The organism is Sporosarcina sp. GTC18466 (genome assembly GCF_055389225.1).
In genome coordinates this window covers 1,893,864-1,951,534 of the sequence record NZ_AP044037.1, presented here as the reverse complement: position 1 = coordinate 1,951,534, position 57,671 = coordinate 1,893,864, and the positions used below count along the sequence as shown (strand labels likewise).

Annotated in this window: 47 protein-coding genes, 10 tRNA genes and 6 rRNA genes (2 of these 63 cut by a window edge); 55 read left to right on the top strand and 8 right to left on the bottom strand. The window is 52.6% G+C overall.

The features are described 5' to 3' along the window. The 7 genes from glmU to spoVT form a co-directional block, all read left to right on the top strand. Positions 1-97, top strand: the 3' portion of a protein-coding gene (gene glmU / locus ACZ5FK_RS09480; protein WP_464804671.1) for a bifunctional UDP-N-acetylglucosamine diphosphorylase/glucosamine-1-phosphate N-acetyltransferase GlmU. 1,274 nt of this gene lie to the left of the window's left edge; the window shows 97 of its 1,371 coding nt (coding positions 1,275-1,371); the start codon falls outside the window, past its left edge; it ends in the stop codon at positions 95-97. 13 nt (positions 98-110) lie between these two features. Next, positions 111-1,070 (top strand): ribose-phosphate diphosphokinase, encoded by a 960-nt coding sequence (locus ACZ5FK_RS09475; RefSeq protein WP_464804670.1) that lies wholly within the window; start codon positions 111-113, stop codon positions 1,068-1,070. Positions 1,071-1,178: 108 nt separating this feature from the next. Then, the gene (locus tag ACZ5FK_RS09470) at positions 1,179-1,805 is read left to right on the top strand and encodes a 50S ribosomal protein L25/general stress protein Ctc (protein WP_464804669.1); all 627 of its coding nucleotides are present in this window, start codon (positions 1,179-1,181) and stop codon (positions 1,803-1,805) included. Between the two features lie 76 nt (positions 1,806-1,881). Then, positions 1,882-2,445: an aminoacyl-tRNA hydrolase gene (gene pth, locus ACZ5FK_RS09465; protein WP_464804668.1), complete on the top strand. Its 564-nt coding sequence runs from the start codon at positions 1,882-1,884 to the stop codon at positions 2,443-2,445. Positions 2,446-2,497: 52 nt separating this feature from the next. Next, positions 2,498-2,728, top strand: coding sequence for an anti-sigma-F factor Fin (locus tag ACZ5FK_RS09460; protein WP_464804667.1), 231 nt, complete (start codon positions 2,498-2,500; stop codon positions 2,726-2,728). A 243-nt stretch (positions 2,729-2,971) separates the two neighbouring features. After that, positions 2,972-6,511, top strand: a complete 3,540-nt coding sequence (gene mfd / locus ACZ5FK_RS09455; RefSeq protein ID WP_464804666.1) for a transcription-repair coupling factor — start codon at positions 2,972-2,974, stop codon at positions 6,509-6,511. An 89-nt stretch (positions 6,512-6,600) separates the two neighbouring features. Beyond that, complete coding sequence (gene spoVT / locus ACZ5FK_RS09450) at positions 6,601-7,137, top strand: stage V sporulation protein T (protein ID WP_464804665.1); 537 nt, start codon at positions 6,601-6,603, stop codon at positions 7,135-7,137. Positions 7,138-7,208: 71 nt separating this feature from the next. Here the strand turns inward: spoVT and ACZ5FK_RS09445 are convergent, their stop codons facing one another. Together ACZ5FK_RS09445 and ACZ5FK_RS09440 are read right to left on the bottom strand one after the other, a co-directional pair. Beyond that, a complete protein-coding gene (locus ACZ5FK_RS09445) occupies positions 7,209-7,622 on the bottom strand; it encodes a hypothetical protein (protein ID WP_464804664.1) in 414 nt (137 codons plus the stop codon). 92 nt (positions 7,623-7,714) lie between these two features. Further along, the gene (locus ACZ5FK_RS09440) at positions 7,715-8,239 is read right to left on the bottom strand and encodes a hypothetical protein (protein ID WP_464804663.1); all 525 of its coding nucleotides are present in this window, start codon (positions 8,237-8,239) and stop codon (positions 7,715-7,717) included. A 214-nt stretch (positions 8,240-8,453) separates the two neighbouring features. Here ACZ5FK_RS09440 and ACZ5FK_RS09435 point away from each other — a divergent pair, with 214 nt between their 5' ends. The 11 genes from ACZ5FK_RS09435 (at position 8,454) to ACZ5FK_RS09385 (ending at position 15,505) form a co-directional block, all read left to right on the top strand. Beyond that, the gene (locus ACZ5FK_RS09435) at positions 8,454-8,924 is read left to right on the top strand and encodes a DUF5412 family protein (RefSeq protein ID WP_464807465.1); all 471 of its coding nucleotides are present in this window, start codon (positions 8,454-8,456) and stop codon (positions 8,922-8,924) included. Beyond that, positions 8,894-8,974, top strand: coding sequence for a hypothetical protein (locus tag ACZ5FK_RS09430; protein WP_464807412.1), 81 nt, complete (start codon positions 8,894-8,896; stop codon positions 8,972-8,974). Before ACZ5FK_RS09435 ends, ACZ5FK_RS09430 begins: the two co-directional genes overlap by 31 nt. A gap of 139 nt (positions 8,975-9,113) precedes the next feature. Next, positions 9,114-9,524 (top strand): type VII toxin-antitoxin system MntA family adenylyltransferase antitoxin, encoded by a 411-nt coding sequence (mntA, locus tag ACZ5FK_RS09425; RefSeq protein WP_464804662.1) that lies wholly within the window; start codon positions 9,114-9,116, stop codon positions 9,522-9,524. Then, positions 9,517-9,924, top strand: coding sequence for a type VII toxin-antitoxin system HepT family RNase toxin (gene hepT, locus ACZ5FK_RS09420; protein ID WP_464804661.1), 408 nt, complete (start codon positions 9,517-9,519; stop codon positions 9,922-9,924). The genes mntA and hepT overlap by 8 nt, the downstream gene beginning before the upstream one ends. Before the next feature lie 419 nt (positions 9,925-10,343). After that, on the top strand, positions 10,344-11,930 hold the full coding sequence (locus tag ACZ5FK_RS09415; protein WP_464804660.1) for a putative polysaccharide biosynthesis protein: 1,587 nt from the start codon (positions 10,344-10,346) through the stop codon (positions 11,928-11,930). A 4-nt stretch (positions 11,931-11,934) separates the two neighbouring features. Then, positions 11,935-13,401 carry a bifunctional methyltransferase/pyrophosphohydrolase YabN gene (yabN, locus tag ACZ5FK_RS09410; RefSeq protein ID WP_464804659.1) on the top strand — a complete coding sequence of 489 codons (1,467 nt, stop codon included), beginning with the start codon at positions 11,935-11,937 and terminating at the stop codon, positions 13,399-13,401. Further along, positions 13,391-13,681 carry an RNA-binding S4 domain-containing protein gene (locus ACZ5FK_RS09405; RefSeq protein WP_464804658.1) on the top strand — a complete coding sequence of 97 codons (291 nt, stop codon included), beginning with the start codon at positions 13,391-13,393 and terminating at the stop codon, positions 13,679-13,681. The genes yabN and ACZ5FK_RS09405 overlap by 11 nt, the downstream gene beginning before the upstream one ends. Before the next feature lie 88 nt (positions 13,682-13,769). Continuing rightward, positions 13,770-14,066 (top strand): sporulation protein YabP, encoded by a 297-nt coding sequence (gene yabP, locus ACZ5FK_RS09400; RefSeq protein WP_464804657.1) that lies wholly within the window; start codon positions 13,770-13,772, stop codon positions 14,064-14,066. Continuing rightward, positions 14,063-14,530, top strand: a complete 468-nt coding sequence (gene yabQ, locus ACZ5FK_RS09395) for a spore cortex biosynthesis protein YabQ (protein ID WP_464804656.1) — start codon at positions 14,063-14,065, stop codon at positions 14,528-14,530. Before yabP ends, yabQ begins: the two co-directional genes overlap by 4 nt. A gap of 55 nt (positions 14,531-14,585) precedes the next feature. Beyond that, the gene (locus tag ACZ5FK_RS09390; protein ID WP_464804655.1) at positions 14,586-14,996 is read left to right on the top strand and encodes an FtsB family cell division protein; all 411 of its coding nucleotides are present in this window, start codon (positions 14,586-14,588) and stop codon (positions 14,994-14,996) included. Between the two features lie 89 nt (positions 14,997-15,085). Beyond that, positions 15,086-15,505: a S1 domain-containing RNA-binding protein gene (locus ACZ5FK_RS09385; protein ID WP_464804654.1), complete on the top strand. Its 420-nt coding sequence runs from the start codon at positions 15,086-15,088 to the stop codon at positions 15,503-15,505. 827 nt (positions 15,506-16,332) lie between these two features. Here the strand turns inward: ACZ5FK_RS09385 and ACZ5FK_RS09380 are convergent. After that, a tRNA-Met gene (locus ACZ5FK_RS09380) sits at positions 16,333-16,406 on the bottom strand. A gap of 195 nt (positions 16,407-16,601) precedes the next feature. Between ACZ5FK_RS09380 and ACZ5FK_RS09375 the strand changes: the two genes are divergently transcribed. From ACZ5FK_RS09375 to ftsH, 4 genes are all read left to right on the top strand, one after another. After that, positions 16,602-19,019 (top strand): SpoIIE family protein phosphatase, encoded by a 2,418-nt coding sequence (locus ACZ5FK_RS09375; RefSeq protein ID WP_464804653.1) that lies wholly within the window; start codon positions 16,602-16,604, stop codon positions 19,017-19,019. 30 nt (positions 19,020-19,049) lie between these two features. After that, entirely contained in the window at positions 19,050-20,444 is a 1,395-nt protein-coding gene (tilS, locus tag ACZ5FK_RS09370) for a tRNA lysidine(34) synthetase TilS (RefSeq protein WP_464804652.1), read from the top strand. A gap of 34 nt (positions 20,445-20,478) precedes the next feature. Then, positions 20,479-21,021: a hypoxanthine phosphoribosyltransferase gene (hpt, locus tag ACZ5FK_RS09365; protein WP_464804651.1), complete on the top strand. Its 543-nt coding sequence runs from the start codon at positions 20,479-20,481 to the stop codon at positions 21,019-21,021. Positions 21,022-21,151: 130 nt separating this feature from the next. Further along, the gene (gene ftsH / locus ACZ5FK_RS09360) at positions 21,152-23,143 is read left to right on the top strand and encodes an ATP-dependent zinc metalloprotease FtsH (protein ID WP_464804650.1); all 1,992 of its coding nucleotides are present in this window, start codon (positions 21,152-21,154) and stop codon (positions 23,141-23,143) included. 711 nt (positions 23,144-23,854) lie between these two features. Here ftsH and ACZ5FK_RS09355 read toward each other — a convergent pair. Then, positions 23,855-24,193 (bottom strand): hypothetical protein, encoded by a 339-nt coding sequence (locus ACZ5FK_RS09355; RefSeq protein WP_464804649.1) that lies wholly within the window; start codon positions 24,191-24,193, stop codon positions 23,855-23,857. 106 nt (positions 24,194-24,299) lie between these two features. Here ACZ5FK_RS09355 and ACZ5FK_RS09350 point away from each other — a divergent pair, with 106 nt between their 5' ends. From ACZ5FK_RS09350 to ACZ5FK_RS09300, 11 genes are all read left to right on the top strand, one after another. Next, on the top strand, positions 24,300-25,064 hold the full coding sequence (locus tag ACZ5FK_RS09350) for a type III pantothenate kinase (RefSeq protein WP_464804648.1): 765 nt from the start codon (positions 24,300-24,302) through the stop codon (positions 25,062-25,064). Between the two features lie 16 nt (positions 25,065-25,080). Next, positions 25,081-25,968: an Hsp33 family molecular chaperone HslO gene (gene hslO, locus ACZ5FK_RS09345; RefSeq protein WP_464804647.1), complete on the top strand. Its 888-nt coding sequence runs from the start codon at positions 25,081-25,083 to the stop codon at positions 25,966-25,968. After that, positions 25,946-26,875: a peptidyl-prolyl cis-trans isomerase gene (locus ACZ5FK_RS09340; RefSeq protein ID WP_464804646.1), complete on the top strand. Its 930-nt coding sequence runs from the start codon at positions 25,946-25,948 to the stop codon at positions 26,873-26,875. The genes hslO and ACZ5FK_RS09340 overlap by 23 nt, the downstream gene beginning before the upstream one ends. A gap of 179 nt (positions 26,876-27,054) precedes the next feature. Next, entirely contained in the window at positions 27,055-27,984 is a 930-nt protein-coding gene (gene cysK / locus ACZ5FK_RS09335; RefSeq protein WP_464804645.1) for a cysteine synthase A, read from the top strand. A 272-nt stretch (positions 27,985-28,256) separates the two neighbouring features. After that, complete coding sequence (locus ACZ5FK_RS09330; RefSeq protein ID WP_464804644.1) at positions 28,257-29,669, top strand: anthranilate synthase component I family protein; 1,413 nt, start codon at positions 28,257-28,259, stop codon at positions 29,667-29,669. Beyond that, positions 29,666-30,511 carry an aminodeoxychorismate lyase gene (gene pabC, locus ACZ5FK_RS09325; protein WP_464804643.1) on the top strand — a complete coding sequence of 282 codons (846 nt, stop codon included), beginning with the start codon at positions 29,666-29,668 and terminating at the stop codon, positions 30,509-30,511. Before ACZ5FK_RS09330 ends, pabC begins: the two co-directional genes overlap by 4 nt. 5 nt (positions 30,512-30,516) lie before the next feature. Continuing rightward, on the top strand, positions 30,517-31,377 hold the full coding sequence (folP, locus tag ACZ5FK_RS09320; RefSeq protein WP_464804642.1) for a dihydropteroate synthase: 861 nt from the start codon (positions 30,517-30,519) through the stop codon (positions 31,375-31,377). After that, positions 31,377-31,745, top strand: coding sequence for a dihydroneopterin aldolase (gene folB, locus ACZ5FK_RS09315; protein WP_464804641.1), 369 nt, complete (start codon positions 31,377-31,379; stop codon positions 31,743-31,745). Before folP ends, folB begins: the two co-directional genes overlap by 1 nt. A gap of 53 nt (positions 31,746-31,798) precedes the next feature. Then, entirely contained in the window at positions 31,799-32,257 is a 459-nt protein-coding gene (folK, locus tag ACZ5FK_RS09310; RefSeq protein ID WP_464807411.1) for a 2-amino-4-hydroxy-6-hydroxymethyldihydropteridine diphosphokinase, read from the top strand. A 214-nt stretch (positions 32,258-32,471) separates the two neighbouring features. Further along, entirely contained in the window at positions 32,472-33,962 is a 1,491-nt protein-coding gene (gene lysS, locus ACZ5FK_RS09305) for a lysine--tRNA ligase (RefSeq protein ID WP_464804640.1), read from the top strand. A 533-nt stretch (positions 33,963-34,495) separates the two neighbouring features. Beyond that, positions 34,496-36,048: ribosomal RNA gene (locus ACZ5FK_RS09300) — 16S ribosomal RNA — on the top strand. Positions 36,049-36,144: 96 nt separating this feature from the next. Here the strand turns inward: ACZ5FK_RS09300 and ACZ5FK_RS09295 are convergent. Further along, on the bottom strand, positions 36,145-36,378 hold the full coding sequence (locus ACZ5FK_RS09295; protein WP_464804639.1) for a hypothetical protein: 234 nt from the start codon (positions 36,376-36,378) through the stop codon (positions 36,145-36,147). A gap of 30 nt (positions 36,379-36,408) precedes the next feature. Here ACZ5FK_RS09295 and ACZ5FK_RS09290 point away from each other — a divergent pair. From ACZ5FK_RS09290 to ACZ5FK_RS09235, 12 genes are all read left to right on the top strand, one after another. Continuing rightward, positions 36,409-39,343: ribosomal RNA gene (locus ACZ5FK_RS09290) — 23S ribosomal RNA — on the top strand. A gap of 155 nt (positions 39,344-39,498) precedes the next feature. Then, a 5S ribosomal RNA gene (gene rrf, locus ACZ5FK_RS09285) occupies positions 39,499-39,614 on the top strand. Positions 39,615-39,633: 19 nt separating this feature from the next. Beyond that, a tRNA-Val gene (locus ACZ5FK_RS09280) sits at positions 39,634-39,709 on the top strand. Between the two features lie 14 nt (positions 39,710-39,723). Then, a tRNA-Thr gene (locus ACZ5FK_RS09275) sits at positions 39,724-39,799 on the top strand. Between the two features lie 4 nt (positions 39,800-39,803). Then, positions 39,804-39,879: transfer RNA gene (locus tag ACZ5FK_RS09270), tRNA-Lys, on the top strand. Between the two features lie 10 nt (positions 39,880-39,889). Beyond that, positions 39,890-39,971, top strand: a tRNA-Leu gene (locus ACZ5FK_RS09265). Positions 39,972-39,980: 9 nt separating this feature from the next. Next, a tRNA-Gly gene (locus ACZ5FK_RS09260) sits at positions 39,981-40,052 on the top strand. 10 nt (positions 40,053-40,062) lie between these two features. Further along, a tRNA-Leu gene (locus ACZ5FK_RS09255) sits at positions 40,063-40,151 on the top strand. A gap of 19 nt (positions 40,152-40,170) precedes the next feature. Continuing rightward, positions 40,171-40,247 (top strand) — tRNA-Arg (locus ACZ5FK_RS09250). 6 nt (positions 40,248-40,253) lie between these two features. Further along, a tRNA-Pro gene (locus ACZ5FK_RS09245) sits at positions 40,254-40,330 on the top strand. Positions 40,331-40,340: 10 nt separating this feature from the next. After that, positions 40,341-40,416: transfer RNA gene (locus tag ACZ5FK_RS09240), tRNA-Ala, on the top strand. Between the two features lie 279 nt (positions 40,417-40,695). Next, positions 40,696-42,247, top strand: a 16S ribosomal RNA gene (locus tag ACZ5FK_RS09235). An 89-nt stretch (positions 42,248-42,336) separates the two neighbouring features. Here the strand turns inward: ACZ5FK_RS09235 and ACZ5FK_RS09230 are convergent. Beyond that, on the bottom strand, positions 42,337-42,471 hold the full coding sequence (locus tag ACZ5FK_RS09230) for a hypothetical protein (protein ID WP_464804638.1): 135 nt from the start codon (positions 42,469-42,471) through the stop codon (positions 42,337-42,339). Positions 42,472-42,501: 30 nt separating this feature from the next. Here ACZ5FK_RS09230 and ACZ5FK_RS09225 point away from each other — a divergent pair. The 8 genes from ACZ5FK_RS09225 (at position 42,502) to ACZ5FK_RS09190 (ending at position 51,451) form a co-directional block, all read left to right on the top strand. Continuing rightward, positions 42,502-45,436 (top strand): 23S ribosomal RNA (locus ACZ5FK_RS09225). Positions 45,437-45,510: 74 nt separating this feature from the next. Beyond that, positions 45,511-45,626, top strand: a 5S ribosomal RNA gene (gene rrf / locus ACZ5FK_RS09220). Together the 16S, 23S and 5S rRNA genes with 9 tRNA genes alongside form the textbook arrangement of a ribosomal RNA operon. Positions 45,627-46,111: 485 nt before the next feature. Then, positions 46,112-46,867: an SDR family NAD(P)-dependent oxidoreductase gene (locus tag ACZ5FK_RS09215; RefSeq protein ID WP_464804637.1), complete on the top strand. Its 756-nt coding sequence runs from the start codon at positions 46,112-46,114 to the stop codon at positions 46,865-46,867. A 256-nt stretch (positions 46,868-47,123) separates the two neighbouring features. Then, on the top strand, positions 47,124-48,038 hold the full coding sequence (locus ACZ5FK_RS09210) for an MBL fold metallo-hydrolase (protein ID WP_464804636.1): 915 nt from the start codon (positions 47,124-47,126) through the stop codon (positions 48,036-48,038). A gap of 145 nt (positions 48,039-48,183) precedes the next feature. Further along, complete coding sequence (locus tag ACZ5FK_RS09205; RefSeq protein WP_464804635.1) at positions 48,184-48,924, top strand: YihY/virulence factor BrkB family protein; 741 nt, start codon at positions 48,184-48,186, stop codon at positions 48,922-48,924. 2 nt (positions 48,925-48,926) lie between these two features. Further along, positions 48,927-49,598 (top strand): response regulator transcription factor, encoded by a 672-nt coding sequence (locus ACZ5FK_RS09200; RefSeq protein ID WP_464804634.1) that lies wholly within the window; start codon positions 48,927-48,929, stop codon positions 49,596-49,598. Next, complete coding sequence (locus ACZ5FK_RS09195; RefSeq protein WP_464804633.1) at positions 49,595-50,974, top strand: sensor histidine kinase; 1,380 nt, start codon at positions 49,595-49,597, stop codon at positions 50,972-50,974. The genes ACZ5FK_RS09200 and ACZ5FK_RS09195 overlap by 4 nt, the downstream gene beginning before the upstream one ends. 75 nt (positions 50,975-51,049) lie before the next feature. Continuing rightward, on the top strand, positions 51,050-51,451 hold the full coding sequence (locus tag ACZ5FK_RS09190) for a hypothetical protein (protein WP_464804632.1): 402 nt from the start codon (positions 51,050-51,052) through the stop codon (positions 51,449-51,451). A gap of 173 nt (positions 51,452-51,624) precedes the next feature. On the opposite strand, the gene ACZ5FK_RS09185 is transcribed toward ACZ5FK_RS09190, so the two are convergent. Beyond that, positions 51,625-53,781, bottom strand: coding sequence for a type IA DNA topoisomerase (locus ACZ5FK_RS09185; protein ID WP_464804631.1), 2,157 nt, complete (start codon positions 53,779-53,781; stop codon positions 51,625-51,627). Between the two features lie 800 nt (positions 53,782-54,581). Then, entirely contained in the window at positions 54,582-55,997 is a 1,416-nt protein-coding gene (locus ACZ5FK_RS09180; protein WP_464804630.1) for a M2 family metallopeptidase, read from the bottom strand. Positions 55,998-56,315: 318 nt separating this feature from the next. On the opposite strand from ACZ5FK_RS09180, the gene ACZ5FK_RS09175 reads away from it, so the two are divergent. Both ACZ5FK_RS09175 and ACZ5FK_RS09170 read left to right on the top strand, forming a co-directional pair. Further along, positions 56,316-56,687: a DUF2500 domain-containing protein gene (locus ACZ5FK_RS09175; protein WP_464804629.1), complete on the top strand. Its 372-nt coding sequence runs from the start codon at positions 56,316-56,318 to the stop codon at positions 56,685-56,687. Positions 56,688-56,823: 136 nt separating this feature from the next. Further along, positions 56,824-57,671 carry the 5' portion of a DEAD/DEAH box helicase family protein gene (locus ACZ5FK_RS09170; protein ID WP_464804628.1) on the top strand. 1,834 nt of this gene lie beyond the right edge of the window, so 848 of the gene's 2,682 nt are visible here — the first part of the coding sequence; it begins with the start codon at positions 56,824-56,826; its stop codon lies beyond the right edge, outside the window.

Genomic DNA, 57,671 nt, shown 5'->3' with positions numbered 1-57,671 from the left:
GACGATTACAAAAAATGTACCAGAATCTTCACTTGCAATCGCGCGCTCCCGGCAGGAGAATAAAGAAGGATATGCTTCAAAACTTAAACTTAACTAATCAGGGGGACATGATGGCTAACCATTATCCGAACGATAAACTGAAACTATTTTCGCTGAATTCCAATCAATCACTCGCACAGCAAGTGGCAGAAGAGATCGGCTGCGCACTCGGGAAATGTTCCGTCAAGCGCTTCAGTGACGGCGAGATCCAGATCAATATCGAAGAGAGCATCCGCGGCTGCGACGTATTCATCATCCAGTCGACGTCCTATCCGGTCAATGATAATCTCATGGAACTTCTGATCATGATCGACGCCCTTATGCGCGCATCTGCACGCAGCATCAATGTCGTCATGCCGTATTACGGCTATGCACGGCAGGACCGCAAAGCACGTTCCCGCGAGCCGATCACAGCGAAGCTTGTCGCGAACCTATTGGAAAAAGCGGGAGCGGACCGTGTCATCGGACTTGACCTGCATGCACCGCAGATCCAAGGATTCTTCGATATCCCGATCGACCACCTCGTCGCAGAGCCGATCCTGACAGAATACTTCAAGAGCAAAGGCCTTGAAGGGGATGACCTCGTCATCGTCTCGCCGGATCATGGCGGCGTCACGCGTGCCCGTAAGATGGCGGATCGCATGAAAGCGCCGATCGCAATCATCGACAAGCGCCGTCCGCGTCCGAATGTCGCAGAAGTGATGAATATTGTAGGAAATGTGGATGGCAAAACTGCGATCTTAATCGATGACATCATCGACACGGCTGGAACCATTACAATCGCTGCCAACGCAATCATCGAAAACGGGGCGAAAGAAGTGTATGCATGCTGTACACATCCAGTCCTTTCAGGTCCAGCAATCGAACGGATCGACAACTCGCAGATCAAGGAACTCGTCATCACGAATTCCATCGAATTGCCGGAATCCAAACAGTCCCCTAAAATCAAACAGCTGTCCATTGCAAAACTGATCGGAGATGCGATCGTTCGCGTATTCGAGAAGAAATCGGTCAGCACCTTGTTTGAATAAATTTAACCACATAAGTAGAGATTGAGGAGAGCACGATTGTTTAATGTCGTCTGAAGTTGGGTATTTCAATAGTTAGAAAACTTTTTTTTAGGAAAGGTGACTACGCATATGAGTACAGCAATCCAGTCGAAATTACGTCAGGTTAAACCGAAATCAACACTTACGAAATTGAAAGAGGAAGGCTATCTTCCATCCGTCGTATACGGATATGAAACAGAATCCACGCCGATTGCGGTAAACGAGCGCGAGCTGCTCAGCAAGCTGCGGGACGTTGGACGCAATGGGGTCTTGAAATTGAATGTCGACGGCAAAGAGTTGAATGTCGTCCTTGAGGATTACCAGGCGGATGTGCTGAACGGCCATCTATTCCATGCCGATTTCCTAGCCATCAACATGACGGAGGAGCTGGAAGTGGCTGTGCCGGTCAACCTTACTGGCGACGCACCGGGCGAGAAGGAAGGCGGCGTCTTGCAGCAGCCTGTCTGGGAGGTACGCATCAAGGTGAAGCCATCCGATATTCCGGAAACGTTCGATGTAGATGTTTCCGAAATGCAGATCGGTGACACGCTCACGATTGCAGATGTCCGAAGCAAGTCCAAATTTGAGATCCTCAGCGATGATGAAGAGACACTTGTTGTCATTACGGCTCCACGTTCAGAGACTGAGGAAACTGACAATGAAGACAATGAAGGCGGTACAGAAGCACCCGTCGAAGAAGAGAACAAGACAGAATGAGCTGGCTGAGCGCACGGATCTCCCGTGCGCTCAGTTTGTACATGTACCGTTTTTGATCAGATAGGGGAAAGATGCAATGAAGATGATGATTGGCCTCGGCAATCCGGGGAAGCAATATGAGAAGACTCGCCATAATGTCGGATTCTTCGTCATTGATGAACTGGCGAAACGGCTGGACGCACCGCCGATGCAGGCAAAGTTCAATGGAGCGTTTACTGTCGTCCATACACCGAACGGAAAAGTGATCCTTGTAAAGCCGCTCACCTATATGAACCTGTCCGGCGAATGTGTGCGTCCGCTGATGGATTACTATGAGGTGGAACCGGAGGATATCGTCGTGCTCTATGATGACCTCGATCTCGCGCCAGGCACGCTGCGGCTCAGGCAAAAAGGGAGCGCAGGGGGCCATAACGGCATGAAATCACTCATCGCGCACCTCGGGACGCAAAACTTCAACCGGGTCCGCATCGGCATTGGCCGTCCTGAAGGCGGCATGAAAGTGCCTGATTATGTGCTGGCGCCATTCAGCAAAGACGAGGAGCCGCTTATCAGGGACATGGTGCAGAAAAGTGCGGATGCCTGTGAATCATGGCTGTCGCGCCCGTTCCTTGAAGTGATGAACGACTATAATGGCGGATAACGAATAATCACCCGCCGCTTCGCCTATACTTTGTTAAAAAGGGGCGGACGGCATGACGGTAAAATACACATGCAGACATTGCAATACGGAGATTGGAAGCATCCCCGCAGAGTCGGTGAGGGACTTGATCCTCAGCCTGCAGACCGAGGACGAGCAGCAGGAAGAGCGGTTTGTCCACGTGGCGGAAGACGGCACAACGACCGTCCGCTGTATCTGCGAGCATTGCGAGGAATCGCTTCGGAAGTATCCCGACTACCATACCTTGAAAAAATGGATTCAGTGAAAAGCTGCTTTGGCGCTGCGTGCGCTGAAGCTTTTTCCGCTTTGCAAGTGTCCTCTTTCCACTTGCAAAGCGAATGCCGTCAACCATAACGGCGGTTGCGGGTAACAGCACTGCGTTTGGAGCAGTCCTTGCTTTGATTTCAAATTGCCATCACACGGTCAATGCCAGTAAAACATGTTTCGGTACAAACACATACGTGGAAAGAGAGTATGTATCTACCGCGTTCAGAAAGGACCTATACCATTGGAAACACTACTCAATGCTTTCATACAAGAAAATGAGATTCGAACCATTTTAGAAGACTTGGCAGGCGGACAGGACCGTCAGCTGATCACGGGGCTTTCCGGCGGGGCAAAACCCGTCTTTTTCCATGCACTTGAAGAGACGGCCGGGCAGCCAATCCTGATCGTCGTGCCGAATATGCTGCAAGCGCAGCGGACATATGATGATCTGATGAAATTGACAGCGGACCCATCACTCGTCCACCTGTATCCGGCGGAAGAGCTGATTGCCGCCGAATTTTCGGTATCCAGCTATGAAATGCGGGCGCTGCGGATCGACGCGCTCGATCATATGGCGCGCACGGGCAAGGGTGTCTATATCACACCCCTCGCTGGACTCAAGAAACTGCTGCCATCCAAAGCCAGATGGCTGGACTCGATATTGACAATATCGGAAGGCGAGGATGTCGACGTGGAAGCGATCCTGACGTCCCTCGTCACAATGGGGTATGCGCGCCAGGATATGGTGACCGCGCCGGGCGAATTCGCACTTCGCGGAGGAATCCTGGATATCTATCCGCTTACGGAAGAGGAGCCGTTCCGGATCGAGCTATTCGATACGAATGTCGATTCCATCCGGACATTTTCCGCAGACGATCAGCGTTCGACAGGGAAGCGGGAGTCGGTGACCATATTACCGGCCGCAGAACATGTCTGGACGCGCATCGACCTGATGGAGATCGCGTCACGGCTTGAAGAAGAGCTCGCAAAAAGCCTTCAGAAGATCAAAGACGAGAGCGCGAAAGAGGCCCTCACGCTAAATATACAAGCGGACATCGGCATGATGCGTGACGGCATCGTTCCGGATGGCATGCTGAAGTACGCGTCGCTGGCAGAAGAGGCACCTGCGTTTCTTGGAGACTATTTCCCGGAAACCGGAATCGTCCTGTTTGATGAAATCGGCCGTATCCATGAAGTCGCCTCCACCCTGGAGCGCGAGGAAAAGGAATGGTTCATGGACCTGCTGGCGGACGGCAAGATTGTTCATGGCGCGTCACTTTCCTATTCCTATGAGCAGATCCAGGCAATGCTGAAACAGAGACGCGCGTACTTATCGTTGTTTACGCGGTCGGTACCGGGTCTGACATTGAAGAAGACGGTCGCCTTTTCTTGCAAGCCGATGCAGGAATTCCATGGCCAGATGAACGCGCTAAAGCACGAGATGGAGCGCTGGCAGCAAGGGAAGTTCACGGTCCTCATCACGGCGGACGGTCCCGAGCGGATGAAACAGGTGCAGGGGATCCTGCAAGATTATGAGATTGACAGCAAGCTTGGCGGTGAGTTGACGGAAGGCGGCATCTCGATCATCGACGGCGACCTGTCGGCGGGATTCGAATTGCCGCTCCAGCGTCTCGCTGTCATCACAGACGCCGAGCTCTTCAAAGGGAAGCAGCGCAAGAAGAAGAGCCGCACGCAGAAGAAGATGACGAACGCCGAGCGCATCAAGAGCTACTCGGAGATCAAACCGGGCGATTACATCGTCCACGTCAACCACGGAATCGGGAAGTACTATGGCGTTGTGACACTCGAAGTCGGCGGCGTCCATAAAGATTACCTCGATATCCGTTACCGCGCAGAAGACAAACTGTATGTGCCTGCCGATCAGATCGATTTGATCCAGAAATACGTGGCGTCCGCTGAAAAGGAGCCAAAGCTTCATAAGCTCGGCGGTCCGGAATGGAACCGAACGAAAACGAAAGTCTCTTCCGCAGTCAAGGACATCGCGGACGACCTCATTAAGCTGTATGCAAAGCGGGAAGCGGAGAAAGGGTTCGCATTCTCGGAGGACGATGACATGCAACGTGCATTCGAGAATGCATTCCCGTATGAGGAAACGGACGACCAAGTACGTTCAATTATCGAAGTGAAGGCTGACATGGAAAAGGAACGACCGATGGACCGCCTCCTTTGCGGCGATGTCGGGTACGGCAAGACGGAAGTTGCCATCCGTGCGGCGTTCAAGGCAGTATCGGACGGCAAGCAAGTCGCATTCCTTGTTCCGACGACCATCCTCGCGCAGCAGCATTACGAGACAATGAAAGAACGGTTTGCAGGCTTCCCTGTGGAAGTATCGCTGCTGAACCGGTTCCGCTCAAAGAAACAGCAGACAGAAACATTGAAAGGCTTGCAGGCAGGCACGGTGGATATCGTCGTCGGCACGCATCGCCTCTTGTCCAAGGACGTCGTCTACAAAGACCTCGGCCTGTTGATCGTCGATGAGGAACAGCGCTTCGGCGTCACCCATAAAGAGAAGATCAAACAGCTGAAGTCGAATGTCGATGTATTGACGCTGACCGCGACGCCAATTCCGCGGACGCTCCATATGTCGATGCTCGGCGTGCGAGATCTCTCTGTTATCGAAACGCCGCCTGCGAACCGGTTCCCTGTGCAGACATATGTCATGGAACATAACCTAGCGCTCGTCAAAGAAGCGGTGGAACGTGAACTCGGACGGGGCGGACAGGTATTTTATCTCTATAACCGCGTTGAGGATATCACGGAACGCGTCGAGGAGATCAAACAGCTCGTGCCGGAAGCCCGCGTCGCCTTCGCTCACGGCCGGATGACCGAATCCACGCTCGAATCGGTTATTGTGAGCTTCCTGGAAGGGGAATACGATGTCCTCGTCACGACGACGATCATTGAGACGGGCATCGACATTCCGAACGCGAACACGCTCATCGTCCATGACGCCGACCGCATGGGCCTCTCCCAGCTCTATCAGCTCAGGGGGCGCGTCGGACGGTCCAACCGTGTCGCTTATGGCTATTTCCTGTACCAGCGCGACAAAGTGCTGACAGAAGTGGCAGAGAACCGGCTGCAGGCCATCAAAGAATTCACGGAGCTGGGATCGGGCTTCAAAATCGCGATGCGCGACTTGTCCATCCGCGGAGCGGGGAACCTGCTCGGCGCCCAGCAGCACGGGTTCATTGATTCGGTCGGATTCGATCTTTATTCGCAGATGCTCCAGGAAGCGATCGAGGAAAAACGGACCGGCAAATCGAAAGCGGATGAGCCTGATGTCGAGATCTCCTTGCCGATCAACGCCTACTTGCCGGATTCATATATCCGCGATGGGTTCCAGAAGATCCAGATGTACAAACGGGTAAAGGCAATCGAAAACGAGCAGGACTACAACGAACTGTTCGACGAGATGACCGACCGGTTCGGCGATTTGCCGCTCGAAGCGGAGCTTCTGCTGCGCGTCGGCCGCATCAAGGCATGGGCGAAAAAGGCAGGCGTCGAAACGATCAAAAAACCGCAAGGCGTCATCGAAATCCGTCTTTCGAAAGACGGGACAGAACGGACGGACGGCTCGAAAATTGTGGCGGACACGATGAAATACGGCCGCGCCGTCGGATTCGGCATGGAAGAGGGGAAACTGCTCATCACGATCGACGAACGGCATGCGGGAAAGACGACCGAATTCGATGTGCTTGAGAATGTGATCCAGCTGCTTGGCGCAGCCAGCCGAGAAAAAACGGAAAGTGAAGCCGGATAACGGCGTAATTGCATAAAATGTCCATGCATGATGCATACTAGACCCGAACGGAAGACGGTTTTCAATTTTGGGAAAGTGAGGCATCATGCATGAAAGCAACAGGTATCGTGCGCAGAATCGATGATTTGGGACGGGTGGTCATCCCGAAGGAAATCAGAAGGACATTGCGCATCCGCGAAGGCGACCCGCTCGAAATCTTCACCGACCGGGACGGGGAAGTCATTCTCAAAAAGTATTCCCCGATTTCGGAACTCGGACAGTTCGCCAAAGAATACGCGGAAACGTTATACGAGACACTTGGAACTCCCACGCTCATCAGCGACCGGGACGAAATGATCGCCGTGTCCGGACTCTCGAAGAAAGATTATCTGAACCGCCAGCTCTCACCGGACGTCGAAGAAGTGCTCTCAGGCCGCACTATGGTTATGGAGAAACTCGAGAAGTCCGTCGAATGGGTGCCCGGCCAAGTGGAACAGGCCAAATCATACTGCATCATGCCGATCGTCGCAGGCGGCGACACCATCGGCGCAGTCTACCTCCTGTCCAAAGTGCACTTCCTCGGCGACACCGAGCAAAAAGCCGCCGAAACCGCTGCGCATTTTTTGGCGAAGCAGATGGAACAATGAATGGAAAAACAGCCTGCCCTCACCGGGAACTACCGGTGGGCAGGCTGTTTTAATGGGTAGGAACTTGATATTCAAGATGAAGACACCTTAACACAATGGCTATCTGCAAAATTCTTTAAATGAACAAGCACATCGGCCGGCTGAAAAAGAGAGACACGAATGGGCATTTCATGCTGCAGCCGGATGGTCGCACCTTGTTGGCTCCAGCTAATTCTTTTGATCCGAATGGACGAAATGTTTGCCGGCAAGACGGTCCGCTCATAAATGGGAAGATGAAAAAGAGCAACTTGGTAGGTTATTTTATCTTGGTGAAGCACAAGTTCATACGTGACAAACAACGTTAGAAGGCAACAAATACTCAGCAGAAGCAACAGACACGATAAAAGAATCGGCCCTTTTGTAGTTATGTTGAGAATGGTTAGAACCCCGCATATTGCAAGATAAAATGATAATTGAGATCTTTGGGTGGTCGCTGTATATTTCATGGTACCTCCTGAATTACGGTTTATTGCGGCGGCATACGAGATCACCTTTCACGCGATAGAACGAAAAAGTTCAGAATAAACGTTGCGGTCGCTTATTTCCGATGGGATTCCAAATAGGCGACCACCTCATCCGACCCAAGCCTGTCAAGCTTCGTATTAACGGCATGAGCAAACAATAAAACTCTGTCGTATACAGGGATAAATTCAACATGCAACTCAAAATCAGTCGGTCTGATAATATCGTAGCTCTTTTGATCATCTACATAGTATGCGACGAGAATATGCGAATCAATTTGAAGAATATCGGTAGGTTGTGCAAAAGCGATAGTGGCCCACTCATTTACAGAAGTCGTTTCACGAACAGAACTAGTTCTATTATATTGCATGCCATGTTTATTTTGCCGTGAGAAAATCAAGCCAATCTTATCAGGGTCTGCGAGTAGAAAGAGCGTTCCCGATTTGCCAGGAAGTATTAAATACTCTTCCTCGATTAGAATATCCTCTTTAGAAAACCCTTCCTCATTCAACACATACGAGATGTTGAAAAATCTATAATATAAAATAGCCATCACAAGAGCAATTAGCAGGACGCCAAAACCATATAACCACTTTTTCATATGCGATCCCTCTGTTCTGAAAAAGAATTGGGCAAGAGGACTGAACCCTGTGCTTGTTGTAAGTGAATTCCTATTGTACTTACTATCTAATATAGTTGATTGCAAAGTCAAGACTTTCCATTAACTAATTTCAATATATTGCAACAAGTCAATTAAGTATTGTGCTAAAATTGCGAGATAATAGCTAATCGAGAAGAGGGAATGACGATATCTAGTGGAGAGAAAATACAATTTGTGGTCATTCATTTTATGTGTGGTATTAGTAGTGCTCTCACTACAAGCGTTATATGCGGCTTATAACGGAACTTGGCAAGTGGCACCACCCGCTTTGACATTATGGTTGCTCGCAATTATTGCCTTCATTACAGGTATTGTTGGTTTTACAGACAAAAGCAGCAGGCGAGCGAGATGGAGAAGCTGGCTGACGGTGCTAATCGTAATCCCCCTTTCGGCAATTTTTCTAGTTGGCGCAGCAGTTAATACATTTGCGAGAGAGCACATTGAAACGGTACAATCCCCTGACTCCAAAAATATTATCGATTTTTACACAGTAAACGGTGGAGCGGCTACCTCCATCAGTGTAGCAGGTATTCTAAATGGTCCCCTCTGGTTTAAAAGAGGATTTATTACGAAAATCGTATGCACAAGGCGGATGTGGAGTGGGAAGATAACCACATTGTTATAATAAACAATCACACTTTGAATTTGGATAAAGGTGAAAGGTTTTCGGATTAAAATTTTACTTGCAAGTTTAAACGCTTGGGAGTTACCTGACCTGAACTCCAATTTTCTGTATACTATATCTATGGAAACTGGAAATCAAAACCCTACATTATTCTAAGCACACTTTGCGTTTGAAGGGATGGGTGAATTTATGCTTCAGGAAGATTTGATCAATCAACTAGTTGGCAAGATGATCGAGAAGTTGAATCCTTCGTTTATCCTCTTGTTCGGCTCTCAAGCCAAGGGCGTTGCGCATGAAAAGAGTGATATCGATCTTGCCTACTTTAGCGATATCGAACTGTCATCTTATGAACGCTTCCTATTTGCATCAGAACTTGCGGAACTAGCGGGTTGTGAAGTGGATCTTGTGGATAGTAAGCAGGTGGATACCATTTTTACAATGCAAATCTTTGAGCAGGGCATCCCCATTTATATACAGGATCAAGATGAGCTCACACGTCAGACAATGAGGGCCTACAGCATGTATGCTGAGTTTAGTGAACGCCGTGCCCCATTTGTCAACGCAATTTTCGAGAGGGGAAGTGTGTACGGAGATGAATGATGTCCTACTCAATAAAGCGGCAGTGATTGAGCGGTGTCTACAACGGATTTCCGATGTATATGACGATCGTGCTGAGAATCTTGAAGATTATACGAAACAAGACAGTATTATTTTGAATATCCAACGTGCCTGTGAAGCGAGTATAGACATTGCTATGTATATAGTGAGCGAGCGAAAGTTGGGTATACCCAAATCCAGCCGCGACGCGTTCAGGTATTTGGATGAAGCAGATATTATTCCCGAGAAAACCGCAAAGTCTTTGAAAAACATGGTCGGTTTCCGGAATATTGCTGTTCATGATTATCAGGCATTGGATCTGAGTATATTAGAAGCCATCCTAGACAATCATATTAAAGATTTTAAGGAATTTACAAAGACAGTGCTGCAGTTAGATAAGTAAATAAAGATGGGAAACTAAGTATCAAAATGAACAAAGGGCTGCTCCGGAACAACCGGTGCAACCCTTTTTATATAGCAACTTCTATTCTTTTACACGAATCAACCCTTTAATCAAAGGGGATGGTCTGTCGTTGTATGCCGCGGTCAATGTTCCACTGGATGTTTCCTAACTTAAGCAACGCAAGCCCTGCCTTCTCTTGCGTCCTTGCGGCCCTGTAGCCGCGCCAGTGTGAATAAGTATCCTCAAAAACAGTTTGCAGAATGCCATTAGTGCTAAAAGTCACTACTGTGTTAACTGATTGATTGTACCATACATCGGTCCTAAAGTCAACTTGTCGTCATTGTACGTTTTATGACAAGCTGCAATCATGGCCTGAACTGCTATAATAAAAGCATTCATATAACGAAAGAGGCTTTGTAATGGCAAGTACGGATTGGAATATGAAGACGTTCGCGAAAGGCGCGTCGATTTTGGCGATCTCCGCGATTGTCGTCAAGCTGCTGGCCGCGGTATACCGGGTTCCGTATCAGAACCTGGTCGGGGACAAGGGCTTTTATATCTATCAGCAAGTGTATCCGTTCATCGGCATTTTCATCGTCTGGACGTCGTCGGGATTTGCGGTTGCGGTTTCGAAGCTGCTCGCGGGAAGTGCTCGCGGCGAGGAGAAGGCGATCATGCGGACGGCTTTTTTCTATTTGGCATGCGTTTCTATCCTGTTTTTCGTCATCCTCATGGGCGGGGCACGGGTGATTGCGGGCGCCATGGGGGATTCGGACCTTGCGGGGCTGCTGCGCGCAGGTGCTCCGATCGTGCTGCTCATGCCGATGCTGGCGACGCTGAAAGGTGCATTCCAATCAAGCGGGAACATGCTGCCCGTCGCGGTTTCGAATGTCGGGGAGCAAGTGGTGCGCGTTGCGGTGATCTTGCTTGGCACGTGGCTCGTCATCCGCTCGGGCGGTTCGTTATACCGGGCGGGCGAGATGGCGATGTGGGGTGCTGTTATCGGGCAGGCGGCAGGCGTCGTCGTCCTGGCGCTTTATTTCCGGAAAAAATGGAAGGGCGAGCTGCGGACAATCCGTGTCTGGTCCGTCTTAAAAGAACTGACCGTTATCAGCATTAGTGTGAGTGCCAGCTCCCTCATCCTGCTTCTGTTCCAGCTCGTCGACTCATTCACCGTACTGAATATGCTGACCGCGGACGGGGTGGATGCCGAACTGGCGATGGAGCGGAAAGGTGTCTACGACCGTGGACAGCCGCTCGTGCAGATGGGAATCCTCATTGCATCGACCCTCTCGCTCGCAGTCGTGCCACTGATTGCGCATCATGCATCCAAAAAAGAGGGACGGGGCGCTGAGCCGTTCATCAGCCTGACATTCCGTACGGCGTTTTTATTCGGGACCGCAGCAGCATGCGGCCTTGCGCTCGTACTGCCGTTTGTGAATGAAATGCTATTTGAGACGCGCGATGGATCGATTGCAATCATCATTTTTGTCTTGCAGGTGTTCTGGCTTTCGCTCGTGTTGCCGATGACGGCGATTTTGCAGGGGGCAGGAAAAGTGAAAACCCCGACGCTGATTCTCTTAGCGGGAGTCCTAGTGAAGCTCATCGCCAATTGGCTGCTTGTACCGTTGCTGGATATTACAGGCGCCTCAATTGCGGGCAATATCGGCTTTGCGCTTATGACAGCTGCGTTAGTGATCTATTTTAAGCGCGTCTTTCCAGCAAGGCTTGCTCCCGGCAGCTTTTATAAATGGACTTTTATAGCGACGCTTTCCATGGTGATTCTCGTGCCGGCGTGGTCGCTTCTAGCGGACGGCTTTCTGTTTGACGGCCTGCCGTCCAGGATAGCGTCCGCATGCACGGCACTCACTTCTGTTATGATAGGGGCAGGCACTTTTCTATTGATCACAATGAAAAGCCGCGTGCTCGCGGAGAAAGAATGGTACGTGCTGCCATTCGGAAAACGGCTTGCGCGCATACAAATGAGACTAACGACGAGAAGGTGAAATGATGCACCCGATTACGATTATCGGCCTTGGGGCAGGTGACCTCGATCAGCTGTCCCTCGGTTCGTACCGGAGGATCAAACAGGCCGGACGCTTGATCGCAAGGACCGACCAGCACCCGGTTGTGGATCAATTGCGCGAAGAAGGCATCGCAATCGACAGCTTTGATTCTGTTTACGAAGCGAACGATTCGTTTGAGAATGTCTATGAAGAGATTGTGGAACGGCTGGCTGGCATGGCGGAGCAGGCGCCGGTCATGTATGCAGTTCCCGGCCATCCGCTTATTGCAGAACGCACGGTTCAGTTATTGATTGAAAGGGAGCGTGCGGGGCTTGTAGAGCTTGAATTGGTGGGCGGCAACAGCTTCCTCGATCCCGTGTTCTCTGCGCTGCGCATTGATCCGATCGAAGGGTTCCAGCTGCTGGATGCGACGGATTTTGCGCGGGATGATGTGAACATGGCGCAGCACGTGCTCATCGGGCAAGTGTATGATGCGTTCGTCGCGTCTGATGTCAAATTGACGCTTATGGAGAAATATGCAGATGATCATCCTGTGACAATCGTGACAGCGGCGGGATCCGCGGACGAACAACTCCGCACTGTGCCCCTGTTTGAACTGGACCGGGAGGCGGAGATCGATAACTTGACGACGGTTTACGTACCGCCAGTCGTGGAGCAGGAAGGCAGGCTCAAAGAGTGGGCATCTTTCCGGTCCATCATCGCGGCACTTCGCGGACCGGATGGCTGCCCGTGGGATCGCGAGCAGACGCATGAGTCGCTCAAACGGTATTTGATCGAGGAAGCGCATGAGCTGATCCAGGCGATTGACGAGGAAGACGACGAAGGCATCATCGAAGAGCTCGGCGATGTGCTCTTGCAAGTGTTCCTGCATGCGCAGATCGGCGAAGACGATGGGTACTTCTCCATGGAAGACATCCTCCAGTCCATCGGCGAGAAGATGATCCGCCGCCATCCGCATGTGTTCGGTGAAGTAAGTGTCGAGGATTCCGCCGAAGTGCTCGCGAACTGGCAGGATATCAAGCAGGCCGAAAAGCCGAAGAAAGAGTCCCAGCTCGACGGACAGGAACGATTCGCATCGTCGCTTCTGACGTCCTTTAATTACCAGAAGGCAGCGGCGAAAGTCGGCTTTGACTGGCCGGATATCGAAGGGGCGTTCGAAAAGTTCATTGAGGAATGGGAAGAGTTCCAGGTGGAAGTCAGAGAAGGCTCGAAAGACGCGCAGCTGGATGAACTCGGCGATGTGCTGTTCACGATTGTGAATGTCGCACGCTTCCTCAAACTGTCGCCGGAAGAAGCAATGGTGCACGCGAACCAAAAATTCAAGAAACGCTTTTCATTCGTCGAAAAGAGTGTGCTCGAGGGGCGAGGCTCGTTCCTCGATTACACGCTCGATGAACTCGAAGCGTTTTGGCAGCAAGCGAAGGGAAAGGGAGAGGGACATGAGACTTGATAAGTTTTTGAAAGTATCGCGATTGATCAAACGGAGAACGCTCGCAAAACAGGTGGCTGACCAAGGACGTATTACGATCAACGGCAAGGTGGCGAAGGCTTCTTCCGATGTAAAGGAAGGGGAGGAGCTCGCCATCCGCTTCGGCCAGAAAATCGTCACCGCGACAGTCGACCAGCTGAAGGAGTCGACGAAGAAGGAAGACGCCGCGTCCATGTATACCATTTTGAAGGAAGAGAAGCTGGACAAGGTCGAGCCGGAATTTGTGGATGATGAAGAGTAAGCGAAGAAACATGACAGGATCATTTCTGTCATGTTTTTTTCATGCCCGCATAGAATGGCAGTGAACGTACAAGCCAAGGAGGAATACTATGCAAATTCAAACGGACAGCCCAACCTACGCCATCCCTTCCGGCGACCATGTCGTCACAATGCGCAACCGCAAGCGGATGGACATCACATCTGTTAAAACGATCGACCGGTTCGACCAAGAAGAATTCATCGTACGGACATCGCAAGGCATGCTGCAGATCCGGGGCGAAGAGCTCCGCATCGTCCATCTTGACGTCGATAAGGGCCTGCTCACGCTGGAAGGCACGATCGGCACACTGCAATACGACGAAGAAGAAACAGGTTCACGCAACTTCCTCCATAAATTGTTTGGATGAGCCTTTCTGTTCAGTTTCTAAGCCTGCTTGCCATGATCGGAACCGGCGTCCTTGCCGGGGCCTGGATGGATATGATCGGAACCGGCATTTCGCATACTGGGAAGACGTCATGGATCCGGAGGCGTGCCATCTTCCTGGAAGCGATATGCTGGCTTGCGATCGGCGCCGGTTCGTTCTATGTGCTGTTCCTCGTCCGCGACGGGGCGTGGCGGATGTACGATCCGGTAGCGCAAGTGAGCGGCCTGCTGCTATATGCTGCACTGCTGCATAAGCCTTTCCGATTCGCTGGCAGGCTGATCATCCTCCTTGTCATCCGGCCGATCTGGTTTGTCATGCGCCTGCTCTTTTTCATTCTTCAATTCGTCTATCGCATCATCGTCCGCATCGCTATGCTGCTGGCCGCCCCCTTTGTCTACCTCTATCATCTCATTGCGAATAAACTCTTCAAAAATAGTTCGGAATGATATATACTGGGTAGACAATGGAAGAGACCGGTAAGTGATGAGAGGAAGTGGGGACATGGAGCAAAGGAAGACGAAAGCCACCGTTGCATCGATTGAAACTGAATATGTCCGCTCGTTGCGCAAAAAAGAGGACTGGCGGAAGAAGCAGAAAAGGCGTTTAAGGCAGAAGCTAGCTATATACGCCGTGATATTCGCGTTGGTTCTCGGAGGTATGACCAAGATGTACATCGGCCAGCAAAAGACGCTTGCGAAAAAAGAGCAGGAAAAAGTGGAGATGCTTTCGAAACTCGAGGATGTCCAGGAGGAGACCGAGGCACTGAAACAGCAGCTCGTCCTGCTCGACGACGATGAGTACATCGCCAAGTTGGCACGGAAACATTATTTCTTGTCCGAAGAGAATGAAATCATTTTCTCTGTTCCTGAAAAAAACAAGAAAAAGGACAAAAAAGAAGCGGGAAAAGAGTAGTCTTATTGACACTCTTTTTTTGTTGGCTATAATGAGAGTAAGGCTTCCTGCGGGATGCCGCTTAAATTCTAAGGAGGAGCAATTTTTTTATGTCAATTGAAGTAGGCAGCAAGTTACAGGGGAAAGTTACAGGGATCACAAACTTCGGAGCATTCGTAGAGCTGCCGAACGGTTCAACTGGTCTGGTCCATATTAGTGAAGTCGCGGACAACTACGTAAAGGACATCAACGACCATTTAAAAGTGGGCGACATGGTTGAAGTAAAAGTGATGAACGTCGGTACAGACGGCAAAATCGGGTTATCGATCCGCAAGGCGAAGCCTGAATCTGAACGTCCTCAACGCCCTCATCGTCCACGCCAGGGCGGTGGCCGCTCTCACCAGGCGGAGCGTCCAGAGAACTTTGAGCAGAAAATGGCAAAGTTCATGAAAGACAGCGAAGAACGCTTGTCAACATTGAAACGTGCAACAGAGTCAAAGCGTGGCGGCCGTGGCGCAAGAAGAGGGTAACTTGCTGGCTGATTCAATTTAATACATGCGGTAGCAATCCCATGTCAGGAGTCCATTCCTGGCGTGGGATTGCTTTTTATGTTGCAAGGCATGCTGACATGCGTCCCGGCTGCTGCACTTGGCGCTTCAGCCTGGACGAACGATTGGTTTGTCCAGTTTCCGGCCAAATGACAGATTGACCGGTAAGTTGCAGACAGAAACGCCCGTTTAGCGAGGCTGAACGCCTGTTTAATGATGTGAACGCCTGTTTAGCGAGGCTGAACGCCTATTTAAAGATGTGAACGCCCGTTTAGCGAGGCTGAGCGCCTATTTAATGATGTGAACGCCCGTTTAGGGGATCGAGCGCCTATTTAATGACGTGAACGCCCGTTTAGCGAGGCTGAACGCCTATTTAATGATGTGAACGCCTGTTTAGCGGGTCGAGCGCCTATTTAATGATGTGAGCGCCTGTTTAGCGAGGCTGAACGCCTATTTAAAGATGTGAACGCCCGTTTAGCGAGGCTGAACGCCTATTTAATGACGTGAACGCCTGTTTAGGGGGGGCGAGCACCTATTTAAAGATGTGAACGCCTGTTTAGCGGAATCGAGCGCCTATATAATGACATGAACATTCGCGTAGCTAGTCGACCAATCGGTTTTCTGTGACGCACCAGATTAGAAGATCAATCGGTCGGCCGGTAAGCACAAGAGGCTTACCAAGCGAACCGCTCGTTTAACAGGTAGAGCAGCCGACTATCTAATCGTTTAGCGCGCTAACCAAACACCAGACTAAGTCCAAACAACAAAAAAGACCAGCCTCGACAAAAGAGGCTGGTCTTTTACATGGATAGCGGCGGAGGGGGTCGAACCCACGACCTTACGGGTATGAACCGTACGCTCTAGCCAGCTGAGCTACGCCGCCATGATGTGTTCGGATTTGAACAACAATCAACATATTACATGCGTTTGTGATACATGTCAACTGGTCCTCGGAAAAAAGATGAGAAATGGTCCGTTTCCCGTCGAAAGATTTTTCAAAATACGTGCCAGGAACAGACAAATTATCTCGCTTGTCCCCGGTATACTCGGTGTAAAGAAAACATAGGGGGAAATCGAGATGAAGATGACTGGTATTTTGGAAAGGCCCATTACGCAGCAGATTCGCCACGCAGCGGAGGCTGTCAGGAAACGCCGGCTGTACATGATGACGGCGCTCACGTTTCTGATCGGTTCATTTTTCTTGTCACAAGCGGTCTTGTTCGACTCAGCCGTCCCGTTCTTTTTGCCGGTCTGGGCACTTGCGCAGCTCCGCTTTCGCAAGCATCTGATCTGGGTGTTCGTGGGCGGAATGACGGGCAGTGCGTTCCTGGGACTCGGACAGGCGGTCATCCATTTACTCGCGTTGCTGCTCTTCAATATGGTGATCCGGCACCCGTTGATGCGGAAATCGGTGCCGCTGACGGTAGCCGGCTGTATCATCATTGTCCAGGTGATCTGGCAATTCATGATGCATGCCGGCAACCCGCCTCTCATCGTTCAGCTGTCAATCGGATTCGAGGCGATCCTTGCATTGTTCATGACGCTATTCCTCTTCATTTCCTTCCCTCACGCGGATCGGTTCCTGTTCGGAAAATGGACACCCGAGCGGCTTGGCGCCGTCTGTATAGTCGGGACGATGGCGACGACAGGCATGGGCGGCGTCATGGTCGGGCCTGTCTCCGTGTCGGGCGTCCTGCTGCATTTGGCGATCCTTCTCGCCGCACTCGCAGGAGGGCTGCCATTCGCGACGACCATCGCAATGATGATTGCTGCCATATCAGGGCTCGCGGAACTGTCCTTCAGCGGCATGATGGCTGTATACGGGATGACCGGCTTTTTCGCCGGCGCCTTTAGACGGCTCGGCAAACTTGGCATCGCGACAGGGGCGCTGGCGGTATCGGTATTTTTCCTACTATATGATTTGACCCTGCCGCTTGATGCTTCCCATTTCTATACCATTGCCGCCGCTACGCTGTTATTCCTTTTTATTCCATCCAAAAAGGTGGAACCGCTAAGGACAATCTTCGCTCCGGAGCAGCATGATCTGTCCGTGAAACGCCAGCAATGGCTGACGGACCGGATGAATGAGCAGCTGGCTGACTTCAGGCAATTTGCGGACTTCATGTCCACGCTTGTCAGCGACCGGTTTGCACCTGATCAGCAGGAGCAGCCGGCTGAAGAAAATGAAATACCGTCCATTTGCCAATCTTGTTTCCGCTATTCGAAATGCTGGGCGGGTAATGATGAAAGCATGGCGCGCCTTTTATACGAATGGGATACGACCTACTCGGCGACGAAGAAAGCAGCGCGTCACCGGGTGGAGGACCGTATTAAGCAGAAATGCGTCCGTTCCAGCGGACTTCTGTCAGAGCTCGAGGAACAATCATCCGGCAAGCTACTAATGGGCCAGCTTCAGCACGGCCGGAAGATGCTGGCGCTCCAGCTGCGCGATATGAGCAGCCACCTCGAGAAGATCATGAATGATATCAAAGAGGATATAGCGGTGAATAAACAGGCGGAGGAGGAGCTTGCGAAACGGTTTGAACAGCAAAGCATCGAATACTACCAGATCGATGTGCTGTCAGAAGTGAGGGGGGCATGCCAGATCGTCTGCTCGCTGCCTGAAAAACGATCAGAGTTCGAAACGGATACGACCGTGGCGGAGCGGATGATTGTCCCCATCTTGGAAGAGATGTACGGAGAACCGTTCAAAGTGGCGAAGTCCTCTGTCCATGAGCACCCATTCCCGCATATCCAGCTTTCATTCAGTTCAGCTGTGCGATTCTCGCTCGAATATGGGGTGGTTGCTACGGCAGGCATGGGCACCTTCCATGCAGGGGACGCCTATGAGGTATTCCCTATCCACGATGGGCTGACTGCTGTTTTGCTGTCTGACGGAATGGGGCAGGATATGAATGCGTACCGGGAAAGCCGGAAAGTGATCCGCCTCATGCGGGAATGCCTGGACCGGAAGATGGATCCCGAGACGGCGATGCACACGCTGCATTATATGATGTCCTTGAACGGGCTGGATGACATGTATGCGACGCTTGATCTTGCCCTCTTAGATCTCCAGGACGGCAAGCTATGGTCATGGAAAGCAGGTTCGATGAGCACCTACATCAAACGTGGATCGGAATTCATCCGGCTCGACAGCAAATCGGTCCCTGTCGGCTTCCTTCCTTCATTCTCAGTCGAAGCAAAAAGCGAGGAACTGAAAGCGGGCGATATCATCGTTATGCTGACGGATGGCGTATTCCATCCGAATGTGCCGCTCGACAAGCAAGAGCAGGCACTGTACCGGACACTCAGCATGTATGAACATGTAAGCGGGGAGGCGATGTCTGATAAGATCATGTCGGAGATGGAACGGAAATTCGGAAAGGTGGCGGATGACAGGACGGTGCTGGTGATGAAAATCGACCATGTATTGCCAAAGTGGGTGACCATCAAGCCGAATGATCGAATTATTTCCCGGGAAAAGGTGGTAGTATAAAGGGGAGGTTACTTGATCTGAGGTGTTACGATGAATTCATTTGAGAAGAAAATCATGACATATATAGAGGAGCAGTCGATGATCGAGAGAGGGGACCGGGTGCTTGCCGCTTGCTCAGGAGGTGTCGATTCCGTCGCCCTCCTGCTCTTTCTTACGGCTCATAAAGAAATGTTAGGGATTGAGGTGGGAGCGGTTCACGTCGATCATATGCTCAGAGGGGAGGAATCACAGGAAGACGGAAGGTTCGTCAAGATGATCAGTGATGCGCTTGGTGTACCGTTTCATGGCGGTGAAGTTCCTGTGCCGGACATCATCAGGCAGCAGGGCGGCAATGTCCAGGATGTATGCAGGAAAGGGAGGTACGCATTTTTTGGCGAGGTGATGGATCGCTGCGGATATACGAAACTTGCCGTCGCTCACCATGCAGAGGATCAGCTGGAGACGGTTCTGCTGCAGATCGCGAAAGGGAGTCCGCCGCTCGGCATGCCTGCCATGCGGGATTTTGGAAACGGCCTGCTGATCCGTCCTCTCCTTCCCGCGGTGAAGGAGGAGCTGCGGGACTGTGTACAGGAAAGCGGGACGAAGTGGCGGGAAGATCCGAGCAATGCAAGCAGCAAATATACGAGGAACCGGCTTAGGCATCAGGCGGTCCCGCCCCTTCTCGGAATCAATCCGAAGGCCGCAGTGCAATCTGTACACATGACAGAGAGACTGCGCGAGGATTCCGCCTTGCTCGATTCTTTGGCGAGTGAGGCGTTTGCGGCGTCTGTCGGCTTCACGGAAAAAGGCTTTCCGGAAGTGCGTGCAGACCAGTTCAAATCAATGCACCCTGCTTTACAAAGGAGGCTCATTCAACTACTATTAAATCATATGTACGATGGGGAAAATATACCTGTGGACTATAGCGCAGCCCTGCTGGAGAGTCTCCGCAGACATCTTTGTGCAAGCGATGGAAATGCAGATCTGCATTTGCCGGCCGGCGTGATTTGCCGGCGGCATTATGGAAGGTCGGTCTTCATGCAGAAAGAGACAGAGAAGAGGCAGCCGCTCCAGGTGACACTGGTGAAAAACGGGTGGACGGCCTGGAATGGCTGGCGATTTTACTGGGGAGACGCTGCGCAGCCGCCTTCCGATATACCGCAGCGTGTGGAAGTGAAATATTTCACATTGGACGATCCGTCACTGCCGCTGTCTGTGCGGACGCGGAGAGACGGGGATCGGCTCCGCCTTTCGGGAATGGAGAAGCCCAAGCGGCTGTCGCGGCTGTTCATTGATGAGAAGATCGAAAAAGGACTGCGGGACAAGACGCCTGTCATCATGACGGCGGGCGGGGACGTGTGCGCAGTTCCCGGCATCCGGTACGGCGCGTTGTTTTCGGATGATGCAAACAGGGGAAAGTATATATTCATCGCATCCCGTGCTTGATGCAGCCGGGTTTGTAGAAAGAGGAGGACTTTCGATGCTACAGAAAGATATCGAAGAAATACTGATCACAGAAGAACAGCTCCAGGAGAAAATCGCTGAACTCGGGAAGGATTTGACGGAGGAATATAAGGACAAATTCCCTCTCGCCATCGGAGTCCTCAAAGGCGCATTGCCTTTCATGAGCGATTTGATCAAACGGATCGATGCATACATAGAGATCGATTTCATGGATGTATCCAGTTACGGAAATGCCACGGTTTCTTCCGGTGAAGTGAAAATCGTCAAGGACTTGAACACTAGCGTCGAAGGCCGCGATGTCCTGATCATCGAGGATATCATCGACAGCGGGAAAACACTCAACTATCTTGTGGACCTTTTCAAATACCGCAAAGCGAAGTCCATTAAGATCGTCACATTGCTCGACAAGCCGACTGGGCGAAAAGTGGACCTGCACGCCGATCATGTCGGATTCATCGTACCGGATGCATTTGTCGTCGGATACGGACTGGACTATGCAGAAAAATACCGGAATCTCCCGTATATCGGAGTCCTGAAAAAGGAAATCTATTCATTCTGAGAGCTTTCCGATAAGTCCTCTCGAAGGACAGCGGAGAGCTTTTTTCCATAAGTCGTTTTCATTGTAGATGGGTTCCTATCTGTGTTAAGATTTACAATAGTTTTCTGTTGAAGAAATGAGGAGGCTTGGGATGAATCGAATACTTCGATACTTTCTATTATACGGTTTGATTTTCCTCGCGATCATGGGGATTTTCAGTTCGTTAAATAATCCGAATCCTAAGATGGAAGAGATTCGAACCGACGAATTTTATAGTCACTTGGAAAAAGGCGACATTAAGTCGATGACCCTCCAGCCTGTGAACGGCGTCCTGAATGTCGAAGGTGTCATTAACGGCTACGAGGAAGGCAAGAAATTCACGACTAACATTCTGTACAGCGACCAGACGGTGATGGAACAGATCGTCGCAGAAGGCCGGGCGAGCAATCCTGAGTTGGTCGTCAAACAGGCTCCTGAAACGAGCGCATGGGTATCCTTCTTCACAGGTCTCGTGCCGTTCATCATCATCATCATCCTGTTCTTCTTCTTGCTGAACCAGGCGCAGGGCGGCGGTGGCGGCCGCGTCATGAATTTCGGCAAGAGCAAGGCGAAGCTTCATACGGATGAGCGCAAGAAAGTCCGCTTCTCGGACGTCGCTGGTGCGGATGAAGAGAAGGCGGAGCTGGAGGAAGTCGTTGATTTCCTGAAAGACGCACGCAAGTTCTCCGAGCTCGGTGCGCGTATTCCGAAAGGCATCTTGCTTGTCGGCCCTCCGGGAACAGGTAAGACGCTCCTCGCGCGTGCAGTCGCGGGAGAAGCCGGCGTGCCATTCTTCTCGATTTCGGGTTCCGACTTCGTTGAGATGTTCGTCGGTGTCGGGGCATCCCGTGTCCGTGACTTGTTTGAGAACGCAAAGAAGAACGCGCCATGTATCATCTTCATCGATGAGATTGACGCGGTCGGCCGTCAGCGGGGCGCAGGCCTTGGCGGCGGACATGACGAGCGTGAACAGACATTGAACCAGTTGCTCGTTGAGATGGATGGTTTTGACGGCAATGAAGGCATCATCATCGTAGCTGCAACGAACCGTCCGGACATCCTGGACCCGGCACTTCTCCGTCCTGGCCGTTTCGACCGCCAGATCACAGTTGGCCGTCCGGATGTCAAAGGCCGTGAAGCTGTCCTTAAAGTGCATGCGCGCAACAAGCCGCTTGACGATTCCGTCAACATGAAGGCTCTCGCGCAGCGGACGCCAGGCTTCTCGGGCGCAGACCTTGAGAACTTGCTGAACGAGGCGGCACTTGTCGCAGCTCGCCGCAAGAAAGCGAAAATCGACATGGCGGACATCGACGAGGCGACAGACCGCGTCATTGCGGGTCCTGCCAAAACGAGCCGCGTCATCTCCGAGAAGGAGAAGAACATCGTGGCCTTCCACGAGGCGGGTCACGTGGTCGTCGGCCTCATGCTGGATGATGCAGAGATTGTCCACAAAGTGACAATCGTTCCGCGCGGCCAGGCAGGCGGCTATGCCGTCATGCTGCCAAAAGAAGACCGGTACTTCATGACGAAGCCGGAGCTTCTTGACAAGATCGCCGGATTGCTCGGTGGACGTGTTTCGGAAGAGATCGTCCTTGGCGAAGTCTCGACCGGTGCGCACAATGACTTCCAGCGTGCGACAGGCATCGCCCGCTCGATGGTCACCGAGTACGGCATGAGCGACAAACTCGGTCCAATGCAGTTCGGCCAGTCGCAAGGAGGTCAGGTCTTCCTAGGCCGCGACTTCAACTCCGAACAGAATTACTCCGAATCGATCGCCTACGAGATCGACCAGGAAATGCAGCGGATCATTAAAGAGCAATACGAACGCACCAGACAGATCTTGACGGAGAACCGTGGACTGCTTGACCTGATCGCGACGACACTCCTTGAAGTGGAAACACTCGACGCCGAGCAGATCAACCACTTGAAAGACCACGGCACATTGCCGGAACGCCCGTACGAGACAAACGGCAGCGCATCCGACTCCCCGGATGTCAATCCGGATACGACAGGTGCACCGTACGATCCATCCGTCGCGGACCTTCCGAAAGAAGAAGCACCAGAGCGACCGCTCCCTTCCATCGACGAGGAGCGCAGAGATTGATCATACAGAATGCAGACAACGCCATATGAGCGTTGTCTGTTTTATTTGTTTCTACAGAATTGGCTGATCTGAGAGAGTAAAGGAGTGGCTGGGAGATGAAGCAACGGGCGATGTAAGCAATCAAGCGGCGAAACGAAGCAACGCGGCCGTTGAAGTGAGCAATGAGCAGGCAGTAGTAAGCAACGCGGCTGCCGAAGTAAGCAATCCGCCGCCAAACGAAGCAACCTGGCCGTAAAAGTAAGCAAAGCAGGCAGCCTGGAGCAGCGCGCGGCCAAGTAAGCAATCAGGCGGCGAAAGGAAGCAACGCAGCCGGTTAAGTGAGCAATGTACAGGCAGTAGTAAGCAAAGAGGCTGCCAAAGTAAGCAATCAGCGGCCAAACGAAGCAACCTGACCGTAAAAGTAAGCAAAGCCGGCAGCCTGAAGCAGCGCGCGGCCAAGTAAGCAATCAGGCGGCGAAAATAAGCAACGCGGCTGGTAGAGTGAGCAATGAGAGGGCCTAAGTAAGCAACGAGGCTGCACAAGTAAGCAATCCGCCGCCAAACGAAGCAACCGGGCCGTAAAAGTAAGCAAAGCCGGCAGCCTGGAGCAACGGGGCGGGCGAAGTAAGCAACAAGGCCGCCGAAGTAAGCAATCCGCCGCCAAACGAAGCAACCGGGCCGTAAAAGTAAGCAAAGCCGGCAGCCCGAAGCAGCGCGCGGCCAAGTGAGCAATCAGGCGGCGAAACGAAGCAACGCGGCCGGTGAAGTGAGCAATGAGCAGGCGAAAGTAAGCAAAGAGGCTGCCAAAGTAAGCAATCCGCCGCCAAACGAAGCAACCTGGCCGTAAAAGTAAGCAACGCCGGCAGCCTGGAGCAACGAGGCGGGCGAAGTAAGCAATAAGGCGGTGAAATGAAGCAACGCGGCCGTTGAAGTGAGCAATGAGCAGGCGAAAGTAAGCAACGAGGCTGCGGAAATAAGCAATCGGCCGCCAAACGAAGCAACCGGGCCGTAAAAGTAAGCAACGCCGGCAGCCTGTAATGAGGCAGAACGAAACATGCAATAGACCGGCATCTCCCTCCACCCGCCAGTCCGGCCGACTCTGTACGAATCAGTGTGTGTCCACGCGGGAGGTATGGTATGATGTTTTGGAAAACTCGATGTTAGTGAGGAAATGACTATGATTTTAGTGCTTGATACAGGCAATACGAATATTGTGCTTGGCGTTTACGAAGAGGGCCGGCTGCTGCATCATTGGCGCATGGAGACGTACCGCCATAAAACCGAGGACGAGTATGCAATGTCGGTGAAGTCGCTGTTTTCCCATGTGGGTCTAGAGTTCAGCGATATTTCAGGTATCATCATCTCATCCGTGGTGCCGCCGGTCATGTTCCCGCTGGAGCAGATGTGCCGGAAGTATTTCGGCATGCGGCCGCTCATTGTGGGACCTGGCGTAAAGACGGGGCTGAATATTAAATATGAGAATCCGCGCGAAGTGGGGGCGGACCGGATTGTGAATGCAGTCGCCGCAATCCATGAATATGGATCCCCGCTGATCATTGTAGATTTCGGCACGGCGACGACGTTCTGTTATGTGAATGAACGCAGTGAATATATGGGCGGCGCCATTGCACCGGGCATGGGGATTTCCATGGAAGCGCTGTTCGACCGCGCGTCCAAGTTGCCGCGGGTGGAGCTGGTGCGTCCGGAGCATGTGATCGGGAAAAATACGGTGGCTGCCATGCAGGCGGGCATCATTTATGGATACGTGGGACAAGTGGAAGGTATTGTGGGCAGGATGAAGGCGCAGAGTAAGGTGGAGCCAACCGTCATTGCGACGGGGGGATTGGCGGATCTGATTGCGAGCGAGACGGATGTGATTGATGTCGTCGACAGCTTTTTGACGCTGAAAGGCCTGCATTTGATTTATGAACGAAACGTATGAGAAGGAGTTGCGAGAGATGAGTGATTATTTGATCCGTGCGCTGGCGTTTGACGGAACGATCCGCGCATATGCGGTGCGCACGACTGAAACGGCAGGAGAAGCGCAGCGGCGTCATTATACGTGGCCGACTGCGACAGCTGCGCTTGGCCGTACGATGACAGCTGCGGTCATGATGGGAGCCATGCTGAAGGGCGAGGAGAAGCTGACCGTCAAGATCGAGGGGAATGGCCCGATCGGCCCGATTGTCGCTGACGCCAATGCCAAAGGGGAAGTACGCGGTTATGCGACTCACCCGCAGACGCATTTTGATTTGAATGAAAAAGGGAAACTCGACGTCCGTCGTGCAGTCGGAACGGAAGGCATGCTGACGGTCGTGAAGGATATCGGCTTGCGCGATTATTTCACTGGCCAGGTGCCGCTTGTATCCGGAGAAATCGCCGAGGATTTCACGAATTACTTCGCGGTGTCAGAGCAGGTTCCGTCGGCTGTCGGTCTTGGCGTGCTCGTGAATCCGGACAATACCGTGAAGGCGGCAGGCGGATTCATCATCCAGGTGATGCCGGGTGCGACCGAAGAGACGATCACAGAGCTGGAGAAACGGATTTCGACGGTGGAACCGATTTCGAAGCTGATCGCCCGCGGGCTGACGCCGGAAGAGATTCTTGCTGAAGTGCTTGGCGCCGGCAATGTCGAAGTGATCGATAAGATGCCGGTCAGTTTCACCTGCACTTGTTCGCGGGAACGCTTCGGCAATGCCATCGTCGGACTGGGCGAAAAGGAAATCCGCGATATGATTGAGGAAGACGGCGGCGCAGAAGCGGAGTGTCATTTCTGCCTGGAGAAGTACCAGTATTCGAAAGAGGATCTGGAAGGTTTCATCGATGAGATACGGAACCGATCGTAACAGCCAACAGGAGCAGGGCAGGCAGCGGCGCAGGCTGAAGACAAAGCCGCTGCTTGTGCTGATCGCCATTTTGGCCTTCACGAATATCTTGTGGTTCATCGGCTGGCTGATGCCTGATAAGAAACCGATCGCCGACCTGGAAGAGGTGGCGTCTGTCGACGGCAAGCCGATCACTCGCGAGGAATGGCTGGATGCGATGGAGAAGCGGGTCGGACGGGATGTCCTTCTCGACCTCGTCAACGACAGGGTGATGGAAGCAGCCGCGAAGAAATACGGTATTGAGGCGACGGATGCGGAAGTTGATCTGGAACTGGCTCTGCTGACGTCAGTGGATGGCACGTCACACTCTGGTCTTGATGCGGAATCAACCCGGCAGAAAATCCGATCGACTCTTTTTCTAGAGAAGGTGCTGACGAATGATGTCGTCATTTCTGACCAGGCCGCGGAAGCCTACTATGAAGAAAACGCAGCGCTCTTCAACGTCCTGACGGCTTACCGCACCGCAGCCATCTATCTTCCTACCAAAAAAGAAGCAGAAGAGACAGTGAAGGAACTGTCGAAGGGCTCCGATTTCGGTGCACTGGCCAAAGAACGTTCGACGGACCTGTCGTCGGCGAGTCTCGGGGGCGATCTGGGCTATCTGAACGAAGCCTCTGAAACAGCGGACCGGGCGATCATTGAGGCGATCCCTGGTTTGAAGAAAGGGGCGGGTGAAAAAGTGGTCCATCTGTCCGATGGTACATATGCAGCGATCCGGGTCAGCGAAATTATCGATGGCCGTTCCTTCTCATATGAGCAAGTGAAGGATCATATCAAGCGGGAAATCGCGCTTGAGCAATTATCCCAATCTGTCACGCCTGAAGCATTTTGGAAGGAATTCAATGCGAAATGGTTTTATGGCGAATGAATAAAGGTCCCGTCTGCGTGAGTTGCAGGCGGGTTTTTCGCATGGGCAGGAGTACAAAGACGTTTTCGGGGAACACCACTTACAGGAACTAGCATGAATCGTTTGACAAGGGGAACCTTGTGCGGGTAGAATTAATACTATAAAACATATTAACTTAGTTGGTATTAGGAGGATGAACGATGAGCAGAGTCGGAAATTCAGTAGCAGACCTAGTCGGCCGGACGCCTCTTGTCCGGTTGAATAAATTGGCAGATCCGGAAGGCGCGGAGATTTATCTGAAACTGGAATATTTCAATCCGGGTTCCAGCGTCAAAGACCGGATTGCGCTTGCGATGATTGAAGCGGCGGAGAAGAAGGGCGATTTGAAAGAAGGCAGTACCATCATTGAACCGACAAGCGGCAACACGGGAATCGGCCTTGCTATGATCGCTGCCGCGAAAGGCTATAAATCCGTCCTTGTCATGCCTGATACGATGAGCCTCGAACGCCGGAACCTTCTTCGTGCATACGGGGCGGATCTTGTGCTGACGCCGGGTGCGGAGGGCATGAAAGGCGCCATCGCGAAATCGGAGGAACTTGCTGAGAAAAACGGCTGGTTCATGCCGCAGCAGTTCAACAACGAAGCAAACCCGGAAGTGCATCGCCTGACGACGGGACCTGAAATCGCCGATGCGCTTGACCGCGTGGATGCATTCATTTCAGGTGTCGGCACGGGAGGTACGATCACAGGTGTCGGTGAAGTGTTGAAAGAAAAATTCCCTGAGGTCCGGATCATTGCTGTTGAGCCGACGGATTCGCCGGTCCTTTCGGGCGGACAGCCGGGACCTCATAAGATTCAAGGTATCGGAGCGGGCTTCGTTCCGGAAGTGCTGGATACGAAAATTTACGATGAGATCATCCAGGTGACGAACGATGAGGCGTATGAAACAGCGAGACGCGCAGCCCGTGAAGAGGGAATCCTCGGTGGCGTCTCCTCAGGTGCCGCCATCTATGCCGCCATCCAGGTCGCGAAGAAGCTCGGTAAAGGCAAGAAAGTCGTCGCCATCCTGCCGTCGAACGGCGAACGCTACCTAAGCACGCCTTTGTACAATTTTGAAGAGAATGAATGAAGAGGAGAGGGCTGCCGGAGCAGTCCTCTCTTTTTTGCGGAGCGGGCGGTGTGATCTATCACCGCTTCGAGAGAGTTTATCACCGTTCAGGCAGGCTTTATCACCGCTCGGCAGCCGTTTATCACCGTTCAGGCAGGCTTTATCACCGCTCGGCAGCTGTTTATCACCATTCAGCCACACATTATCACCCCGCCCCTGTATTTGACACTGGCATGCAGGCGCTCTCGCGCGGTAAGATGGGGGTAATACTGGAGTCGAAGGAGATTGGGAGAATGGGGCGGCAATGCAAGTTTGTGAAGGCCAGGATGACGAAGGATGAGTTTTTTTATGCATACCAAGAGCTTGCGTGCGGAGCGGATCGGCATATTCTGCTGGAAAGCGGGCGTGACGGCAGGCTTTGCATCGCGGGGATCAACCCGCTGCTTACCATGCAGGCACCTGTAGGCGGGCCGCTAGAAATCATATACGCGGATGGCCGCTCGGAGACTGCCAAAGGAGAGCCTCTTCAGGAGGTCGTCCGGCTGACCGAGCAGATGGATGTCGAACTGGCAGAAGGGCTCCCTGCCTTTCAGGGAGGTGCGCTCGGATTCATCAGCTATGATTATATGAGACGGTACGAGCCGGTCCAGGCCCTTGCGGCAGACGATCTCGAGACGCCGGATCTTCACTTTTATTTGTTTGAAGAGTGGGCAGTGCTTGATGTGGCGGAGGAGACGGCGTTCTTCATGGCGCTGCCTGGGTCGGATAAAAATCCGGCACATATGCGCGGCAGCTGGGAGCGTGCGAGCTGCAGCGGACTTGCGAGCCGCAGGTTTGATTCCGCGGAGCGGGCAGTGGTCGTGCAGCCGGAAGAAGAAGTTGCCGTTTCGGTAACCGGTCCGGAGTTCGAGGAGATGGTGCGAGCGGTCCAGCGGTATATCCGAAGGGGCGACGTCGAACAGGTGAATTTATCGGTGCGCCAGTCGGCTCCGCTGCGTGCCGAGCCGCTCCGGATGTACGAGGCGCTGCGGGCGGTCAATCCTTCTCCGTATATGGCTATGATCGGGGCGCCGGATTTCTCGGTCGTATCAGGGTCGCCGGAATTGCTCTTGAAAAAACGTGGAGACTCGATCAGCACCCGGCCGATCGGCGGCACGCGCCTGCGTGGCAAAGATCAGGCGGAGGACCGGCTGCTTGAGGATGAATTGCTGGCTAGCCAGAAGGATCGCGAGGAACATGACATGCTGGTGGAAGTCGAGCTGGATGATTTCCGGAAAATCTGCCGGGAGGGTACGGTCGACACGGACGAATACCGTGTGATCGAAAAGTATTCACATGTGATGCATCTCGTTTCAAATATCACAGGTGATGTCCTGCCGGAGCTGACGACGGCGGATGTCATCCGGGGCGTGTTTCCGGGAGGGTCGATCACGGGCGGACCGAAACTGCGCACGATGGAATTGATCGAGCAGCTGGAGCCGGTGCGCCGGGGACTTTACACCGGATCCATCGGATGGATTGGCTGCACGGGGGACTTGGAGCTGAACGTAGTGATCCGCACAGCGTATATGACGCGCGGAACTGTCCATATCCAGGCGGGTGCCGGACTGACAGCGGACTCGGTGCCGCGCCTGGAGTATGAGGAATCCCTGAATAAGGCGAATGCCCTCTGGCAAGCAAAACAACTTGCGGAGCGGCCGGTTTGATCTGCTGGATGGACGGTGAATTCCTGGAAGCAGATGAGTTGCGGATTTCACCGTTCGACCACGGATTCCTGTATGGCCTTGGCTTTTTCGAGACATTCAGGACGTACAGCGGCCATGTTTTCCTGTTCGATGACCATATGAAGCGGCTGCACGCTGCTCTTGCCGAGTACCGGATCGCCATGCCATATACAAACGCGGAGATTAAACAGACCGTCCGGGAACTGGACCGGCTGGCAGGCGGCGCAGATGGCTATTTCCGCTTGAACGTATCAGCAGGGGTCCATCCGGTCGGGCTTGCACCGCGCTCATACGAGGTGCCACATGTAATGCTGCTGCGAAAAGAGCTCCCGCATGCACAGCAAAAGCAGGCCAAAAGGGCGGTCTGGCTGGATACCCTGCGGAACACGCCCGAATCAGCGGTCCGCCGCAAATCGCATCAATTTGCGAATAATGTCCTCGGCCGGCAGGAAATCGGCAGTCTGGCTGAACAGGAAGGGCTCTTTCTGACCGCTGACGGGTTCGTCGCTGAAGGTGTGACATCCAATGTATTTTGGATTAAAGACGGACACCTGTACACGCCAGCGGCAGGCACTGGCATCCTTCGGGGCACTATGCGGAATTTCATCCTACGAATAGCGAAGGAGCTGGGGATGCCCGTATCGGAAGGGTTTTACCGTAAACGGGACGCAGAAGCGGCGGACGAACTGTTTGTCACGAATGCTGTGCAGGAAATTGTACCGATCGGTGAACTCGCGGGAAGGCGGCTTCCGGGTATGGACGGCATCTATACAAAACAGCTGCAACGAAGACTGAACGATGCGATTGAAGACTTGAAGGAGTGACAGCAATGGAATTACAACATGCGTTTTCTACATATCGCTTTGGCGGGACGGAATTTGATTTCCGCAGGGAGACGGTCGTCATGGGCATCTTGAATGTGACGCCTGACTCCTTCTCGGACGGCGGACGGTTCGGAAAGCGGGATGCGGCACTCCGTCATGCGGAAGAGATGCTGGCGGACGGAGCAAAAATCATCGACATTGGCGGGGAATCGACACGGCCTGGCCATGCCCCGGTCTCTCTGGAAGAGGAGCTTGAGCGGACGGTGCCGATCATTGAAGCGATTGCGGCGGAACTCGGCTGCGCCATCTCCATCGATACGTACAAGGCGAAAGTGGCGGAAGAGGCGCTTAAGGGGGGTGCTCATATCGTCAATGACGTATGGGGGGCGAAGCGGGAACCTGCCATAGCTGATGTAGCAGCGCGTTTCAATGCACCGATCATCCTGATGCATAACAGAGAGCGGGCAGTCTATGAGAATGATTTCATGGACGACATGCTCGCGGACTTGCGCGGAAGCATTGAGATTGCGAGTGAAGCGGGAGTAAAGGACGGCAACATCTGGCTTGATCCAGGCATCGGCTTTGCGAAGGATACGAGGCAGAACGTCCTTGCCATGCAGGGACTGCAGCGGATTTCTGACATGGGCTATCCGGTGCTTCTCGGCACATCACGCAAGTCGATGATCGGCAATATCCTTGATCTTCCTGTCGGCGAACGCCTGGAAGGGACCGGTGCGACGGTTTGCTACGGAATCGATCACGGCTGCCATATCATGCGGGTGCACGATGTAAAGGAAGTCGTGCGGATGACACGGATGATGGATGTTTTGTCCAATAAAACAGCGATTGCGGGAGGGGTGCTCTGATGGATTATATCCATTTGCATGACATGGAATTCTACGGATACCACGGTGCGCTTGCTGAGGAGACCGTACTCGGGCAGCGGTTTCGGGCGACGGTCTCCCTTGCCGTTGACTTGGCGGAAGCGGGCCGGACGGATGAACTGGACCGGACGGTGAACTATGCGGAAGTGTATGCGCTGTGCAAGTCTGTTGTGGAAGGTAAGCCGTATCAATTGATCGAAGCGGTGGCGGAAGAGATCGCCCGGCGGATCCTGGATGAATTCCCGCAGAAAGTGACGGGCACAAGGGTGGTGCTCGTGAAGCCTGACCCGCCTATCCCTGGCCATTACACAGCTGTTTCCGTTGATATCACAAGGGGGCGCTTCGAGTGAATACCGCCTACCTATCCATCGGTTCCAACATCGGCGGCAGGCTTCATCACCTGATGGAGGCGGTGCGTCTCCTTGAAAGGCAAGAAGGGATTAAGGTGGCTGGTCTTTCTTCCGTGTATGAAACAGCACCTGTCGGCTACACCGACCAAGCGGATTTCCTGAATCTTGTCGTCAAGGTGGAGACGCGCCTGTCCGCTCAGGATCTGCTTGCCGCTTGTCAGAGGATCGAGAACGAACTTGGCCGGGTCCGGCTCATCCGGTGGGGCCCGCGAACGGTGGACCTTGACATTTTGCTGTATAATAACGACAATATTGAATCGGAGAACCTGCTCGTGCCACACCCGCGGATGCACGAACGGGCATTTGTCCTGATCCCTCTGCTGGAAGTGGCGCCTACTGCCGCACAGCCTGGGACGGATAAACTGTATAAGGAAGAGCCTGCAGCCCGGGGCGGCGGGGTGGAGATGTGGATGCACGCCGGTGAATTGCGGGATGTCTGGCGTCAGCCGTAGAAGTCCTTCCTGTTTCATCAAGCAATAAAATGACGGAGCGGAACAGGGCTTCCCATGTGCAAACGCATCTGGCGCCAGGTCTATGCCGCAGAAATTCATGCAGGAAAGCCGCCATTTTGACGTGGCGGTTTTTTTACATATGCGGATTGTGTACAATAGGAACAGACCCTAATTGAGCAATCGATCGAGGACAATTTGATGAGGAGTGAAGAACATGTCCCATTTGGATGAATTAAATGACCAGCTGCTGGTGAGACGCCAGAAGATGGATGAACTTCGCGGCAAAGGGATTGACCCGTTCGGCAAACGTTTCGAACGGACGCATCTTTCCAGCGAAATAAAGAGGGCTTTCGAAGGAATGTCGAAAGAGGAACTCGATGAAGCACCGCAAGAAGTGAAGATTGCGGGGCGGATCATGACGAAGCGCGGAAAAGGGAAAGCTGGATTTGCGCATGTCCAGGACCTCAGCGGCCAACTGCAGATATACGTGCGCCAGGACGCTGTCGGGGAAGAGGCGTATGAGCTGTTCGACGATGCGGATCTTGGGGATATTGTCGGCGTGACAGGAACTGTGTTCAAAACAAAAGTAGGCGAACTGTCCATTAAAGCGACAGGTTTCCTGCTTCTGACGAAAGCGCTGCGCCCGCTTCCGGACAAGTATCATGGATTGAAAGACATCGAACAGCGCTACCGCCAGCGGTACCTGGACTTGATCACTTCAGAGGAGAGCAAGGAGACATTCCTCACAAGAAGCCGGATCATCCAGTCGATGCGCCGTTACCTGGATGGACAAGGATTCCTGGAAGTCGAGACGCCAATGCTGCATGCAATTGCAGGCGGTGCAAGTGCGCGTCCTTTCATCACGCACCATAACACGCTGGACATGGAACTTTATATGCGGATCGCAATCGAGCTGCATCTGAAGCGCCTGATTGTCGGCGGGCTTGAAAAAGTATATGAAATCGGCCGTGTTTTCCGTAACGAAGGGATTTCGACACGCCATAACCCGGAATTCACAATGCTGGAGCTTTATGAGGCATATGCGGATTACAAAGATGTCATGGAACTAACCGAAAACATGATCGCTCATATCGCCAAAGAAGTGCTTGGCACGACAAGTGTCCAGTACGGCGAGGATGTCATTGAGCTGGCACCGGGCTGGAAACGGCTCCATATGGCGGATGCCGTGAAGGAATACACTGGGGTGGACTTCTGGAAAGAGATGACGAAGGAAGAAGCTCATCAGCTTGCGAAGGAACATGGCGTAGAAGTGACCGCCATGATGGAAGTCGGCCATGTGCTCAATGAATTCTTCGAACAGAAAGTGGAAGAGCAGCTCGTCCAGCCGACATTCATCTATGGCCATCCGGTGGAAATCTCCCCGCTGGCGAAGAAGAATCCGGAAGACGGACGTTTTACAGACCGTTTCGAACTATTCATTGTCCGCCGGGAACATGCCAACGCGTTCACGGAACTGAACGATCCAATCGATCAGCGGCAGCGTTTTGAGGCTCAGCTTGTTGAGAAGGAGCAAGGAAATGACGAAGCGCATGAGATGGATGAAGACTTTATCGAAGCTCTTGAGTACGGCCTCCCGCCAACAGGGGGACTCGGCATCGGCATTGACCGTCTAGTCATGCTCCTCACTAATGCTCAGTCGATCCGCGATGTTTTGCTATTCCCGCAAATGCGCTCGAAAGACTGATCCTATCAAGCGGTATGATGCCTGCGTTATCGGCGTCATACCGCTGTTTTTACGAAGTTAGAGAATTAGCGCTAACTTTTTTGCGAAAAACTATTGCAATCAAAATAACCAGGTGGTAATATAGAAAACGTTCCGCTTGAGACATTCGAAACAAACAACTGAAAACAGCTTCTGAAAAAAGTTGAAGAAAGTTGTTGACACAGAATGAACAGAGTGGTAAGATATAAGAGTTGCTGCTGAAACAAACGGCAACGACATGAACCTTGAAAACTGAACAGCAAAACGTCAACATAAAGTTCCGAAGCCGACCCCGTCGGCGGACGAACAACAACAATGGACATCATAAAGATGCCAGCAAAGAAATCGAGCTACTCGAATTTCTTCAACCTTTCTTCTATAAGAGAGGCATCTGGCGGCCGAGACGTAGTGCAGTGCTAGGAAGCAATCGAGCAAAGGAGGGAGCGTACTTCGGTACGCGACCGACTGAGCGAGTGCAGCTGACAACGCAATGCGCTGCGTATCGGTCCGCCAGATTTATGGAGAGTTTGATCCTGGCTCAGGACGAACGCTGGCGGCGTGCCTAATACATGCAAGTCGAGCGAATGACAGGGAGCTTGCTCCCTTGATTTAGCGGCGGACGGGTGAGTAACACGTGGGCAACCTGCCCTGCAGATGGGGATAACTCCGGGAAACCGGGGCTAATACCGAATAATCAGTTCCTCCGCATGGAGGAACTCTGAAAGACGGTCTTTGGCTGTCACTGCAGGATGGGCCCGCGGCGCATTAGCTAGTTGGTGGGGTAACGGCCTACCAAGGCGACGATGCGTAGCCGACCTGAGAGGGTGATCGGCCACACTGGGACTGAGACACGGCCCAGACTCCTACGGGAGGCAGCAGTAGGGAATCTTCCACAATGGACGAAAGTCTGATGGAGCAACGCCGCGTGAACGAAGAAGGCTCTCGGGTCGTAAAGTTCTGTTGCGAGGGAAGAACACGTACGGGAGTCACTGCCCGTACCTTGACGGTACCTCGTCAGAAAGCCACGGCTAACTACGTGCCAGCAGCCGCGGTAATACGTAGGTGGCAAGCGTTGTCCGGAATTATTGGGCGTAAAGCGCGCGCAGGCGGTCCTTTAAGTCTGATGTGAAATCTCGCGGCTCAACCGCGAACGGTCATTGGAAACTGGGGGACTTGAGTGCAGAAGAGGAAAGCGGAATTCCACGTGTAGCGGTGAAATGCGTAGAGATGTGGAGGAACACCAGTGGCGAAGGCGGCTTTCTGGTCTGTAACTGACGCTGAGGCGCGAAAGCGTGGGGAGCAAACAGGATTAGATACCCTGGTAGTCCACGCCGTAAACGATGAGTGCTAAGTGTTAGGGGGTTTCCGCCCCTTAGTGCTGCAGCTAACGCATTAAGCACTCCGCCTGGGGAGTACGGCCGCAAGGCTGAAACTCAAAGGAATTGACGGGGACCCGCACAAGCGGTGGAGCATGTGGTTTAATTCGAAGCAACGCGAAGAACCTTACCAGGTCTTGACATCCCGCTGACCGGCATGGAGACATGCCTTTCCCTTCGGGGACAGCGGTGACAGGTGGTGCATGGTTGTCGTCAGCTCGTGTCGTGAGATGTTGGGTTAAGTCCCGCAACGAGCGCAACCCTTGATCTTAGTTGCCAGCATTCAGTTGGGCACTCTAAGGTGACTGCCGGTGACAAACCGGAGGAAGGTGGGGATGACGTCAAATCATCATGCCCCTTATGACCTGGGCTACACACGTGCTACAATGGACGGTACAAAGGGCTGCGAACCCGCGAGGGGGAGCCAATCCCATAAAACCGTTCCCAGTTCGGATTGCAGGCTGCAACTCGCCTGCATGAAGCCGGAATCGCTAGTAATCGTGGATCAGCATGCCACGGTGAATACGTTCCCGGGTCTTGTACACACCGCCCGTCACACCACGAGAGTTTGTAACACCCGAAGTCGGTGGGGTAACCCTTACGGGAGCCAGCCGCCGAAGGTGGGACAGATGATTGGGGTGAAGTCGTAACAAGGTAGCCGTATCGGAAGGTGCGGCTGGATCACCTCCTTTCTAAGGATAATTACGGAATACAGATCTTCGATCTGTAAGTTGACGTTTTGCGTTCAGTTTTGAAGGTTTATCGAAAAGCGGAAAACACCGGTTAGCTCAACCGGCTGCTGGAGGGCTTGAGGTGAAATGCTTGCATTTCGTCCGAAAGACCGAAGCAGACGCGTGAGCTGGTGTTTGGAGCTGGACAATATAATCTTCAATTTGTTCATTGAAAACTGGATAGAACGACATTGAAAGTAACAAGTAATCAACCGAGTCGATCACGTAGTGATTGAACATGCAATACTTTGTAACGAGCTGGTTGTGTTTATCGCTAAATACACCACTCAAACCATGGCACCTCTTGCAGGATGCCGAAAAGGTTAAGTTAGAAAGGGCGCACGGCGGATGCCTTGGCACTAGGAGCCGATGAAGGACGGAACTAACACCGATATGCTTCGGGGAGCTGTAAGTAAGCTTTGAGCCGAAGATTTCCGAATGGGGGAACCCACTGCCCGTAATGGGGCAGTACGCTGCACGTGAATACATAGCGTGAGCGAGGCACACCCGGAGAACTGAAACATCTAAGTACCCGGAGGAAGAGAAAGAAACATCGATTCCCTTAGTAGCGGCGAGCGAAACGGGAAGAGCCCAAACCAGGAAGCTTGCTTCCTGGGGTTGTAGGACACTCTATACGGAGTTACAAAGGGCTGGGTTAGGCGAAGCGACCTGGAAAGGTCCGCCAGAGCGGGTAAAAGCCCCGTAGCCGAAAGTCCAGCCTCTCCAGAGTGGATCCTGAGTACGGCGGAACACGTGAAATTCCGTCGGAATCCGGGAGGACCATCTCCCAAGGCTAAATACTCCCTAGTGACCGATAGTGAACCAGTACCGTGAGGGAAAGGTGAAAAGCACCCCGGAAGGGGAGTGAAAGAGAACCTGAAACCGTGTGCCTACAAGTTGTCAGAGCCCGTTAATGGGTGATGGCGTGCCTTTTGTAGAATGAACCGGCGAGTTACGATTCCATGCGAGGTTAAGCTGAGAAGGCGGAGCCGCAGCGAAAGCGAGTCTGAATAGGGCGTATGAGTATGGGGTCGTAGACCCGAAACCAGGTGATCTACCCATGTCCAGGGTGAAGGTAAGGTAACACTTACTGGAGGCCCGAACCCACGTACGTTGAAAAGTGCGGGGATGAGGTGTGGGTAGCGGTGAAATTCCAATCGAACCTGGAGATAGCTGGTTCTCTCCGAAATAGCTTTAGGGCTAGCCTCAAACGTAAGAGTCCCGGAGGTAGAGCACTGTTTGGACGAGGGGCCCATCCCGGGTTACCGAATTCAGACAAACTCCGAATGCCGGATGACTTCTGTTTGGGAGTCAGACTGCGGGTGATAAGATCCGTGGTCGAGAGGGAAACAGCCCAGACCGCCAGTTAAGGTCCCCAAGTATCCGTTGAGTGGAAAAGGATGTGGCGCTGCCCAGACAACCAGGATGTTGGCTTAGAAGCAGCCACCATTTAAAGAGTGCGTAATAGCTCACTGGTCGAGTGGCGCTGCGCCGAAAATGTACCGGGGCTAAACGGATCACCGAAACTGCGGATTGACACCGATGGTGTCAGTGGTAGGAGAGCGTTCCAAGGGCGTCGAAGCCAGACCGGAAGGACTGGTGGAGCGCTTGGAAGTGAGAATGCCGGTATGAGTAGCGAAAGAAGGGTGAGAATCCCTTCCACCGAATGCCTAAGGTTTCCTGAGGAAGGCTCGTCCGCTCAGGGTTAGTCGGGACCTAAGTCGAGGCCGATAGGCGTAGACGATGGACAACAGGTTGATATTCCTGTACCACCTCCCCGCCGTTATCAGCAATGGGGGGACGCAGTAGGATAGGGTGAGCGCGCTGTTGGTCATGCGCGTCCAAGCAGTGAGGCGTGGAATGAGGCAAATCCCATTCCAGATGCGCTGGGCTGTGATGGCAAGGGGAATTGTCCCCGGAGTCCCTGATTTCACACTGCCAAGAAAAGCCTCTAGCGAGGCGGGAGGTGCCCGTACCGCAAACCGACACAGGTAGGCGAGGAGAGAATCCTAAGGTGATCGAGAGAACTCTCGTTAAGGAACTCGGCAAAATGACCCCGTAACTTCGGGAGAAGGGGTGCTCTGGTAGGGTGAATAGCCCGAGAGAGCCGCAGTGAATAGGCCCAGGCGACTGTTTAGCAAAAACACAGGTCTCTGCAAAACCGTAAGGTGACGTATAGGGGCTGACGCCTGCCCGGTGCTGGAAGGTTAAGAGGAGGGGTCAGCGCAAGCGAAGCTCCGAATTGAAGCCCCAGTAAACGGCGGCCGTAACTATAACGGTCCTAAGGTAGCGAAATTCCTTGTCGGGTAAGTTCCGACCCGCACGAAAGGCGTAACGATCTGGGCACTGTCTCAACGAGAGACTCGGTGAAATTATAATATGCGTGAAGATGCGCATTACCCGCGACAGGACGGAAAGACCCCGTGGAGCTTTACTGCAGCCTGATATTGAATTCCGGTGCAGCCTGTACAGGATAGGTAGGAGCCTAAGATGCCGGAGCGCCAGCTTCGGTGGAGGCACCCGTGGGATACTACCCTGGCTGTATTGGACTTCTAACCCTTGCCCGTGATCCGGGCAGGAGACAGTGTCAGGCGGGCAGTTTGACTGGGGCGGTCGCCTCCTAAAGAGTAACGGAGGCGCCCAAAGGTTCCCTCAGAATGGTTGGACATCATTCGCAGAGTGCAAAGGCATAAGGGAGCTTGACTGCGAGACCTACAAGTCGAGCAGGGTCGAAAGACGGGCTTAGTGATCCGGTGGTTCCGCATGGAAGGGCCATCGCTCAACGGATAAAAGCTACCCCGGGGATAACAGGCTTATCTCCCCCAAGAGTCCACATCGACGGGGAGGTTTGGCACCTCGATGTCGGCTCATCGCATCCTGGGGCTGTAGTCGGTCCCAAGGGTTGGGCTGTTCGCCCATTAAAGCGGTACGCGAGCTGGGTTCAGAACGTCGTGAGACAGTTCGGTCCCTATCCGTCGCGGGCGCAGGAAATTTGAGAGGAGCTGTCCTTAGTACGAGAGGACCGGGATGGACACACCGCTGGTGTACCAGTTGTTCTGCCAAGGGCATCGCTGGGTAGCTATGTGTGGACGGGATAAATGCTGAAAGCATCTAAGCATGAAGCCCCCCTCGAGATGAGATTTCCCTTTACTTCTGTAAGTAAGATCCCTCAAAGATGATGAGGTGGATAGGTCCGGGGTGGAAGCGTGGCGACACGTGCAGCTGACGGATACTAATCGATCGAGGACTTGACCTTAATTACAATAGTACGTTGATTACATTACACAATGTCACTTCTATCCGGTTTTGAATGAGCAATTCATTCAAAATAAGTTCTTTTTGATAAAAAAAGTGCTTGAAAATCTCTGACGAGATGATATAATAAGTAATGCCTTTGAAAAAAGGACCAAGTCCGGTGGCGATGGCGAAGAGGTCACACCCGTTCCCATCCCGAACACGGAAGTTAAGTTCTTCAGCGCCGATGGTAGTAGGGGGCTTCCCCCTGTGAGAGTAGGACGTTGCCGGGCTTGGAAATCTTATTAATCCGGAGGATTAGCTCAGCTGGGAGAGCACCTGCCTTACAAGCAGGGGGTCGGCGGTTCGAACCCGTCATCCTCCACCATTTATATCTTATGTGCCGGTGTAGCTCAACTGGTAGAGCAACTGACTTGTAATCAGTAGGTTGAGGGTTCAAGTCCTTTCGCCGGCACCACTAAGAGCCATTAGCTCAGTTGGTAGAGCATCTGACTTTTAATCAGAGGGTCGCAGGTTCGAATCCTGCATGGCTCACCATTTTAATAATGCGGGTGTGGTGGAACTGGCAGACACGCTAGACTTAGGATCTAGTGCCGCAAGGCGTGGGGGTTCGACTCCCTTCACCCGCACTTTATTATGCGGAAGTAGTTCAGTGGTAGAATACGACCTTGCCAAGGTCGGGGTCGCGGGTTCGAATCCCGTCTTCCGCTTCGTTTATATGCCGGGGTGGCGGAACTGGCAGACGCACAGGACTTAAAATCCTGCGGTAGGTGACTACCGTACCGGTTCGATTCCGGTTCTCGGCACCACTCATATAAACAATATAATGCGCCCGTAGCTCAATTGGATAGAGCGTCTGACTACGGATCAGAAGGTTGTGGATTCGACTTCTGCCGGGCGCGCCATTTTAACGGGAAGTAGCTCAGCTTGGTAGAGCACTTGGTTTGGGACCAAGGGGTCGCAGGTTCGAATCCTGTCTTCCCGACCACTTTTAATATGGGGCCTTAGCTCAGCTGGGAGAGCGCCTGCCTTGCACGCAGGAGGTCAGCGGTTCGATCCCGCTAGGCTCCACCATATGAACCTTGAAAACTGAACAGCAAAACGTCAACATAAAGTTCTGAAGCCGACCCCGTCGGCGGAGGAACAACAAACAATGGACATCATAAAGATGCCAGCAAAGAAATCGAGCTACTCGAATTTCTTCAACCTTTCTTATACAAGAGAGGCATCTGGCGGCCGAGACGTAGTGCAGTGCTAGGAAGCAATCGAGCAAAGGAGGGAGCGTACTTCGGTACGCGACCGACTGAGCGAGTGCAGCTGACAACGCAATGCGCTGCGTATCGGTCCGCCAGATTTATGGAGAGTTTGATCCTGGCTCAGGACGAACGCTGGCGGCGTGCCTAATACATGCAAGTCGAGCGAATGACAGGGAGCTTGCTCCCTTGATTTAGCGGCGGACGGGTGAGTAACACGTGGGCAACCTGCCCTGCAGATGGGGATAACTCCGGGAAACCGGGGCTAATACCGAATAATCAGTTCCTCCGCATGGAGGAACTCTGAAAGACGGTTTCGGCTGTCACTGCAGGATGGGCCCGCGGCGCATTAGCTAGTTGGTGGGGTAACGGCCTACCAAGGCGACGATGCGTAGCCGACCTGAGAGGGTGATCGGCCACACTGGGACTGAGACACGGCCCAGACTCCTACGGGAGGCAGCAGTAGGGAATCTTCCACAATGGACGAAAGTCTGATGGAGCAACGCCGCGTGAACGAAGAAGGCTCTCGGGTCGTAAAGTTCTGTTGCGAGGGAAGAACACGTACGGGAGTCACTGCCCGTACCTTGACGGTACCTCGTCAGAAAGCCACGGCTAACTACGTGCCAGCAGCCGCGGTAATACGTAGGTGGCAAGCGTTGTCCGGAATTATTGGGCGTAAAGCGCGCGCAGGCGGTCCTTTAAGTCTGATGTGAAATCTCGCGGCTCAACCGCGAACGGTCATTGGAAACTGGGGGACTTGAGTGCAGAAGAGGAAAGCGGAATTCCACGTGTAGCGGTGAAATGCGTAGAGATGTGGAGGAACACCAGTGGCGAAGGCGGCTTTCTGGTCTGTAACTGACGCTGAGGCGCGAAAGCGTGGGGAGCAAACAGGATTAGATACCCTGGTAGTCCACGCCGTAAACGATGAGTGCTAAGTGTTAGGGGGTTTCCGCCCCTTAGTGCTGCAGCTAACGCATTAAGCACTCCGCCTGGGGAGTACGGCCGCAAGGCTGAAACTCAAAGGAATTGACGGGGACCCGCACAAGCGGTGGAGCATGTGGTTTAATTCGAAGCAACGCGAAGAACCTTACCAGGTCTTGACATCCCGCTGACCGGCATGGAGACATGCCTTTCCCTTCGGGGACAGCGGTGACAGGTGGTGCATGGTTGTCGTCAGCTCGTGTCGTGAGATGTTGGGTTAAGTCCCGCAACGAGCGCAACCCTTGATCTTAGTTGCCAGCATTCAGTTGGGCACTCTAAGGTGACTGCCGGTGACAAACCGGAGGAAGGTGGGGATGACGTCAAATCATCATGCCCCTTATGACCTGGGCTACACACGTGCTACAATGGACGGTACAAAGGGCTGCGAACCCGCGAGGGGAAGCCAATCCCATAAAACCGTTCCCAGTTCGGATTGCAGGCTGCAACTCGCCTGCATGAAGCCGGAATCGCTAGTAATCGTGGATCAGCATGCCACGGTGAATACGTTCCCGGGTCTTGTACACACCGCCCGTCACACCACGAGAGTTTGTAACACCCGAAGTCGGTGGGGTAACCCTTACGGGAGCCAGCCGCCGAAGGTGGGACAGATGATTGGGGTGAAGTCGTAACAAGGTAGCCGTATCGGAAGGTGCGGCTGGATCACCTCCTTTCTAAGGATAATTACGGAATACAGATCTTCGATCTGTAAGTTGACGTTTTGCGTTCAGTTTTGAAGGTTTATTTTTTTCTTTATAGACCTTTACACTTGTTCATTGAAAACTGGATAGAACGACATTGAAAGTAACAAGTAATCAACCGAGTCGATCACGTAGTGATTGAACATGCAATACTTTGTAACGAGCTGGTTGTGTTTATCGCTAAATACACCACTCAAACCATGGCACCTCTTGCAGGATGCCGAAAAGGTTAAGTTAGAAAGGGCGCACGGCGGATGCCTTGGCACTAGGAGCCGATGAAGGACGGAACTAACACCGATATGCTTCGGGGAGCTGTAAGTAAGCTTTGAGCCGAAGATTTCCGAATGGGGGAACCCACTGCCCGTAATGGGGCAGTACGCTGCACGTGAATACATAGCGTGAGCGAGGCACACCCGGAGAACTGAAACATCTAAGTACCCGGAGGAAGAGAAAGAAACATCGATTCCCTTAGTAGCGGCGAGCGAAACGGGAAGAGCCCAAACCAGGAAGCTTGCTTCCTGGGGTTGTAGGACACTCTATACGGAGTTACAAAGGGCTGGGTTAGGCGAAGCGACCTGGAAAGGTCCGCCAGAGCGGGTAAAAGCCCCGTAGCCGAAAGTCCAGCCCCTCCAGAGTGGATCCTGAGTACGGCGGAACACGTGAAATTCCGTCGGAATCCGGGAGGACCATCTCCCAAGGCTAAATACTCCCTAGTGACCGATAGTGAACCAGTACCGTGAGGGAAAGGTGAAAAGCACCCCGGAAGGGGAGTGAAAGAGAACCTGAAACCGTGTGCCTACAAGTTGTCAGAGCCCGTTAATGGGTGATGGCGTGCCTTTTGTAGAATGAACCGGCGAGTTACGATTCCATGCGAGGTTAAGCTGAGAAGGCGGAGCCGCAGCGAAAGCGAGTCTGAATAGGGCGTATGAGTATGGGGTCGTAGACCCGAAACCAGGTGATCTACCCATGTCCAGGGTGAAGGTAAGGTAACACTTACTGGAGGCCCGAACCCACGTACGTTGAAAAGTGCGGGGATGAGGTGTGGGTAGCGGTGAAATTCCAATCGAACCTGGAGATAGCTGGTTCTCTCCGAAATAGCTTTAGGGCTAGCCTCAAACGTAAGAGTCCCGGAGGTAGAGCACTGTTTGGACGAGGGGCCCATCCCGGGTTACCGAATTCAGACAAACTCCGAATGCCGGATGACTTCTGTTTGGGAGTCAGACTGCGGGTGATAAGATCCGTGGTCGAGAGGGAAACAGCCCAGACCGCCAGTTAAGGTCCCCAAGTATCCGTTGAGTGGAAAAGGATGTGGCGCTGCCCAGACAACCAGGATGTTGGCTTAGAAGCAGCCACCATTTAAAGAGTGCGTAATAGCTCACTGGTCGAGTGGCGCTGCGCCGAAAATGTACCGGGGCTAAACGGATCACCGAAACTGCGGATTGACACCGATGGTGTCAGTGGTAGGAGAGCGTTCCAAGGGCGTCGAAGCCAGACCGAAAGGACTGGTGGAGCGCTTGGAAGTGAGAATGCCGGTATGAGTAGCGAAAGAAGGGTGAGAATCCCTTCCACCGAATGCCTAAGGTTTCCTGAGGAAGGCTCGTCCGCTCAGGGTTAGTCGGGACCTAAGTCGAGGCCGATAGGCGTAGACGATGGACAACAGGTTGATATTCCTGTACCACCTCCCCGCCGTTATCAGCAATGGGGGGACGCAGTAGGATAGGGTGAGCGCGCTGTTGGTCATGCGCGTCCAAGCAGTGAGGCGTGGAATGAGGCAAATCCCATTCCAGATGCGCTGGGCTGTGATGGCAAGGGGAATTGTCCCCGGAGTCCCTGATTTCACACTGCCAAGAAAAGCCTCTAGCGAGGCGGGAGGTGCCCGTACCGCAAACCGACACAGGTAGGCGAGGAGAGAATCCTAAGGTGATCGAGAGAACTCTCGTTAAGGAACTCGGCAAAATGACCCCGTAACTTCGGGAGAAGGGGTGCTCTGGTAGGGTGAATAGCCCGAGAGAGCCGCAGTGAATAGGCCCAGGCGACTGTTTAGCAAAAACACAGGTCTCTGCAAAACCGTAAGGTGACGTATAGGGGCTGACGCCTGCCCGGTGCTGGAAGGTTAAGAGGAGGGGTCAGCGCAAGCGAAGCTCCGAATTGAAGCCCCAGTAAACGGCGGCCGTAACTATAACGGTCCTAAGGTAGCGAAATTCCTTGTCGGGTAAGTTCCGACCCGCACGAAAGGCGTAACGATCTGGGCACTGTCTCAACGAGAGACTCGGTGAAATTATAATATGCGTGAAGATGCGCATTACCCGCGACAGGACGGAAAGACCCCGTGGAGCTTTACTGCAGCCTGATATTGAATTCCGGTGCAGCCTGTACAGGATAGGTAGGAGCCTAAGATGCCGGAGCGCCAGCTTCGGTGGAGGCACCCGTGGGATACTACCCTGGCTGTATTGGACTTCTAACCCTTGCCCGTGATCCGGGCAGGAGACAGTGTCAGGCGGGCAGTTTGACTGGGGCGGTCGCCTCCTAAAGAGTAACGGAGGCGCCCAAAGGTTCCCTCAGAATGGTTGGACATCATTCGCAGAGTGCAAAGGCATAAGGGAGCTTGACTGCGAGACCTACAAGTCGAGCAGGGTCGAAAGACGGGCTTAGTGATCCGGTGGTTCCGCATGGAAGGGCCATCGCTCAACGGATAAAAGCTACCCCGGGGATAACAGGCTTATCTCCCCCAAGAGTCCACATCGACGGGGAGGTTTGGCACCTCGATGTCGGCTCATCGCATCCTGGGGCTGTAGTCGGTCCCAAGGGTTGGGCTGTTCGCCCATTAAAGCGGTACGCGAGCTGGGTTCAGAACGTCGTGAGACAGTTCGGTCCCTATCCGTCGCGGGCGCAGGAAATTTGAGAGGAGCTGTCCTTAGTACGAGAGGACCGGGATGGACACACCGCTGGTGTACCAGTTGTTCTGCCAAGGGCATCGCTGGGTAGCTATGTGTGGACGGGATAAATGCTGAAAGCATCTAAGCATGAAGCCCCCCTCGAGATGAGATTTCCCTTTACTTCTGTAAGTAAGATCCCTCAAAGATGATGAGGTGGATAGGTCCGGGGTGGAAGCGTGGCGACACGTGCAGCTGACGGATACTAATCGATCGAGGACTTGACCTTAATTACAATAGTACGTTGATTACATTACACAATGTCACTTCTATCCGGTTTTGAATGAGCAATTCATTCACCTGTCTGGTAATGACGGCGAAGAGGTCACACCCGTTCCCATCCCGAACACGGAAGTTAAGCTCTTCAGCGCCGATGGTAGTAGGGGGCTTCCCCCTGTGAGAGTAGGACGTTGCCAGGCAAATGCCATCCCCAAGCGAGGGGATGGTTTTTTTGTGTCTTCCTTTAATTATCTAAAGAGAACTATGGAACAAACGGCTTGGCAGCTCCAATATAGGGGAATTCCGTCGTCTAATCGGTCGCGCGGCACGCTAAACAGATCATTCCGCCGTTAATCGGTCGCTCTGCACGCTAAACGGATCGTTCCGCCGCGTAATCAGTCGCTTCTCCAGCTAAACGGATCGCTCTGCCACGTAATCAGTCGCTTCTCTAGCTAAACGGATTGTTCCGCCGCCTAATCGATCGCTCGGTACGTTAAATGGATCGTTCCGCCGCCTAATCGATCTCGCGGCACGCTACATAGATGGTCCCTGGGAAAAACCAGCGTTCGTGCCGAGCCGCTTTACTTCATCCGTCCACACTTGCTGGCGAAAGTTTATCCTTCGTTTAGAATTCCAGCAACAGAGGAATTCTATAGAGAATGCAGCTTACATGGAGGGATAGTAAATGGGCAGATTACAGGATAAAGTAGTGATCATCACCGGCGGAGCAGGCGGTATTGGCAGCGGGATGGCGAAAGCAATGGCGAAGGAAGGGGCGATTGTAGCAATCGTCGATTTGAACGAGGAAACGGGGAAAGCAATGGAGTCAGAGCTTCAGGCGATCTCTCCAAAGTCTTTCTTCTTGCAGGCTAATTTGATGGACCGAGAAAGACTGCCGTCGATTGTGGATGAGGTGGTCTCGAAATGCGGCCGGCTCGATGTGCTTGTGAATAATGCACATGCATCCAAGCAGGCGCCGTTTGAGGAGACGACTCAAGCGGATCTCGATTTATCATTCGGCACAGGGTTTTATCCGACGTTCTATCTGATGCAGGCTGCTTTTCCGCATTTGAAGAAGTCACAGGGAAAGGTCATTAACTTCGCGTCAGGTGCAGGGCTGGAAGGTCACGAGACACAAGCGGCGTATGCTGCGGCGAAGGAGGCAATCCGGGCGATTTCCCGGGTAGCCGCGCGTGAATGGGGATGCTACGGTATCAATGTAAACATCATTAGCCCGCTTGCCAATTCACCGGGTGTCCAAGCATGGGCTAAGGCGCAACCTGAGTATTACGAAGATGTCTTGAGCAAGATTCCGCTAGGCCGTTTTGGTGATGTGGAACAGGATATCGGCAGGGTTGCCGTGTTTTTAGCATCTGAGGAATCGGGATATATAACAGGACAGACAATAATGGTGGATGGCGGCTCGATTATGCTGAGATGATGACTAAGAGCATGACTTGATTGTATAAAGACGGGATAATCTAAACGGTTGTCTCGTTTTTTCTGATGCATGTAGAATATAGATTTTATTTGGCGACGGAACAAATGAATGGGGCATAACAGGATGTACGGGTCGCAAGGGGTTTTACAGATGAGCCGAATGAATACTCTTCAGCCATTCGGGGAAAAGAAGAAGTGGCTCACTTTCTGGCAACCGCCAATTTTCTCTTCTACAATAAAGGAAAGGGGTTGATTGAATGAGGTATACGAATATGGATGATGTCGTCGTGACAGGTGATCTTAAAGGCCTGCTGGGGTGGCTGAAAGAGCGACGCAGCAAGCAGAAGGATCTGTCGTACCAGCTGCCGCGTATCGAGAACCCGGCGACGGACTGGCTACGGGCCAACCGCGAACTGCCGACCATCACCTATATCGGTCATTCGACATTGCTGATCCAGCTGGCAGGACTGAATATCATTACGGATCCCGTATGGGCAAAGTGGCTTGGCATGTACCGCCGTCTGACGCAGCCGGGCCTGAAGATAGAAGAATTGCCGGACATTGATGTCGTCCTGCTATCCCATAGCCATTACGATCATCTCCATTACGGTTCGATCAAGCGGCTGCCTGGGAATCCGCAGTATCTCGTACCAGCAGGCCTGAAGCGTGCTTTCAATCGGAAAGGCTTCAAGCGGGTGTCAGAATTTCAGTGGTGGGAGAGCCTGGAGATCGGCCCGCTGACGTTCACGTTTGTCCCCGCCCAGCACTGGACGAAGCGTTCGCTGCTTGACACAGACCGGTCGCACTGGGGCGGCTGGATGATGGAAAGTGAAACGGCGCCGACGGTCTACTTTGCAGGAGACAGCGGGTACTTCCGGGGCTTCCAGGAGATCGGGGATGCGTTCGAGATTGATATCTGCCTGATGCCGATCGGTGCCTATGAGCCGGAATGGTTCATGAAGGGGCAGCATGTGAATCCGGAAGAGGCGGTACAGGCATTTCTCGATACCCGGGCGAAAGAGATGATCCCCATTCATTTTGGTGCGTATATGCTCGCGGATGATACGCCGCTTGAGGCGCTTGAGCGGACGCAGGCGGAATGGGAACGCCAGGGCATCGATCCTAATCGGCTGCGGGTCATGCGGCTAGGTGAACTGTATAAGCTTACATAAAGCGGTGAATGTTCCCTGAAACAGTAGCGTAACTTGTTTCAGGGGTTTTTTCTAGCAGAAGGAGAGGATTGCCATCATCCGGACTGTCGCCATCCGTTTCTATAAAGAACGTTTCTTCGATCAGGCTGCTCAGACGGCGTATTACTTGCTGCTGTCGATGTTTCCGTTCCTGATCTTCCTGTTTTCGCTGCTGAGCTATCTGCCGGTGAATGAAGAATGGCTCCTCGCGTTCATCCGCCCGTTTGCGCCGGAAGAAGCATTTGTCATCATCGAGCAGAACGTCAGGGCATTGCTGTATAAAGTGCAGGGGAATGTGCTCTACACGAGCCTCGCCATCGCGTTCTGGCTGTCATCCGTCGCCGTACAGTCCCTTGCCCGGTCACTCGACCTTGCTAACGGATATATCCGCCCATACGGCATCTGGCGGGCCATCATCCGGGACCTTGGTGTGACGCTTCTGTTCATGGCAGTCATCTCCCTATCGCTGTTCCTGCCTATGATCGAACGGGCGCTGCATGAAGTGGTCTCCTACTACGACGCGATCGAGCAATGGGCGGGCTGGCTGTACGTGTGGCCGCTGCTAAAGTGGGGGATTGGCACCTTGTTCCTGTTCAACTTCTTCCTGCTCTTTTATAAAGTCGTGCCAACCGGTAGAATGAGAGTAATTGAAGTGCTGCCGGGCGCGGTATTCTCCGCAATCGGCTGGCAGTTGTTTTCGCTCGTGTTCGACAGTTATGTGCAGCAGGTGGAATACAACCGTCTGTATGGGCAAATATCAGGAGTCATTCTGCTCGTCCTCTGGTTCTATCTGACGGCGGTGATCATCCTCGTATCGGGGCTGCTGAATGCAGAATGGCGAGTCAAATTGAAAAAGAAGGGGCGATAGGAATGGACATATTAGCGGTCGATGATGATCCGAATATCTTGGAACTGGTCGCCATCCATCTGACGCAGGCAAGGTATTCGGTACGCAAGGCGAAGAATGGTGCGGAAGCGTTGGCGCTGGCGGAAGAGAAGCTGCCGGATCTAGCAGTAGTGGATGTCATGATGCCGGGGATGGACGGCTTTGCACTCACAAAGAAGCTTCGGGAACGGAATGTGCCGGTTCTATTGCTGACGGCGAAGGGGGAGCTGGAGGATAAAGAGAAGGGCTTCCTTGCGGGTTCCGATGATTATGTCGTGAAACCGTTTGAGCCGAAGGAGCTGTTGTTCCGGGTCAACGCCATTTTGCGAAGATATGAGAAGGATGTCGGTTTTCTGATAGAAGCAGGCCCTCTTCTGATCAACCGGCAGACATATGAAGTATCGGTCGGCAAGAAGGTGCTGCTGCTTCCATTGAAGGAATTCGAGCTGCTGTCCGTCCTTGCTTCAAGACCGAACCATGTGTGGGAGCGGGACCTTCTGATCGAGCGGGTGTGGGGGTTCGATTATGAAGGGGACGAGCAGACGCTCAATGTCCACGTCAAACGGCTGCGGGATAAGCTAGCGAAGCTCGGCGACCCTGCGCGCATTACGACAGTGCGAGGCGTCGGGTACAAGCTGGAGACGGATCTGTCATGAAGTCGCTGTATGGGAAGTTCCTGTCCTTTACAGTCGGCATCATGCTGACAAGCGCGCTGATCGCGTTCCTTGCGGTCAATACATATTATCATCAGCAATTGAAGGGAAAGAACGATGCGAAGAATGTCGCAATCGCTTCGTCCATGGCGGAATATATTGAAAGTGACGAGACGATTGACCTGGCGCATTACCTGGATACGCAGGCAGACGCGGGCTATAAGCTGTATGTCGTGGATGAAAACCGGGAAGCGGTGCAATACGGTGCGCCATTTAGGAAGGCGAATCTGCCGGAATCGGCCCTCGATGCTGTGCTTTCGGGCGGCGTCTACCACGGAATGCGCGACCTCAAGACAGAGACGTTCATGACGGGCTTCTTCTCCGATCAGCTGGCGAACACAGTCGGCGTCCCTTTCATGCATGAAGGAAGGCGGTATGCGCTATTCCTGCGGCCGGACATCAAACTGCTGTTCACGGAGGTGCATTACCTGCTCGGCGGCATGGTCATCGTCATGGCGATCTTCAGCCTGCTGTCCATGCTGATTGTGGCAAAGAAACTGATCGAGCCGATCACGAAGCTCACGGCCGCGACGAAAAAGGTGGCGGAGGAACGGTTCGATGTCCCGATCGACATCAACCGGCGGGATGAAATCGGGCAGCTTGCAGCGAGTTTCCGGGTAATGACGGGGCGGCTGCAGGAAAGCGACCGCATGCGCAAGCAGTTCATCAGTGATGTGTCCCACGATTTCCAGTCGCCGCTTCTGAACATCAAAGGATATGCGACGTTGCTGCTGGACGAGCAGACGAGCGACGCGGAGCGTGCAAATTACGTCGGGGTGATCAAATCGGAGACGGACCGGCTCTCGACATTGACGAAGCAGCTGCTTTTGTTGACGTCGCTCGACCAGCTGGAAACGCCCCTTCGTTACAAGCGATTCCGACTGGATGAGCAAGTGAAGGAAGCGGTGCGGAAATACCGGTGGGCGCTGGAGGAGAAGGAGCTGTCGCTTTCCATGGAACTTGCGGAAGTGGAGCTTGACGCGGACCCTGCGTTCCTCGAGAAAGTATGGGAAAACCTTCTATCGAATGCGATCAAGTACACTCCGGCAGGCGGCGAGATTGATGTGGGAATGAAGGACAGTGAAGATTCCGTCACGATGACGGTCCGCGATACAGGCATCGGTATCCCAGCAGGCCATCTGGATAAGCTGTATGATCGTTTCTACCGCGTCGATGACTCCAGGACCCGTGAAGTTGAAGGGACAGGCCTGGGGCTTTCCATTGTCCAGCAAGTCGTCGCTCTCCATAAGGGGACAATTGACGTCGACAGCACGGAAGGAGAAGGAACCGTATTCACAATCACACTGCCCAAACTGTAATCTGCCGTTCACGTTCCGTTCATGTTGGCTTCTTACAATAGAAGTATCAACATGACAACGGGAGGAATCACATAGATGCAGGAAAAATGGAGTTTGCGGCTGATCCGCATTGCGGCGATATTCGGGATGATCGGGGCGTTCTTAGGTTCACATATGGCAGGGGCGGGGTCGTATGCGTTTAAACCGATCCATGCGCATATTCTAGTCGTCGGATGGCTGTCGGTGTTTGCATGGGGCGTGTTCTACAAAGTATTCAAAGTGCGTGCGAAGAAGCTCGTGACCGTACATGGCTGGACGGCAATCATCGGGTCCATCGGCCTGACGGCGGGCATGTGGTTCCAGTTCATGCAGCCATTCGGCCTGAACGAAACATTTGCACTCGTCTTCTATATCGTCGGCGGCAGCATCTTGCTGATCGCGTTTGCGCTTTTCATCATTCTGACATGGATGGTGCAGAAAGACGGCGTGCGGAAGTAAAAAGAAATCCACCCCTGCGGTTCAGGCAGAGGTGGATTTTTGCGTTGGCAGGAGAATCGGGGCCCTTTGGCGAAAAAACAGGACAGGAGGGATCGCAATTGATACGGAAAATATCGTTTTACGTCGTGATACTGCTCATTATGATTGTCCTGTTATGGATGTTCCGCCAATGACTATTTCGTGCCCGCCGGCTCGTTCTGGAACACCAGATTCAACTTCCCGTCCTCAAGCGAAAGGCTCGCGTTAAACTGCCTGCCGCTTTGTGACGTGAAGCCTTTGATGACATTCGTTTTGCCTTTCGTGCAGAGCAGTTTCACCTGAGCGGGTGTCAGTTTCTTTTTGAGATAAAGCCCAGGGAATGTCTGCTTGCAGCCGTTCTTGTAATTGCTGCAGCCGTAGAAGCTTTTGCGTGCGAGGATCGTCCCTGTCTTGCAGGCAGGACAAGGCGCGACTTCTGTGGCGGCATAGGATTTACCTGACTTGCCGGCGCGAGGCGGGATGCGGCCCGGGTCGATCGGGCGCGCTTCGATCTGCCGTGGCACGTCCTCCAGTAGTTTTATGATGAACCTTGAAATCGTGCCGAGGAAATGATCACTTGTCCCTTCCCCGTTGCCGATTTTGCGCAAATACGCTTCCCATTTCGCCGTCATCGATGGGCTCGCAAGCAGATTCCCTTCAATGGCTTCGCATAAGACGCGCCCTTTTTCTGTTATGGACACGATGTTTTTCGAGACGGAAATATAGCCATGCTTCTTAATCGTCTCGATGATGCCACTTCGCGTCGCTTCCGTCCCAAGCCCCTCAATCTCCTTCAGAATATCCGTCTCTTCCTTGTCATCGATCAGTTTTCCGCATGTCTTCATCATGGCGATGAGCTGACCTTCGGTATATGGCTTTGGCGGCATCGTCTTGCCTTCCTTAATACCAATTTTGCTGTGGACAGATTCCTTCTCGCGGAGCGGAGGCAAAGACGGTTCATCCTTATCGTCCTTCGCGGCCTGGAAAAGTTCCTTCCAGCCAAGATCACGCTCCGTCTTGCCGGTCGTGAAGAACGGCAACCCGTTCACATCTGTCGTCACTTTCGTCTCGGTGTACTGGTAGTCACGATGGAACATGGCGAGCGCCGTTCGGACGACTTCCTCATATAAATTACGTTCTAGCGACGACAACTTCGCGAGTGCCGCCTCGGTCGGAATCTTCTTTGTCGGGATGATGGCATAGTGTTCTTGAACTTTCGAACTGTCGACAAAACGTTTTTTCGGAGCCAGTGACATGACGGGAAAGGGAGCCTTGACGAGCTGCTGATACGCCCCGACCTGATCCTTCAAATAGGCGAATTCGTTCGGCGTAATATGCCGTGCGTCCGTCCGCGGATAGGTGACAAGTTTCTTCTCATATAGATCCTGCATCGTCTTCAGCACCGTGGCGGGACTCGCTTTCCAGCGCCGGTTCGCAGTTGCTTGAAGCGTTGACAGGGAATGAAGCTGGGGCGGCGGCATGCGCTTGTCCGTATGCGTGACGCTCGCGACCACGCCGGGCGAATCAGGCCGGATGCCATGCTTTTTCAGCAGCTCTTGGACGATCTCGCGCTTCGGCTCCTTCACTTTTGCCTTCCCTTTATACGTCCCGTGTTCTGCCGTGAACTCCGCTTCCACCTCGAAAAACGGCTCCGACACGAACGTCTCGATTTCCCGGGCCCGCTGGTAGATCAAATAGACCGTCGGCGATTGCACACGCCCAATCGGGAACACTTCCTGCACACCTTTCGCCTTCAATAAAAGAGTATACAGGCGTGACCCGTTCATCCCAACGAGCCAGTCGCTGATCTGCCGAGCTTTCGCCTCCTCGTACATAAGCAGGTCCTTCCGGTTGTCGCGAAGATTCGCAAAGCCCTTTCGCACTTCATCCACTTCGAGCGAATTGATCCACAGCCGCTTGATCGTCTGATTGCGCGCACCTGTCTGGTAATAGATGCTGTAGAAGATATTCGAGCCTTCCCGGTCCACGTCGCACGCATTGATGACCGTGTCCGTCCCACGAATGAGCTTCTTCACGACCTGGAACTGCTTGAATTTTCCCTTCGCCACTTGGAACTCATACCGGTCCGGTAAAATCGGAAGACTGCCGAGCGACCATCGCTTCCACGCGGGATTGTACGCATGCGGCTCCTTCAGTTCGACGAGATGGCCGACGCCCCATGTGATATAAGCGCCTGCAGGGAAGATGGGACATGGGTTGATCTCGATGAATCCCTCATGTTTTCGCACGGAAAAAGCGTCTGCATACGCTTTTGCTTGGGATGGTTTTTCAGCTAAGATGACAGGTCTCATGAGCACACCTCTTTTCCTGAACAGTGAAACATTTGTTCTTTATTATCTCATAGATGTGAGATAATTTCTATCTGATTTGCTAAGAAGGGAGATATAGGGAATGGTATTGAAACCCTTGATAGAAAAGGGCTCAGAGTTATGAAATTCACTCATTCATTATTAAAATTAGAACTTTTTCAGTGATCTTAGTCAGTTCCCGAGGGACGAAAAAACAAGTGCTTTTTCACTGGTTATTTAAATAAAAATATAGCTATAAGAGTCACTATAACAATAAATGGGATTGCTAAAACATAAGCCCACAGCAAACTAGGAAAACTATTTTCACTCGTGTAATTTTTTTTCATAGAAGTAGCAACGGATATGGTCACAATTAGTCCAATAGCTAACATAATGACGACGAGAATCATTGATACAATAATGAATACCTTCATGCCTTCCTCCTTTTTGGAAATAAACTTCTTCATTCTATACGGTTAACTCGATAAAAAGCATTTTCGAGGACCATCCAATTAAGGGTTATTTAAACCACCCACTTTTTATGTAACGATTATTTTGTCGCCGAGTGCTAATTAATCGCACAAAGCACCCAAAATAGTTTGGGTGAAATTTGTACGCCTGCAACGTAGGTACATTTGTTCTATTGTCTCATATTTGGCGGGGGATTGCTATGGGAGTGATGATGGAAGAGTATCGGTGAAAAGAAAGATTGGTAAGCCGGATAGAGTGACAAGTACCATTAACCAAACAAAATGCCGAGCTCCTATGAACCCAGCATTTGTCTTTTTTTATATGTCATGAAATCAGGCGTTCGCTTGCTTAACTGCAACGAATTGGTCGATGAAATATTGTGGGTTTAATGTTTCACCTGTCGCTTTTTCAATCTTTTCATTCCACGCGTAAAGGGCGCCCGGCTTGAAATAATCTTCGATCAGATAAGTTCCGACTCCTTTCGTGAACATGTCAGCTGAAACATCTTTGTAGATATGCGCTTCCAACTGAGATGTCGTCAGCTCCCCAAGCAGGTAGTTCTGGTAATAGACCGGAACGAGGGTGAAATGGATTTTCGCTGCCCAGTGTGGATAATCCACATTTTCCGGCGAGTTCACGAACTGGATGTCGTTCACCAGCTTCCACCACAATTTATTTAAATCTTGGTCTGGATTTTCATAAAGTTCCTTCTCAAAATAGGAAAACGTCATGATCCAGCGGCCGGCAATGAGCATTTGACGGCGCAAGGATTCTTCGATGATCGGGGCTAACCGATTCACTTCTGATTCGTCAACTTCCAAGAAGCGCTTCAGCCACTCTGGATTCTTCGCGAAACGGCCATATAGCATGGCGATCGCTTCTGTCGTGAGCGTATGGGAACACGTTCTCAAAAGGAATGGCAGGTTCTCGTCCACATATTTGAAATATACCGCGTGGCCAAATTCATGCAACGTTGTGCTAGACCAGTAGTCAGACGGGACGTTGTTGCACAGGACGCGCACATCTCCATCCCGATCGATGTCCGTACAGAAGGCATGCTGGTTTTTCTTGTCGCGCGGATACATATCGCTCTTCGCCAGCATATCTTTGATTTCCATACCCATGCTTTCGAACGTAGCGATGGTCAGCTGCTCCAGGTCCTTCCCCTCATAATACGGATCCAAGTCGAGCTCCTTCATCGGCGGTGCTTCTTGGAAGAAAGGATCGGCATAATGCCAAGGCCGCAGCTCCTCTAGTGTGATGCCGAACCGGTTCGCAAGCTCCGAATCCAGTTCCAGCTTCATTTCCCGGAACGGTTCATCCGACAAGTCTTTCAGTTCATCGAAAATCGAAAAGACTTCATCGCGGTCGAGTTCCTGCAGTTTGAAGCTCATTTGGTGATAGTTGTCATATCCAAGTGAACGGGCGACTTCGTTCCGCTTTTTAACGAGCGTCAGGAGCTTTCCTTCCACTTCTTTTGCAATTTGTTTGCTCGCATGCCACGCCTCTTCCCGCTCAGTGAGGTCATTGCTTTTCAGCAAGATTTGGCGGACATCATTCTCTGAAACCTCTTTATCGCCGATCTTCGCACGGAATGTATTGAAGAGGCCGACCAATTCTGTAGAGCGCTCGACCATCTCCTTCAAATCACTCTCCGCGATCTGATTTTCCGCCATTCCGTTATACAGCCCTTCCAATTGACGGCGCTGGATATCTGTCAAACCATCCTCTTTCAAATACGATTTCACATGTTCAAATCGTTCTGGGTCAGCAAAGTAGAGATTAAAAGCAGTCGAAGCCTCCGCTGTTTTTTGATTCTACTCGTCCTCGCCTGTCGTTGCCGCCATCCACGAGCTGGACGTGCTGGCGATATGTAATGCCTTGATTGCGTCGTTTTGTTCTTGTAAGAAATGCTCAACTGTCATGTTCATTTCCCCTTTTTTGGACATTGTTTAGTATATTCGAGACAGCATGCGCAAAGTCCTTTCTCTTTCGGATGAATTAACGAATACCGAAACTATTCAGGTGATGTATCGTATGATACGTATAACGTTTACAGAGGTGATATGGTGGGCTTTAATTCATTTGACGGTACCCTGTTTTCGGTTGTGCCGTATTTCATTGGGGCTGTCTTTATTTTGGTGATTGGCACGATTATCTTTAGGAGCGTAAAAGGTATCGGCACATGGGCTTCCAATAACAACTCCCCTAAGTTGTCCGTTCCAGCTCAAGTAGTCGCGAAAAGGACGGAGACGTGGGGAGGAAGCGGCGATTCATCGGCCCACACATCCTATTACGCTACCTTTCAAGTGGAGAGCGGTGACCGGATGGAGTATCAAGTGAGCGGTGCTGAAACCGGCATGTTGGCGGAAGGCGATATCGGAATCCTGACGTTCCAAGGAACCCGCTATTTGGGGTTTGAGCGGAAACGTGATTAAATGATACGTTGATCAGGCCGGCTGATGGATTTTTGAGTAGTTAAATGGATCGTTTAGGCCGGCGAATGGATCGTTCGCGAGGCAAACCGGATCATTCAGCAAGCAATAAACCAACCCGGAAATGGAGGCCAAGCAAATGGACAATTTCCCCAAAGGAATCGAGTTTTGCTATAAGTGGCGGTCATATCAGGCGCGCATCCTTCGGGAACTACCAGACCATCTGGCGAATAGGCATCTCCACTTGGTGGCCCCTCCCGGTTCGGGGAAGACGGTGCTGGGGCTGGAAGTGATGCTGCGTCTGGATAAACCGGCTTTAATCGTCGCGCCGACGCTTGCAATTAAACAGCAATGGAAGGAACGCTTCACTGAACTGTTCCTTGGAGGAAAGCAGCCTGATTGGTTATCGATGGATATTACCCAGCCGGACTTCATTACAGTGACGACTTATCAGGCGTTGCATAGCGTCTATCAAGAAAAGAAGACTTCTGAAGAAGCGGACGAGGAAGCTGCGGATGATGCGGAATGGGAAGTTGATCAGGAACCTATGGAAACGGATAGAGCTCGCATCCAGCGGAATCTTGAGGGGTTCGGCTTCGGTACGCTGATTTTAGATGAAGCGCATCATTTGCGTACGGCATGGTGGAAATCAATGATGACGCTTCGACATTCTCTGCAGGATGTCCATGTGGTTGCCCTGACGGCTACGCCGCCACTGGATGTATCGGCTCTCGAATGGGAGAGGTACGAGGAACTGTGCGGGCCGATCGATCTTGAGATCAGTGTCCCTGAACTGGTGAAGGAAAAAGAGCTTTGTCCGCATCAGGATTATGTCCACTTTTCTGCACCTGTCGGGGAAGAGCTAATGATGATCCTACGTTTCCGGGAAGAGGTGGATCGGTTCGTTGAAGCGCTTTTTACCGAGGGACAGTTACAGAACCTGCTTGAACATCATCCGTGGATAACAGACCCGCCTGCATACGTACA

Coding starts and splice junctions, on each gene's coding strand:
- ACZ5FK_RS09475 (WP_464804670.1), top strand. CDS start 111: ATGGCTAACCATTATCCGAACGATAAACTGAAACTATTTTCGCTGAAT.
- ACZ5FK_RS09470 (WP_464804669.1), top strand. CDS start 1,179: ATGAGTACAGCAATCCAGTCGAAATTACGTCAGGTTAAACCGAAATCA.
- pth (WP_464804668.1), top strand. CDS start 1,882: ATGAAGATGATGATTGGCCTCGGCAATCCGGGGAAGCAATATGAGAAG.
- ACZ5FK_RS09460 (WP_464804667.1), top strand. CDS start 2,498: ATGACGGTAAAATACACATGCAGACATTGCAATACGGAGATTGGAAGC.
- spoVT (WP_464804665.1), top strand. CDS start 6,601: ATGAAAGCAACAGGTATCGTGCGCAGAATCGATGATTTGGGACGGGTG.
- ACZ5FK_RS09445 (WP_464804664.1), bottom strand. CDS start 7,622: ATGAAATATACAGCGACCACCCAAAGATCTCAATTATCATTTTATCTT.
- ACZ5FK_RS09440 (WP_464804663.1), bottom strand. CDS start 8,239: ATGAAAAAGTGGTTATATGGTTTTGGCGTCCTGCTAATTGCTCTTGTG.
- mntA (WP_464804662.1), top strand. CDS start 9,114: ATGCTTCAGGAAGATTTGATCAATCAACTAGTTGGCAAGATGATCGAG.
- hepT (WP_464804661.1), top strand. CDS start 9,517: ATGAATGATGTCCTACTCAATAAAGCGGCAGTGATTGAGCGGTGTCTA.
- ACZ5FK_RS09415 (WP_464804660.1), top strand. CDS start 10,344: ATGGCAAGTACGGATTGGAATATGAAGACGTTCGCGAAAGGCGCGTCG.
- yabN (WP_464804659.1), top strand. CDS start 11,935: ATGCACCCGATTACGATTATCGGCCTTGGGGCAGGTGACCTCGATCAG.
- ACZ5FK_RS09405 (WP_464804658.1), top strand. CDS start 13,391: ATGAGACTTGATAAGTTTTTGAAAGTATCGCGATTGATCAAACGGAGA.
- yabP (WP_464804657.1), top strand. CDS start 13,770: ATGCAAATTCAAACGGACAGCCCAACCTACGCCATCCCTTCCGGCGAC.
- yabQ (WP_464804656.1), top strand. CDS start 14,063: ATGAGCCTTTCTGTTCAGTTTCTAAGCCTGCTTGCCATGATCGGAACC.
- ACZ5FK_RS09390 (WP_464804655.1), top strand. CDS start 14,586: ATGGAGCAAAGGAAGACGAAAGCCACCGTTGCATCGATTGAAACTGAA.
- ACZ5FK_RS09385 (WP_464804654.1), top strand. CDS start 15,086: ATGTCAATTGAAGTAGGCAGCAAGTTACAGGGGAAAGTTACAGGGATC.
- ACZ5FK_RS09375 (WP_464804653.1), top strand. CDS start 16,602: ATGAAGATGACTGGTATTTTGGAAAGGCCCATTACGCAGCAGATTCGC.
- tilS (WP_464804652.1), top strand. CDS start 19,050: ATGAATTCATTTGAGAAGAAAATCATGACATATATAGAGGAGCAGTCG.
- hpt (WP_464804651.1), top strand. CDS start 20,479: ATGCTACAGAAAGATATCGAAGAAATACTGATCACAGAAGAACAGCTC.
- ftsH (WP_464804650.1), top strand. CDS start 21,152: ATGAATCGAATACTTCGATACTTTCTATTATACGGTTTGATTTTCCTC.
- ACZ5FK_RS09355 (WP_464804649.1), bottom strand. CDS start 24,193: ATGCCGGTCTATTGCATGTTTCGTTCTGCCTCATTACAGGCTGCCGGC.
- ACZ5FK_RS09350 (WP_464804648.1), top strand. CDS start 24,300: ATGATTTTAGTGCTTGATACAGGCAATACGAATATTGTGCTTGGCGTT.
- hslO (WP_464804647.1), top strand. CDS start 25,081: ATGAGTGATTATTTGATCCGTGCGCTGGCGTTTGACGGAACGATCCGC.
- ACZ5FK_RS09340 (WP_464804646.1), top strand. CDS start 25,946: ATGAGATACGGAACCGATCGTAACAGCCAACAGGAGCAGGGCAGGCAG.
- cysK (WP_464804645.1), top strand. CDS start 27,055: ATGAGCAGAGTCGGAAATTCAGTAGCAGACCTAGTCGGCCGGACGCCT.
- ACZ5FK_RS09330 (WP_464804644.1), top strand. CDS start 28,257: ATGGGGCGGCAATGCAAGTTTGTGAAGGCCAGGATGACGAAGGATGAG.
- folP (WP_464804642.1), top strand. CDS start 30,517: ATGGAATTACAACATGCGTTTTCTACATATCGCTTTGGCGGGACGGAA.
- folB (WP_464804641.1), top strand. CDS start 31,377: ATGGATTATATCCATTTGCATGACATGGAATTCTACGGATACCACGGT.
- folK (WP_464807411.1), top strand. CDS start 31,799: ATGGAGGCGGTGCGTCTCCTTGAAAGGCAAGAAGGGATTAAGGTGGCT.
- lysS (WP_464804640.1), top strand. CDS start 32,472: ATGTCCCATTTGGATGAATTAAATGACCAGCTGCTGGTGAGACGCCAG.
- ACZ5FK_RS09215 (WP_464804637.1), top strand. CDS start 46,112: ATGGGCAGATTACAGGATAAAGTAGTGATCATCACCGGCGGAGCAGGC.
- ACZ5FK_RS09210 (WP_464804636.1), top strand. CDS start 47,124: ATGAGGTATACGAATATGGATGATGTCGTCGTGACAGGTGATCTTAAA.
- ACZ5FK_RS09200 (WP_464804634.1), top strand. CDS start 48,927: ATGGACATATTAGCGGTCGATGATGATCCGAATATCTTGGAACTGGTC.
- ACZ5FK_RS09195 (WP_464804633.1), top strand. CDS start 49,595: ATGAAGTCGCTGTATGGGAAGTTCCTGTCCTTTACAGTCGGCATCATG.
- ACZ5FK_RS09190 (WP_464804632.1), top strand. CDS start 51,050: ATGCAGGAAAAATGGAGTTTGCGGCTGATCCGCATTGCGGCGATATTC.
- ACZ5FK_RS09185 (WP_464804631.1), bottom strand. CDS start 53,781: ATGAGACCTGTCATCTTAGCTGAAAAACCATCCCAAGCAAAAGCGTAT.
- ACZ5FK_RS09175 (WP_464804629.1), top strand. CDS start 56,316: ATGGTGGGCTTTAATTCATTTGACGGTACCCTGTTTTCGGTTGTGCCG.